Origin of the sequence: Enterococcus sp. C53 (assembly GCF_040887425.1) — a bacterium.
Lineage (GTDB): Bacteria > Bacillota > Bacilli > Lactobacillales > Enterococcaceae > Enterococcus_B > Enterococcus_B hirae.
In genome coordinates this window covers 115,344-173,014 of sequence record NZ_JBFOFT010000004.1, presented here as the reverse complement: position 1 = coordinate 173,014, position 57,671 = coordinate 115,344, and the positions used below count along the sequence as shown (strand labels likewise).

The window sequence follows — 57,671 nt, the reverse complement described above, 5'->3', positions numbered from 1 at the left end:
GGGATCATGCAGCAATCACAATGGAAGAACTATTTCAAACTGTTGATCTTTTTCTTTCGCCGACAACAGCATTTACTGCTCCAGAAATTTCCACTGATCTTCAAAGCGATGAAATTCGGGCAAAAATGGCTGGAATCAACGAATGCAACGAACAAGAAAGTTTAGCAGTTATTTCTGAAATGTTTGAGGAAAGTTTAAAGATCACGCCTTACACCCAACTGGCAAATTTGACGGGACAACCAGCAATCAGTTTACCCACACATATCAGTGAGGAAGGTCTGCCTTTGGGTATCCAATTCATGGCTGCCAGAGGACGAGAAGACTTGCTCTTTCAAATTGGCGAAATCTTTGAAAATCATCAAAAATTCTATTTACCGCCAAGTTATCAATAATAGTCAGTTGAAGAAAAGCAGTTGGGACTAAGAAAACTTTAGACTCAACTGTTTTTTATCTGGCTGTCAGCTACCTCGTGACGATGTTTTGTCCCATTCATTTAGCCGAATCAAAGTGAACAAAAACTAATTCTAAATATTTTTAAGGAAACGATTCAAATAATAATTAACGATAGATTTTTTGTTGGATCTAAGGTAGAATGGGTAGGCGAAAATATGTTCGGAGGTGGAGGGATTGAAAACTCCTTTAACGATCGAGATGGAAACTTCTCTTTATCAATACTGTATCGAACAAGGGGGCATTGTCGTAGAAGAGGTGACCATGCCTGACGACCATGGTATCGTGGATACGTTAAGTTGTCTCACAAAGTTTGATGGTACAAGAGAGTGGCGTTGCTATGAGTTGAAAGTATCAAAAGCGGACTTTCGTTCCACTGCAAAATTATCGTTTGTCGGGAATTACAATTATTTTGTATTACCTCAAAAACTTTTTGATGAAGTCAAAGCTGAAATCCCCACTGGTATCGGTGTTTTAGTTTATCGACCTTACGGGATAGCAGAAGAGATGCCAGCTTCTGGCACATTCATTATTGCTAAAAAAGCAATGAAGCAACCGTTAGCAGTGGCAGAAGAGGCGCTGCTCAACCGTTTTATGGCTTCATTATTTAGAGAAGTAAGAAAAGCCAAACAAATGGAACGAGGCGTCAAATATTTTCCAACTGATCAGTTGTATAAAGAATTAAAAAAACGTTCAGATTCTCAAGATCCATTTGCCAAAGAGCGTTATTATGAACGATTTATTGAGGAAACAGAAAATCAAGCGATCCAAGATTTACAAGCAGAAATCAACGCTTTACAGCAAGATTATGAGAATCTGCGACAAAAGCAGCAAGTTAGACGCTTGCCAACAGAGCCATTGGAGTGAATAAGTATGTACTATCCTTATTTGAGAGGGAAACAGTTTGATCTTTTAGCATTAAAAGAAATGATTCAACAGAATCTATTATCTAAAAAGGTGGTTCCCATCATCGAACCAGTTCGTGATTCAGCTACCTTTAAAAACGTTGTCGAGTTATTCCAAAAAGTAAATCACCCGCTGATCATCATCGATAATCCCCAAGTGGGTCAGTTCAAACTTTTTGATGAACATTTACATTTATGGGAAGAAAAAGAAAATAGTTCCATTCAACATGCAATGATCATCACGTCCGATAATTACCAACAGATCATGGAGCAACCACCTAAATTGATCATTTTTGATGGACAACATCAGCCGCGTGATCCAAAAATATGGAAAGAACTTTCAAAAATGGATACTCATTTTTTGTTACCAGACCATAGTCGGTTCCATATCTGGTTACCAGAAAACAAAATCATCATAAAAGAAGCCTTTAAACCAAGAAAACACGAAGAAGATTATAGCGAAAAAATAGATGATTTTTTTAGCGACGACTATTTGTTTTTTAAAGAAGAGGGGAATCATGGCTTTTCAGATTTTACGATTGAAGGAAGTCGCTATTTTGATAAAGGCTTTCCTAGTCGGGCATTGGCACTTCATCTGACCTATGTTGATGCATATGGTAATCTCAGAGTAATACATTTTATTTCTGATACGAACGATTCAGCTAAGGATCAAGCACTAAAGTTTTTTGAAGCTGTTGAAAAAATGCAACAGTGGGTATTGAGGAACCAAGATCAACTGTTGATTACAACGGGTATATTAGCCCTGCTTTCTTTGAAACAACAAAAAAAATTTCCTGGTTTAGGTGTATTGAAAAAATGGACATTGGTCCATCATTTAGAACTGCTCAGTTTATTATTAGATCAGCCGACTAATTGGTTACGCATGTATTCTAAAATAGAGGAACTACATTCGCTGATTTGTGGTATTGGACATACAGAACGACAAAAATTGGTTTGATTCCCCTCACTAGTTTATGTTTTGAAGCTAGTGAGAGATTTTTTTGCTAATCAATCCTGTTTATCAAAATAAGATCATTCTTTGAGCATTTTTGTTTGTCGCTTAAATTGGTTTTTGGTGGCTTCTAACCCTTCATTATTTGCTAAAACAATGAGGTTTGGTCGTTTTTTTAACTCATCTAATTTCTTCGTGTCTTGCTCAAAAAGAGCGAGCCTTTTTTTGATTTGATCCGGAGCATCTCCACGTTGTTCTAAACGCTGCTTCAATTTGTTTTTAGCGATAGTCACAAATACTGGTTGGATCTGTTCCCCAAATGCATGGAAGAGTGCCCAAAAACCAGCAGCTGTTAAAATTGTATAACAATCACCATTTTTCAACTTTTGAGCAATCTCCCTCTTAGTTGAACCATATTTATGTCCCGCATATTCATCCCATTCCACAAATGCCTGTTCAGTGATCAACTGCTCAAATTTGTCTTCAGAGAGAAAATAGTAATCTTTTTGATCGGTTTCACCTTTTCGAGGAGGACGAGTCGTCGAAGTGACAATTTTTTCTTTTGGTTCAAAAAGAGCATTAGCAATGGAGGTTTTTCCTGAACCAGAAGGACCAATAAATACATAACATTTGTTCATCATGAATCTCCTTCAAATCTTTATTTCCTTTATTAAACGATACACGAGAAAGTTTCTTTTAGCAATTGTTCTTTTCGCATAGATATTCCAGGTGGACGACAATAAATTTTGTCTTATAAAAAACACTCTCTTGAGTCTTTAGAAAATCGTCTAAAGAGCAAAGAGAGTGTTTTAAATATACAATTCAATTAAATTTAATCATTTAGACTAATAAACCAGTGACGATCGCACTTAAAAAGCTGACTAATGTGGCAGTCAATAAGATTTTTAATCCATGTTTCGCAACTAAGTTTCCTTTTTCTTCATTTAGACCTTTCATAGCACCAGAAATGATTCCAATGGAAGAGAAGTTAGCAAAAGATACTAAAAAGACAGATAAAATAGCTGTTGTACGTTCAGTAAAATGCAGGTTCCCAGTGGCTAGTTCTGTCATCGCAACAAATTCATTTGTCACAAGTTTCGTCGCCATGATACTACCCGCATCCACAGCTTCTTTCCAAGGAATCCCGCTGATAAATGCTAGTGGAGCAAAGATATAACCAAGAATTTCTTGGAAAGAGATCCCAAAGATTCCACTAAAAATGGCATTGATCATAGCAATAAGAGCAACGAATCCAATCAACATAGCAGCAACTGTAATCGCTACATGAAAGCCGTCAAGAATATATTCTCCAAGCATTTGGAAGAAAGTTTGTTCTTTGTTTTCTTCAATGATCAACTCATCTTCTTTTTCTTCTAATTCATAGGGATTAACGATGGAGGCCAAGATATACCCACCGAATAAGTTCAATACCAGCGCAGTAATTACATATTTAGAATCGATCAACGCCATATAAGAACCTACGATCGACATCGAAACAGTCGACATGGCAGAAACGCTCATGGTAAATAAACGTTTTTCAGATAAGAAAGGCAATTCTTTTTTTATTGAAATAAAAACTTCAGATTGACCTAGTATTGCTGAAGCAACACCGTTGTAAGATTCTAATTTCCCCATACCATTGATTTTACTTAAACCCAATCCAACTGCCTTCATGAATAATGGCAAGATCTTGATATAACGCAAAATCCCGATGATTGCAGAAATAAAAACAATCGGCATCAAAACATTTAAGAAAAACGGCGCACTGCCTTTATTGGCTACCCCAGCAAAAACAAAATTGACTCCTTCACCTGCAAACGCTAGTAAATGATCGAATACTTTCGCTAACATGGAAACGACTGCTGTACCAAAAGTCGTTCGTAACAAAATAAAACCAAAAATAAATTGCAATACGATCATCAATAGTAAAGGTTTTACTTTGATGGCTTTCTTGTTGGTACTAATCAAAAAAGCAAGGCTAAAAATAAAAAGTAATCCAATAATTCCTAAAATCTGACTCAAACTATCACTCCTAATCAAAATTCCGTTTAATTTTACACGTTTTATCGTTAAAATACTAATTTTTTGCTAAGATTATCATCGCTTTTTTAGACTGAAACGCATACATTTCAATTGAAACGGATACAACAAAATAAAACTCTTAAAAGATTATCAGTTGCACTTTTTCAGGTGCAATTTAAATAAAATCTTTTAAGAGTTTATTCAGCTATTTGTTCATAAAAAAACAATGCTTATTGATAAAATAAATTTTCCGATGGATAGAAGGGAGCACTTGTGATATCAATACCTAATTGTTTCAACGTTTGTTCATCATTTTTATTGACGATGACTGTCGAGTGAGCTTGAGCACCATCTAATTCAGCAAGTTTGTCATAAGCTACTTGAGCGATAGGGTTGGTTACCGCACTGATCGAAAGAGCAATCAGTACTTCATTTAGGCTCAATGTATCAACGGAAGAATGCAGTGCGGCAGACTTCATCCCTTGAATCCGTTCTAGAACAAGCGGCGACAACAATGGAATATTATCTGAGATATGTGCTAAATGTTTGATCGCATTTAAAATGACGGCAGCAGAAGCATTCATTAAAGAACTGGTGCGTCCTGTAATGATCACTTCATCGGGTAATTGGATCGCGATCACCGCAGAAGGATCGTTGCTGTCATTTTGAACAGTTTTTGCATACTCATGAGCAGGCAATACCACTTGACGGTCTTCAGGTTGAAGACCTACTTCTTCCATGATCAATTTAATTCGATTTACTGCTTCCTCATCAATCAATCCTTTTTTGAAATCACACTCTGTTTGGAAATAGCGGCGGATGATTTCTTGTCGAGAAGCTTCTTGCACAACTTCATCATCAACGATTCCGAATCCCACACGATTCACACCCATATCGGTAGGGGATTGATAGATTGATTCTTTACCAGTGATTTTTTCAATGATCCGTTTGATTACTGGAAAGGTTTCAACATCTCGATTATAGTTTACAGCAACCTTGCCATAGGCATCATAATGGAAGGAATCGATCATATTGACATCTTTTAAATCCACAGTGGCAGCTTCATAGGCAATGTTTAGTGGATGTTTCAATGGGACATTCCAAACAGGGAAGGTCTCAAATTTTGAATAACCTGCTGATTGTCCTTTTTGGCTTTCATGATAAAGCTGATTCAAACATGTTGCTAGTTTGCCACTACCAGGTCCAGGAGCAGTAACAACAACGATTGGCTTACTGGTCTCAATATATTCATTTTTGCCAAAGCCGTTTTCAGAAACGATTTTTTCAACATTAATTGGATAATCTTCAATTTCTGAATGTTTGTAGACTTTGATATTACGTCTTTCTAATTTATTGACGAAGACATTCGTAGCTGGCTGACCATTGTAACGAGTAATGACGACACTATTGATAGATAATCCGTAGCCACGCATTTCGTCGATCAAGCGTAAAATATCCATGTCATAAGTGATACCATAATCCCCACGAATTTTATTACGTTCAATGTCTCCAGCGTAGACGCAAATCAAGATTTCTGCTTGATCTTTTAATTTTTGTAACAATTTGATTTTTGCATCTTCTTCAAAGCCAGGCAAAACACGTTTGGCATGCTTATCATCGACCAATTTGCCTCCAAATTCTAAATATAATTTGTCATAGTGATTCACTCGTTCAAGGATATATGCTGATTGTTCTTCGATATATTTCTCTGAATCAAAACCGATTTTTTTCACGAGATTCCCTCCTTAAGTACTAAAGCATTTTTTCATTTTTTTTGATTTTCGTCAACTAGTAACTAACACCGGATTAAAACAACAGATAAAATCTCAAATCTGGCTTGTTTCATCTTAAATTCATTGGTATGATAGTTTTGGTAAGGAAGGTGTCACATGAAAAAAAGACAGAAAAAGAAAAACGCATATAAACAATATATCCGTTCGATTTTTACCGGTTATGAAAAAATGCTCGAAAATACTGATTTAGAAGAGATGAAGTTTACTTATTTGAATGAAGAAACACTATTATCTCGTGATGAAAATCTGCGCATTCACTTCACAACCAGAGATCTGCCTCAAAAATAAGAAAATTACTGAGTGAAAAAGAGTGGGGGGATCTGTAGTAACCCCCAAAAGTTAGAATCTAACTTTTGGAGGTCGCTTCAATCCTCTTTCCACTCTTTTGTTTTACTCTCGATACGTAAGATTATTCAATAGTGAAAGTACAATAATCAGACCTTATCAAAACGGTGGATAATCAATGAATATTGATTAAAAGATACATAGAGGAGGAAGCCCTTTGTAACATTTTTTTCTATAAAATGGTACTATTAAATTATCAATTCAATAGTAAGTAAACTCAACCTATTGTGCTTCTGTCCAAGAAAGTGGATAACTGTGAGGAGGTAATCAAAATGAAAGAAACACCACAAGAAAATAACGAAGAAATCATCATTCAGCAAGAAGATGACACTACTTTTTTTGATATCAAAGAAAAAGCTAGCACGAATCTATCTCAACTGTTAGAGGATTTACAAGCATTTGAAAGAGCTGTTCGTGAAGAAAACATTCCAGAAATCTATCAACTGTATAATGGTCATTTAAATGAAGAATTGAAAAAAAGTTCGAATGAAAACCATGAAATCGATCAGCTATTAATGCGGAAAATTCATGATCGCTTTATTCAAGAATTTCCATTTATGGAGCTAGTCGAAAATATTTCTCCTACGATGAGTTATTACAAGATCGGTACGTATTATCACGAAAGGCCAACAATTGGCATCGATGCTAGTCTACCGGAAATTTTCGTTTTGCCCCAAATTGACGAAGAGTGGGGCACCTATGCAAACCAGGAACCGGATGACTACAGTCAACAAATTAACGAACTTGATGCTAAAGTCATCACTGCAAAAGCCGAGATTGATCGTCTGGATGAAGAATTAAAAGAAGTGGATCGCCAAATCTCTGATCTGGATGACACTAAAGGATTCTTAAATCGTAAAAAAATTGATGAAGAAATCCAAGAACTAAAAAAACAAAAACAAGCATTATCGAATGAAAAATTAGGCTGGATGCCTTATCTTGAAGCACCTGAAAAAATCCAAAATCAAAAAGCTGCTTTACTTAACGAAGCAAAAGCGAATCAATTACGTGCAGCGATCGTTGAAAAAGAACAACGACAAATCAATCGCTACTTCGGTGGGATAGAAGGGTTCAGTCAAGCCATCCATCATTTCCTAATGAATTACTTAGGAAATGTTGACCCACATAAAAACCCAGAAGTATCGATGCAAGAGGGAGGGGTAGAGTAATGAATGAGCATGAAGAGTTAGAAAAAAATGAAGAGCTGGAAGCACAATCGTTAGCAGAAACGACTGTGACGGAAGAAGCAATAGAAACAGATCCTGAAAACTCCAGCAATCACTCTGCTTCTGAAGATGATTTGCTTGATGAAAATGAACAGGTCACTTCTGAACAATTAGAGGCAATTGAATCCAGTCATCCGCATGAAGCGAGGGAAAATCAAGTCTATTTAGAAACAAAAGAAAAAGACCATCAAGACATTGTTCTTTTGATTGAAACAGCAGAGGCAGAATTAGCGGATTTACGCTTACGGAAATATCTACTTGAATCGGACTTTTCACAATTATTAGATGCTTTTGAACGCTATATCTTAAAAGCAGAACCTATTTCTCCGATTGGTAAGACAAGTTTGATCGAATACTTTACTTATGAGTTGCTAAAACCTTTAAATGATATTGGGTTGAAATTCTCTAATACCACTTATGATACTTGGGAAACACGACATTTTTCGATCAACTATCGTTTGAATGATTCCAATCAATTAGTATTTTCTTTTGTTCTTCCGACGATTGATCAACGATACCAAGTGGAATCACTCAACTTATTGGAAGTTTCACCAGAAACGATGGAAATCACGGTTCAGGATGACCGTGTGTTATCTTTGATTCGTTATTGGTCTGTTGAACGGGTATTCTCTGCTGGTCAACTGACTATTTTCAATCATAAGTTCAACCAAATATTAGCTCATGCACGTCACTTAGGTTTTTTAGTCAAGCAAACTTTACTAGATAACACCCAACCGTTACATCTGAATCTTCAAAGTCAATTTGAATTGACTGACCAGGTACTAGATGACATCTTTATCGTAGCGATGAAAAATCCTCAATATGATTTTGAAAAAATTGGAGAAGAAAAATACCAAGTTCTATTAGATAAAGGACAATCCATGATCATTTCCAAAAATCAGAAAAACCAAACAATGCTTGAAGTTTCTTCTGGGGAGTACCATCGATCAGTGATTGATTTCTTTATCAATTACGAATTTTTGGTTCCTTTGATGGTTCGAAAGGCTTAGACAGGATATAAACGTGTGGCAATCCTTAGAGAGATTGTCGCATGTTTTTTGTTCCGTCTGCAGGCAATAGATCACACGGTTCTTCCGAGAGATAGTTAACTGAGAAACTGTTGAGAAGAAAAGAAAGAAGGAAATAAGATGGAAAATTTTAAAAAGAGCGGGATGTTCTCTGTGATTGCTGCATTAGGTGCGAATATTTTAGTTGCAATCAGTAAATTTGTCGGTTATGCCATTAGTGGAAGTGCGGCAATGCTGAATGAAAGTATTCATAGTATCGTCGATTGCAGCAACCAAATTCTATTGCTTTTTGGGGATAAACGAGCGAATAGAGGGCAAAGCGAGTTACACCAATTTGGCGAAGGAAGAGCAAAATATTTTTTTAGCACAATTGTGGCAACCATGCTCTTTTTTGGTGGGGGAGCTTTGGGAATCATGGAAGCTTTTGAAAAATTGACCCATCCTGCGCATGAAGTTGATAACTCATTGATCGTTATCATTATTTTAATTTTTGGATTAGCCATTGAAGGAACGTCATTACGTATCGCTATGAAAGAAATCCATGAGTTGAATACCGAAAAATTATCATTGATGAAATTTTTGAGAGAAAGTCGTCACAGTGAAATTTTGATCATCTTTACTGAAGATTTTTGTGCCGTGATCGGACTCATTCTTGCTTTATTAGGAACAGTCTTGACGATGGTAACAGGAATTGCGGCGTTTGATGCGATTAGCGGCCTATTGATCGGATTATTGTTGATGGGAGCTGCCATTTTCTTAGCAAAAGAATTTTATAGTTTGATTGTTGGTGAAAGTGTGACAACGAGTGACTTGATTAAAATCAAGCAAGCCTTTGAGCGTCCGGAAGTCTCTCGTTTGATCGATGTAAAGACCGTTCATCTGAGCCCAACTGAGGTATTGGTAGCTGCTAAAATTGATATCTTTGATCACCCAGAGAATGAATCGTATGCAATCATCAATAACATTGAAGAAACGATTCGTCAGTCTTTAAATGATAAAAAAGTTTATATTTATATTGAAACTGATAAATATGACCCTAATTATCGAAGATGACCATGCTGATTCTTCAGCAAAAAATGCTTTTATGTTGCATAAAAATAACTTGTTTATGATTTGAAATTTCAATATTCAAGCTTAAAATGAGAAAAATATAATATTGTTTTTAGATAAAACGGCTACAATTTCGTTTTTTTATGTTACAATGAGTCCGCTGTTTATTTGTTGTAATTGAAGGAGACATTTTGATGAATAAAAAGAAAAGTGCGCCATGGCTTCAGGCTTTGCACGCAGTAATGCCACTTTGCTTAAGTTATATACCAGTTGGGTTAGCTTGTGGTGTCTTATTGCAAAAAGTGGGTTTTGATCCAATCTTAACCGGTCTGTTGTCCATATTAGTATTTTCGGGTGGAGCGCAATTTTTAGTTGCTTCGATGCTAACAACTCAAGCATCTTTTGCAACGACACTTTTGATGGTATTTTTCTTGGAATTACGTTACACATTGTTAGGGTCGAGTCTTTCAGGTTTTATGAAGAAAGAAAAGAGACTATTCTTGGCGGTATTTTCACAATCGTTAAATGATGAAAATTATGCGGTTAATTATCTTAAATATTCAACTGATCCTACATGGAATAAGCGTAAAGCTTTATATGTAAATTGGTTTTCGATGGCTTCTTGGACAGGTAGTAACATGATTGGAAACATGTTTGGTTCTGTTATCCATGTAGATGCTGATCTCGTTCACTTTGCACTGACTGCGATGTTTATCTTCATGTTTGTCATGCAAATGAAAAATAAGCTGCTCATTTTTACAGGATTGTTTTCTGGTGTATTAGGCGTTACTTTCATGGTCATGTTCCAAAATACATTAGGTTTAATTGCTGCGACGGTGATCGCCTCTTTTGCAGGGTTTGCTTTAGAGAAAGCTTTCAAAAAAGAGAAGGCAAAAAAATTAAAACGATTAAAAAACCGTGGCAAACATGTCAATGAACCACTATTCAACTTCCCAGAACAGGAGAGTCAACATCATGACTAAGACGTATCTTATTCTTTTAGTACTTAGTTTATTCGTGGTGGCTTATGTGCCACGACTATTCCCGATGCTCTATTTTACCCATCGGAAAGTCCCTTCATGGTTTAGTGAATGGATGAAATATGTGCCTGTTGCGCTATTCGCAGCTTTAGCATTCAAGGATGTCTTTATTACCCATGAACATTTAGCCATTGCTTGGAATATCAAAATCTTAGCTATGGTTCTCGTAGTTGGCGTGGCGTATAAAACTCATTCTATGGCATTATCAGTAGTAACTGGACTTGCTTCGGTATTTTTGCTGTCGATGTTTTAAACAGTTCCAAAATTTTGCCTTCTCTTAGTTTTAGAGAATGGCTTTTTTTTTGCCTTTTTTATTAAAATTTTAAGGATGATTTGTCCTTCTTTGAATTTTTGCTATAATGGGAAAGGTATTGATTTAAATATAGATAGTTGAGGAAAATTTAATGAATAAAAAATTGATGCAAGGAACATTTTGGTTAACCTTTGCTAATTTGCTTTGTAAGGTATTAGGTGTTGTTTACTTGATCCCATGGCTAAGTATGATGGGGAACAATCAAGAAGGAATGTTAGCGACCACTTTATACAATGTAGGTTATTTACCTTATGGCTTGTTCCTGATGCTGGGAACAGTTGGGTTTCCTAATGCGATTGCTAAAAAAGTCGCTGTAGCAACGAAAGAAAATGATGAACAGGGCTGTCGAACGATTTTTCGCAGTACCATCAATATCATGTTTGTCATTGGGATCATTTCTGCTGTGCTGATGTATCTTTTTGCCCCGATGCTTGCAGGAATCAGCCCAATTGCAAATGTAAATAATGGGATCTTAGCAACTCGTAGTTTGTGTCCGTCATTGATCGCCATTCCAGTTCTTAGTGCAATGAGAGGTTATTTTCAAGGGAAAAACAATCTGAGACCTTATGGGACCTCACTAATCATTGAACAAGCGGTTCGTGTCCTGGTCATTTTAGCAGGAACGTTTTATTTACGCGTCTTGACCGATGGAACGATTTTAGAAGCTGTTCTGATCAGTACAGTGGCATCCTTCTTTGGTGGGTTAGCAGCAATTATCCATATGTATTTCGTTGGAATAAAAAATGATTATTTCAAATTAAAAGATTTCTTGATCTCTAGTCGTTATTTCAAGCATGAAAATCGGGCAGAGTCGGTATCGATCATTCGTGAAACTTTACCTTTCATCTTTGTGGGATCTGTTATTACCATCGTGCAAATGATTGACCAAGTGACGATGAAGCCGTTGTTGCATTTTTTCAGACCTGAAATCACGAATCAACAATTGGAATTTTTATTTAGTCGAGCGTCAGTTAATCCCAACAAGTTGACATTGATCTTGATTTCTATGGTTGGTACAGTCGCAATCAGCAGTTTGCCGATTTTAAGTACTTTGAGAAAAAAAGATCGTTTGCAAATTGAAAAGACAGTAGGAGATAGTTTTTCAATTGCTGTCTTGATTTTACTTCCTTCTCTTGCGGGGATGTCATTATTGGCGGGTCCATTGTATACCTTATTTTTTGGATATGATCCTGATAGTGTCGGCTATTTCCAATTTGCCTTACTCGCTTCATTATTCTTTTCATTGTTCACGATTCTTTCGACGATGTTACAATCACTTAGCCATCATATGATTGCGATTCGGCTGACCGTTGAAGCGATTATTTTGAAAATTGTCTTTCAAGTGATTGGATTAGCACTATTTGGCGGTTATGGTATGAGTTTTTCAAACACAATGGCTTTTGCGATCGTGTTTATCAGAGGTTATTTCTATATGTGTAAAGAGTATCGAATCGCACCTCTAGCTAAAATCAGATTTTTCTTTCTTAAAACATTCCGCTCAACCTTGTTGATGCTGGTTCTTTGTTCGATTGTATTTATCCTATTGAACCTCCAATTGACGATGACGTCGAAAGCCCATGCTGTTGTTTATTGTGTTGGCCTTGGTGGAATAGGTGGGCTGACATTTCTCTTTGCTCAATTTGGCAGAAATGGGCTCCAATTACTTAAAAACTTCCAGCATCGGCATCACTCAACCAAAAATTAGGAACAACATCCAGTTCATGATAATTTTTTAAAGCTACAGAAAGTGAGAGGGACGTGATTATTTCTCTCACTTTTTGAGTGAGAGGTTCAAATGTCATCTTTCTTATGATATAGTTAAATAGACTGGTAAAATTCTTTGAAATGAGGAAATTAAATAAATGAAACTTGCAGTAGTTACTGACAGTACGGCTTATTTGCCTGAACGAATCCAAAATCATCCTGATTTGTTCGTTATTCCGATCCCTGTCATTTTGGATGGGAAAATCTACAATGAAGGAATAGACATAGAAGCTGACGAATACTATGGGCTTCTAAATAAAAGCAAAGACTTCCCGACCACTTCACAACCTGCAGTTGGAGAAGTACTGGCGCTTTACGAAGAACTGAAAAGAAAAGGATACGATACCATCTTAAGTATCCATTTATCCTCTGGGATCTCCGGCTTTGTCAACACATTACATGCTATGAAAAACGACATTGATGGTGTAAAAATCGTTCCTTATGATTCTAAGATCACGAGTATGCCAATGGGTCACATGGTAGAAGCTGCTCTAGATTTAAATCAAAAAGGTCAATCTCTTGAAGAAATTATCGCACATATCGATCGTATTCGAGATAATACGTATGCTTATCTCATCGTGGATGACTTGAACAACTTAGTACGCGGTGGACGCTTGACTAATGGGGCTGCATTGATAGGTGGATTGCTTAAAATCAAACCGATTTTGACTTTTTCAGAAGGAAAAATCGTTTTATTTGAAAAAATCCGTTCAAGTAAAAAAGCTTTCGCTCGTGCCGAAAAAGTCATCGGCATGCGAAATGAGGAAATTGCACCACCTGTTAAACTTTATGTGATTCATGCAAATAATTTGGAAGTTGCCATACAAGAAAAAGAAAAATTACAAAAGCAATACCCGCATGCTGACATTGAGATTGGTCATTTTGGTCCAGTGATTGGTAGTCACTTAGGAGAAAAAGCAATCGGGCTTGCCATCTCTGCGCAATAATTTAGATTATTCAATTCAATGCAAGCATCGTCTCTCATTCATTGGGATACGATGCTTTTTTTGCATTTTTTCTATATAAGGCGTATAATCCTTAAAAGTTTAGTAAATGAGTAAATCACTAGGTTAGTAATTTACTAAAAGAGAAAGGATGGATTTAGATGGAAATCCCAACAAATTTAAAACACAAACCTGTTATTGTCGTTGAAGACTATGATCAAGTTGATGGTAGAAATGCTTTGCATACGGATGCTAAAGGACTATCTTTAGGGTTAGCACAATGGAATGATCGTGGAAAAGTTGATATTTCAGGCAAGGTATGGCGCCATACGGGTGAAAAATGGTCACGCCAATCGGAAGAACTACCAATCACTCGGATCTTAGATCTAGCAATTTTAGCTGCGCAAGGGAGTTTGTATTTTCAAGATGCGTATCGCTATGAAAAATTTTATGATCCTGAAAATCCAGTTGTCGATATTATTGGACTTCAAGGAAATCGAATGACGGTTGAAGTGGATACCAAAAATCCTAAGATCGATGAAGATATTATGCTCTATTATGACACGTTACAAAAAGATGGCGAATTGATCGGAGAACGTTTCCGAATTTTGAAACGTCTATTAGATGATTTAGGGTATTAAGGAAAAAAGGAGTGAGGTACATTGGAAGATTTCTCACTGACAAAAGACCGTCAATTTTCAAGTGTTGAAAAACAAATGATTTGGCAAAAGCCAACGAGTCATCGAACCAGTCAAGAAGAACAAAGAATCGCAGCTGAAATCTTTGAAAACTGGAATGATCCTGAAATGAAGATCAGTAACATCTTGCTTGAAGGGGATGCTGGGTCAGGAAAAACGCAACTGGCTAAAGCTCTTTCGGCTGATTTACAACTTCCTTATACGAAAATAACTTGTTTTGCGGATATGGATAAATCAGATGTCTTTGGTGCGCTATTGCCTATTGTTGAGTCTGACGTAGATGAAGATCAAGAATTGATTGATGCAATCAACCAAACAGAGACTTTAGAGGCTGTCTTACGGTTAATCAAACATCATTATAATCTTAGTACAGAAATGGCTAAATCCAAACTGGCTGATTTCATCAAGCGGATGGAACAAAATGAAAATAGTAACGTTCGCTATAAATATTATCCCTCTGAAATTGTTCGTGCGATCGAAAAGGGGTATTTGTTAGAAATCCAGGAGCCAACGGTGATCCGTGATGCTTCCGTATTAGTTGCTTTAAATTCCGCTCTTGAGCCAAATGGATTATTGAATTTACCCACGGGTGTCGTCGTCCGTCATCCAGATTGCGTCATCATCATCACAACCAATCGGAACTACCAAGGTAATCGTCCGTTGAATGAATCTTTGAGAGATCGGATGCAACATGCTGAGAAGATGGATTTACCTTCACTTGAAGTGATGGCTGAGCGAGCCTTAGGTAAGACAAAGATTCAACAACCTGAACTGCTCTTGAAATTAGCGGAGATCATTCGTTTATTAGATGATACTGCCAAAGCGAATGCCATCAAGGGAGTGGCTGGTATGCGTTCTTACTTTTATTGGGCAAATACTTGGAAACAAGGGCAAGATCTTTTCCAATCGATTTATCCTAAAGTTCTCTATAAATTGACCACTGTTCCAGAAGAATTGGAGATATTAACCCAAGCATTAGAACAAAGTGGGCTTCTTGAAGAACTTCGTGAATTATTACGGCAAATAAAGTGGGGACGTCTTTCAGAAGAAGCTTCAAGAAATCGAGGCAGAATCCTTAACGATGAAGAAGCTGATGAACGTAATATCGATCAACTAGCAGAAGAAACGTTGTCTTTAATGGAAAATGAGTCGCCTGAGATCGAAGAAGAAACTCCACCAGTGGAGAATGCTGAGATTGAAGAGGAAAAAAAGGCAGAGTCTTTTTCATTTGAACAAGAACGAAGTCAAGAAGTTTCAGGTCAGGGGCAACAGGAGCAACAAGCAGAAGATAATTCAGAAAAAATGTCTGCCTCTGATATGGAGGCTTACGACAAAGAAATCAAACGTGAGTTAACGAAAGAAGCACGACAAATAATGAAGGGGACGATGCACGAAAAAGAAGGACTGATCGTTCATCGACCAAAATTTGAACTCAAAGCACAAGAAGCAGAACAAATCAGACAACAAGTTTTACCGATCGTTGAAACATTAAGCCGTCAAATTTTAGATTTGTTGGAAAATGATGAATCAACGACTTATCAAAAAGGAAAATATGAAGGACAACGGTTCAATGCGAGTCGTGTGGCCTATAATGACCTAGGTTATTTTGATAAGAAAAATCCACCCCACGAACAACCTTCATTGGCAGTGGCTTTAAGGATTGATGAATCTGGTTCAATGATTCGAGATGAACGAATCGAAGCAGCGAAAAAAGCAGCGATCGCCATCGCAGAATTTGCTAAACGTGTAAATATTCCTTTAATGATTTATGGAGATACAGCAGATGTCTCAACGAGAGAAAAGACCTCAATTTTTTCTTATAAAGAATTTAGTGATGATTTCCAATGGTTAGATGAAAAGTTAGTGACGATGAAACCACGACAAAACAATCGTGATGGTGCCAGTCTGAAACTAATCGCTAACAAACTAAGCCAAGAATCTGCCACGACTAAATTGTTGATCTCGATTAGTGATGGCCAGCCTAAAGCTTTGCCAGACTATACTGGGAAGAAGGCAAGGGAAGATATCCAAAGCGTTCTGTCTGAATATGACCGTCAAGGCGTCATCTTTGTGGCTGCTGCGATTGGACAGGATCAAAAAGAAATCAAAGAGATATATGGGGAAAATCGTTTCATTGATATGACAGACATCAACGAGTTACCACAGCAATTGATCCAATTGATTGCTCGCTATTTGTAAATAGCTGAAAATAGCTGGAGTCACGTATAAGTCCATTCATCGACTAAGAGAGATTGTGACAGAAGTTCCTAGCTCTGAGAACAAGCCGAAGAATTCGAAAATAGTTCCTATTTTTGGATTTTCGGCTTGTTTTTTTGTTAGAGCGACTGCTGGAACAACGGGAAGAGGTTATGAACGCATTGTAGCGAATGGTTAAACACCATTTAGTTTATCTATCAGACTCTTTTTGATCGTTAATCGACTGTTAAATCCTGACATTCTGCAAACCAGATAACGAAACAAAAAAGGAAACTGTTAAAGAGAAAACGATGTTATCGGTAACATCAACAAAAAATAGTGGCATTGTTTTATAATAGAGAAAAAGAGAAGGGAAGAAAACAATGACTCAAACAAAAGCTTGGTGGAAAGAAGCGGTCGGATACCAGATTTATCCTGCCAGTTTTATGGATAGTAATGGAGACGGCATTGGGGATCTCAATGGTATTCGTGAAAAGCTTTCTTATTTAAAACAATTAGGGATTGATTTTATTTGGATCAATCCAGTTTATTCTTCACCTTTTATTGATAACGGTTACGATATTAGTGACTACCAAAATATTTTAGAAAAATTTGGAACAATGGCCGAATTTGATCAATTACTGGCAGAAGCACATCTACAAGGAATCAAAATCATTATGGATCTAGTCATCAATCATACATCTGATCAACACGAGTGGTTTATTGAATCCAAGAAGTCACTGGATAATCCTTACCGAGATTACTATATCTGGGTAGATGGAACACCTGAAAACGCTCCGAATGACTGGCAATCGATTTTTGGTGGCTCAGCTTGGGCATATGATGAACAGACGAAACAATATTATCTGCATGTCTTTGCTAAAGAGCAGCCTGATTTGAATTGGGAAAGCGAGAAATTAAAAAATGAACTTTTTTCTATGATTCGCTGGTGGTTAGATAAAGGGATCGATGGGTTTCGTTTAGATGCGATTTCCCATGTGAAAAAAGATGAATATTCTGTTAAAGCAACTGAAAACCCCTTTTCTCCTTTTCAAAATGTTTCCGGGATCGATGAACACTTAAATGAATTAAAAGATGTTTTTGATGACTATGACATTATGACTGTTGGCGAAGCTAGCGGGGTGTCGGCTGAAGAAGGTCCAGAATGGGTCGGCGCTGATGGGTATTTTGACATGATCTTTGAATTTGACCATATCTCGATTTGGAAGCACGAAAAAGAAGGAAAACTTGATGTTATCAATTTAAAAAGAGCGTTAAGTGCCTGGCAAACCGCTTTAGACGGTAAGGGTTGGAATGCACTTTATATGGAAAATCATGATACACCTCGTTCAGTTTCTTTTTTTGGTGATCCTGAACATTATTGGCAAAAATCAGCAAAAGCAGTCGCAATGATGTACTTTTTCCTGCAAGGCACGCCATTTATTTATCAAGGACAAGAAATCGGTATGACGAATATGCCGTTTACTGCCATCGAACAAATCGATGCCGTCGATTCAAGACGTCTTTATAACCAATTGCTAGAAGAAGGAAAATCTCCTGAGGAAGCTATAGATATCGTTGCTGATACAACAAGAGACAATAGCCGAACACCTATGCAGTGGGGATCAGAAAAATATGCCGGATTCTCAACAAACGAACCTTGGCTGATGGTAAATCCCAACTATCATACACTTAACGTAGAAGAACAAGAAAACGATCCTTCATCGATCTTATCTTTCTACAAACAAATGATCCGCATCCGTCGTGAAAATCAAGGATTGATCTATGGTTCATTCAAAGAATATCTCGCTGAACACGACCAACTCTATGTCTATGAACGATCATTTACCGATAAAAACTATCTGATTATAGTCAATCTAACGAGTGAAGTAGCGGAATATTCATTACCGAATGAAGTTGATGTTCCTTGGGAATTACTTCTCACGAATCAAGAAGAACGTGTATTTGAACGAGTGGGTAAGCTTGATCCTTATGAAGCGAAATTATTTGTAACCAGTAAAAAAAGAAACTAAAAAAAGTTTGTCTTGAGCTTTCTAATGAAGTCCAAGGCAAACTTTTTTGACATACTGTATGAAGTTGGGTGACTGTACCTTTATAGAAATTAGATAATAAGTGAATATTTTATAATAAAGAATAACATTTACATAAATATTAGGTAGGTTATCAGTTAATTGATTCTTTTAAATCACTTCATACTCAGCTCGCGGACCACCAATGTATTTTGGACGTGAACGCAGAGCTGTAACATGCGCGGCTCCTAATGTTTGACTGCTTGGTCGAACAGGTACTTGAACGTGTTTGACATGCATACCGATGGAAGTATCACCGATATCGATCCCAGCTTGCGCTACCACATGTTCCACTTCTACTGGATCATCGAATTGGTCAAACGCTGCTACTGAACAAGCGCCACCAGCGTGTAAGGCTGGTACAACAGAAACAATTTCAAATTGTTTTTGCTCTGCTACGGAGCGTTCGACGACAAGGGCTCGATTAATGTGTTCACATCCTTGAACAGCTAAAGCGACTCCTAAGGGTTGCAATATTTCTCTAATCGTTTGGATAATCCACTGTCCAACTGGAGCACTTGAGTTTTTACCAATTTGTCCACCGACCACTTCACTGGTACTACATCCTAATACAAATAAATCGCCAGATTTTAAATTTGCTTCTGCTAATACCTCGTTGACCATTTTGGTTAATTCTTGTTTTAAAGATTCTTCTGTGATGCTCATTTTATTCTTCCTTTCATTACTTACTTTCTTTTTGTACTCTCGTTCGTTTTAGAGCTTGAGTGAGTGGTAAAGCCAATCCAACCCCTATAATATTTTGAAAAATATTTCCAGGAATAGAAGCTACCCCCGCAGGCCAATCATATAAAAACCAACCTGCTAAAAAATAGCCACTAATCATCAGACAACTACCGATAAAAAGACCGACAAATCGACCTTTGCTTGTTTTTTCGGCAAAATAGCCACTGACCAATCCTTGCAAACCATGGATCAATAAGGAAAAAAGGGCCCATTGCGGATAACCTGACAGTAAATCGATGAATAAACCACTTGAGGCACCGACAACGAACCCACCAAATGGACCAAATAATAAAGCAGTGGTGTAGATGCCAGCTTCGCAGAGCGTGACAAAGCCGTTAGTTGCTGGTATTGGAACTAAAATTGTTAAAGATAATGCTACTGTTAAAGCGATCAGCATGGCATAAATTGTCATTCGTTTCGTATTCAACGATTAAATCCCTCCTTTGATGTTACCGCCAGACCAGACACTGCCTGTTTGATCATTCATTTCAACACCGTTTAAAATACATTGATAAACGTAAGTTTTACTTCGTTGAATGGCTTGTGGGAGCGTATAGCCATGGACGAGATTCGCTGTAATAGCAGAAGAAAAGGTACATCCTGCGCCATTCACCGTTGATCGTGTTAATTTTTCCATTGTAAAAGTGGTTAGTCCGTCATGACTATACAAAACATCGATTGCTTCATCGCCATGGATCCCAGAGCCACCTTTAACAACGACCGCTTTGCTTCCTAAAGTATGAATAAATTTGGTTGTCTCTATCACTTCATTGATGCTTGAAATTTTTTTCTTTCCAGAAAGGAGAGCCGCTTCTTTAAGATTGGGCGTGACAAGATCAACAAGGGGGAAGAGTTCTTTCACTAAGCACTCAATATACTGTTGATTCGCTAATGAAGTAGTTTCTTTAAAAGCTAAAACCGGATCAAGAACGATTGGGATTTGAGGGTGCTTTTTTAAAAAATCTCGGACGATCATGATTGCTTCAAGAGAATGCAATAAGCCAATTTTGATACCCGCTAAGTCTGTCATCTTCTGGATCGAAGCAAGTTGCTGTTCCAACCACTTAGCAGGTAGATTTTCTAAGAGGAATGCGTTGTTTTCGTCTAACATGCCTACACAGGTGAGCGCGCTCATTCCAAAAAGTTGAAAATTCTCAAAAGTTTTCAAATCGGATTGAATTCCTCCACCGGCAAAAGGGTCAGAACCACCAATTGTAAGTATTTTTCTCATTGTTTTCCCTCCACGAAAAGAGTATAACGAAAGTTGTTAGAAAAGAAAACAGCCAATTGGCATATTTTTATGTCATCCAATTTTGCGTAGTCTTTAGATCACTAAAATTTATCTATCATCTGAATGAAACAAGTACACTGTATTGTTGGCAACTTAACAGCTAGAAGAAAACAACCTGATTTTTAAGCTATGCATACTCAAATAAACAACTTCATTAGATATCATTATCAATAAATTGAATCTTTTTTTGTTATTCCTACATTTTTTACAACTGAAAATTTTTTAAACAAAAGAGAACACTGACGTTATACCTGCTAGGTAAGAGGATAACGTCAGTGTTCTTTTTATTATGCTTTTAATTCTTTTTCAATTTGTAGTCGACGGACTTTCATTGTCGCAGTCCGTGGGATATCTTCATAATCTCTGATAATCGGCGTATTCAATCGAGGTAACTCATGCACTTGTTTCCACCAACGATCCCAGTCCATTTCGTGATTAGGAGCAAGAGCGATCAATGGTTGTGGCGCATTGTTTTTATCACGAACGATGACCACTTCCGATAGAAATTCTAATGAGTCTAACAAGAAATCTTCGATCGCTAAATTGCTATTGATTGTATCGATCAAATCCACTTGACGATCCTTTAAGAACAAATGCCCCTGTTCATCCATGCTGCCGTAATCACCGCTGTCCCACCAAGCACCATAAACATTTTCTTGGAAACGAGCATCTTCTTTATAATAAGTTAATGCACGACCTTTTGACAATAAATGGATGTGTCCATCTGTATTAGCAGGTAAGACGTTCCCATTTTCATCTGCGATCCGCGCTTTGGTTAAGTCGCCAAGTCCCACACCCATGTCTCTCGCATTACTCGTTTTTAAACTCTCTAATGTATGAGCTTTTAAAATCATCGGTCCGCATTCGCTTTGGCCATAAACTTGTAAGAAAACAGCTTCTTGATTAGGAGAAGTCCGTAAGAATGTTTCCATAGTAGAGTTGTTGATCGCATCAAAAGTGGAATGGTAATAACGAATACCAGCAAAAGCTTCTGGATATTCTTTCGCTGTAAAGCTCCACTGAACAAAGTTGTTTGGATGTGTTTCAAGTGCAATCGGTGGATTTTCTTTTAACATGGCCACAACGTTTTCCCCTTGAGCATCCGCTAACGGCATCATTGGAAAGCCCATCGCCATTAACGAAGAAATACCAATATTGAAGCGAGAATGAACAGGAGAGATATGGAAAGCCACAAGTTTTTTCTCTGCGATCTTAGTAAAGACAGTTTTTTGCCATTTGGTGCGCCAGCCCATTGAATGAGCAGAATGACAAATCAATTTAGGAATACCTGTTGTTCCTGAAGTATGGGTCATATAAGAAATTTCATCGTTCCCCAATTGATTTTGTGCCACTGGTTCTGCTGGTTGAGTCAATAGTTTAGAAACAGCAATTTGTTTTTCTTTTGATCCATTTGAAATGCCAGCCACTCGTTCAGCCGTTTCATCATCAAAAAGGATAAATGGATCTTCTAAACGGTCGACAAAGACTTCTAAAGTGGGGGTAGGGAAGTGATAAGAGATCATTGCTGGTACCGCCCCAAGATAAGCTGTTGCTACAGCTAATAAATAAGTATCAAAAGCTGAACTTTTGTAGATCATGACCTTATCACCAAGTCCGACACCCAAATGAGCTAATTGATAGGCACGAGTCAAAACGAGTTGGCAGGTATCTTTGTAAGTGCTTTTAAAACCAAGTTCCGGAAAAGCTGCTAAGGGTTGGTCAAAGATGATTGGTACATCTGGTGTAGCATTCGCTGCTTCTTGAAAATTAGAAAAAAGATTTAGTGGGGAATAAGCGATTGTTTCCATAAGTCACACTCCGATTTCATTTAATAGACAAGTTGGTAAGCAAAGTAAGAAAAATTTGTGAATTAAATCATTTACTTTGCAAATTCAGCTATAATCTTAGCACAAACCCTAAATAAAAAACAGCTTTCTTTGTGAAAAAATGAATTATATTTCGTTATTTCATTTTTTATTACTTGTTATTTCCTTGTAAGAGAACTCTAACATCTTTTGTTGGACTTCTTCAAATGAATGTTCATTGATATAACGATTACCATAAAGGAAATTGACGATATCCAGATCATCAAAATAAAGGGAAACGTAGTACCCGTAAGTTTTACGACATAATTCTGGCGAAATATTTTTATATACAGTGATTTTACTTAGTATTTGGCGAATCGTCCGTGGAGAGATTTGCTGGTCATGAGATGAACGAAAAGCAAAAGAATCAGGTCCTGTCCCAGTATCAGTTATTGCTAAATAGTTTTTAATGAATGGCAGTGCTTCATTGGGAATTGGCGACTGATTAAGCCGATTTTTTTTACGGCTAAGATGAATGATTTGTTTATTTAAGTCAATATCTTTTCTTTTTAATTCAACGACTTCATGGATCTTTAACCCGCAATATAAAAGAATAGCTGCGATCGCTAAATTTCTTGGTCGGTTCCTTATTTCAAAGCGTGCTTCTCGTGAAGAGTTAAAGCCATTCATAGGAATAAACAGATGCTCAAAGTCTTGAAACAAAGAGGCGTCTATGAATCGAGGCGCTGCAGCAGTAGTTTCAGGAAGCGTTTTTCCTAATAGAGATATTTCTTCAGTCAATAACCCTTTTTGATACAAAAACCGTAGAAAATGATTTAACGAATATTGTTTTCGTGAAAGACCATAATAGCTATTTTTAAATAACTGGTTTGTTTGTTGATCAGCTGTGGTCTGAAACGAACGAGTATGCTGATAGACTTTATCTAAAAAATTTAAATAGTCTTGTTTTTCAAGACGAAGAATAACTTCATCTGTGATCTCTTGATCTAAAGCTTCGTGAAGATAATCCGTGAATAAATGAAAATCTTTTGCATATTCATAACGACTGCTTAATGAAAGCTTTTTTTGATTTTCTTTTAAAAATTCTTGGAAAATAGGAGGAAGCTGTGCGATGCGTTGTTTTAACTTTTCTTGAATGTGTTTTCGTGTTTTTTGATCCATAAAAGAACCTCCTTTTTGTTCAAACTGGTGTTCTATTTTATTATTGTAGCTTATTTTTCGTTTTTCTTCTATTTCCTTTTACTGATATCTATTTATACCAACGTTTATTTGCTCATGATTCATATATATAGTAACATCGCCAACTATAAGAAAAACTGTAACCAATAAACAGAAAGACAATGATCTTGTAGTATGAACGAATTGTTTCATGAGTTTTGTTTAGTGACATTTTGTCACTGTTGCGCTATACTTTTTTACAGTGACAAAATGTCACTATCGAAAAAGGAAAATGTAGGAGGGAAAGTAATGTTTTTAGCAATGAAAGAAATGAAATACGCAAAACTACGATACGGACTCATTATCGGTATCATGCTCTTAATTGCTTATGTCGTTTTCATGCTATCAGGTCTAGCAAGTGGATTAGCAGAAGAATTTAAAAAAGCGATTGATGATTGGGGTGCTCAAGAAATCGTCTTGTCCGAAGATGCTAATCAAGTGTTTGCAGCATCTCAATTGACAAGAGGTGACCTTGATCAAGTAAATGCGAAAGAAAAAGCACCGATTGGCTTATTCAGTGGAGCAATCAAGGGCAAAAACAAAGAAAACGTGACAGTCTTTGGTACGACTAACGATGCCTTTTTATTACCTAAAATCACAGATGGTCGGATGTTTGATAAGAAAAATGAAATAATTATCTCCCAAAATCTGGCACAAGATCAATATAAGTTGGGAGATCAAATCAAAATCGGTAGCGATGACCAAGCATTTACGATCGTTGGAATTTTTCCTGCCACTTATTATACGGTCTCACCAGTCATCTATACAGATCTAGAAACTTGGACACAATTAAAATATGGAGCCCAACCGTTTGCTTCAGATGACAAAAAGCCGATCAATGCGATCGTGACCAAACAATCAGCTGCAATTGATAAAGATGGCGCATCAAAAGATTTACAAAAACTGACGATTCCTGATTTTATTGAAAGTCTTCCAGGTTATTCTGCACAAAATATGACACTAAATGCAATGGTTTACTTCTTGTTTCTTGTCGTAGCAGCAGTGGTTGGCATTTTTATGTATGTCATCACTTTACAAAAAACGGCGATCTTTGGCGTAATGAAAGCTCAAGGGATTCGCAATTCATTTATTGCTAAATCGTTGATTGCACAGTCATTTGTTATTGGAGTCATTGGTGTCGCCTTAGCAGTTCTAGCTGCTTATCTAACTAGCTTGTTTTTACCAAGTGCGATGCCATTCGCTATTTTTTGGACACAATGGTTGCTATATAGTGGGGTCTTACTCGTTGTAGCAGTTGTAGGCGGCGTCTTCTCAATACGCACGATCACAAAAGTGGACCCAATCACCGCCATAGGAGGGTAAAAAATGAAGAATATTTTAACGATGAAAAATATCGTCAAGACTTTTGGTAGTGGACATACTGAAGTGACTGCACTAAAAGGAATTAATTTTAATGTCAAACAGGGAGAATTTGTCAGCATCATCGGTCCCTCTGGTTCAGGAAAGAGTACTTTCTTAACCATTTCCGGTGGGCTACAAACACCTACTTCTGGAGAAATCGCCATTAATGGTCAGTCTTTTTCCGATTTATCTGAGAAAAAAAGAGCCGATTTACGTTTTAAAGAAATTGGGTTTATTTTACAAAGTTCTAATTTGATTCCATTTCTAAAGGTCAAAGAACAATTTTATTTAGTTGATCGAGTCAGCCATCAGAAACAAAACGAAACAGTGATTGATGACTTATTGAAATCATTAGATATTTATGATCTAAAAGAAAGCTATCCTCGAGATTTATCTGGTGGAGAAAGACAACGTGTAGCAATTGCTCGTGCGTTGTTCAATGACCCTAGTTTGATCTTAGCAGATGAGCCTACCGCTAGCTTAGATACAGATCATGCCTTTGAAGTAGTCAAGTTACTTGTCAAAGAAGCACATGAAAAACAAAAAGCAACAGTCATGGTTACACATGATGCTCGGATGATCAAATGGAGCGATCGTGTCTACCGAATGAAAGATGGTGATTTGATCGAAGAAACGGAGGGGTGGGATGCCTAAATCGACCTTTCTTAATCTGCCCAATGAGAAGAAACAACGGCTTATTGAAATTTTACTTGAAAATTTTTCAGCTCGACATATTAGCCAAGTAAAAGTTGCAGATATTGTCGAAGATATGGCTATGTCAAGAGGGGCCTTTTATAAGTACTTCGAAGACTTGGAAGATGCCTATACCTACACGATCCAGTATTATTCGATTCAAATCCATCGAGATATTTTGAAATATATCAGTCAAAACAAGCAAGACTTTTTTCAAGGAATTGAAAATTACCTTGCGTGGTGTAGTGAGCTGGAACAAAAAAGTAGTTATTGGCAGGCCATCCGCTTTTTAACGAGAAGTGATGATTTTACCAATCACCAAAGAACCAAGCCTTCTGCTGAATCAGGAAGATTAAAGGAATGGTTTAAGTTACTGAAGGCAAATGGCTTTCACATTACTTCGGAAGAAGAAGCGATTAGCTTTTTATATTTTGTCATGGATCTTGTGATCAATTCATTGACGGATTACATTGCGAATGACTGGACTACTGATGAGTTGTTGCAAGATTATCGTTACAAGGTAAAATGGCTGCAAAAAGGTTTGAAAACCGAACGAAGTGAATCTTGAATCCACTCGATTCATTTGTTAGCCGTTTCTTTTTAACTGGTAAGTAGTGTCCGTATTCAGAAAAACACTTCGATACTTCTTTGTGTCATCATCGATAACCAAATAAAAACCTTCGATAGAAAGTTCTTATAGTTGAGAGCAACGATTTTTCCTTTTTGATTCTCCGTGATAGAATTTTTATTGTAAGAAAAGAAAAGGGATGACACAGATGAAGAAAATTATACTATTTGGTGATAGCATTGCTGCTGGATTGTACCAGGGGGAGGTCGTCCATGCATTGGACCATGCGTTATCAACGACCTTAAAAGCTTTAGGACAAGCTGATTTTAAGATCATTAACTTAGGAAAAAAAGGCGATTCAACGACAAGCAGTCTTGAACGATTGTCTCAACTTCCCCAAGATGAACGTACAGCTGACTACGTCGTTCTTAATGTTGGCGTTAATGATGCAATCAATCAAAGAGATAACCAAAAAAACTATCGAAAAAACTTGGAACAATTGATCAACTTTTTTAAACATAGCCAAGTGATTTTAATAGGGCCTAGTTACGTTGATGAAAAGATCAAAACCCAAACAATTCCTGAGATCTTAGTAGAGTATACTCAGATCGCAAAAGAAGTAGCAGATGAGAACAAAGTAAGTTTTATTGATTTTTATCATTATGAAAAATCTTTTGAGGACCCAACACTTTACTTGCAAGACGATGGGTTGCATCCTTCGAAGTTAGGCTATCACTTGCTAGGTGCTTTGATTGCACAATGTATCCAGCAAAAAGAACAAAATTAATCTACAGACCGAGTACCTCAATCTTTGCAGTACTCGGTCTGTAGATTTTTAGTTTCAAGTTTTATCATAACAAAAAGAATGAAGCGCGCTCTATTGGCTTTGACATACGGTAATAAACAACTGTTTTCTAATGGCGATATTCCTTCAACAAACCTTTTTGGATCAAGTCTTGTTTTTGTTTGAGATTCTGGATGTTTTCTTGATAGTTTTGTGCATACATCACGGAATAAAGAGTGTTTAAAACATAGTCGAAGGCAATTTGTGAGGAAAATGTTGCCACTTTAGCAAAATCTAATTCATCTTGCGTAACGATGAGTTTCATCGTTGCTTGTTTTGCCATTTCTGAATGTTCATTTCCAGTGATCAATACAGTTTTAGCACCCACATGGTTTAAATGCATCATAATTTTTTCATAATGGTGAATCCTTCCACTATAAGTTAGAAAGATGGCACAATCCTTTTCCGTTAAATTAGCTGCATTCCAAGAAGAATCACTATACTCTTCAGCTAATATCAAAAATTTATTGATCTTGATTAGTTTATTTTGAAATTTGCGTGCTGTGATTTGAGAATCCCCTTTGGCAAAAATAAACATGCGATTCGCTTGATTCAATGCTGTGGCAATCGCATCAATTGACTGTTTCTCCAATTGAAGCTGTGCTTTTTTGATAGATTGGATCGACAAATCGGCCATTTTTTTAGCGATCGATTGACTATCATCTTGATCAGTAAAAGGAAAGTTTGGATCAATGATTTGATTGAACTGGGCTTTCATCTGATGGACTTCACGACCAAATTCAAAACGAAATTCTCTAAAACCAGAAAAACTCAATTTTTTACATAAGCGAATAATGGCTGAATGCGAAGTATACGTCGCTTTTGCCAATTCCTCGATCGTCATATAAACAGCTGTTTCTCTATTTGCTTTGAGATAATCAGCAATTCTTTTTTCTGTTGTTGTAAATGCTTCTTGTCGTATCAATTGGTCTTCGATTAACATATGCTCACCTTCCTCATCCATCTTACTGAATATCCCTCTTTTTGACTACTATTTTTTGTGTAGGTTAAACATACCTGTCGATTATTCACTTAAAAAGAGCACTTTCTTGAACATTTTTTTCTAACTGCGCTCAAATTAACTTTTAAAGGGACCAGTCATTTATACTGATAGTAGTTAAAAACAAAAATTGGAGGAAAACGTATGTTAACAATTGCCTATCTAGGAAATGGAAAAAGTACCAACCGCTATCATTTACCTTTTTCACGAAAACTAAAAGATAAGATCAAAATCAAAACGATCTTTTCACGTTCAGAACCCACTTGGGAAACATTTGAGGATATCCATTACACCAATCAATTGGAAGATCTATGGAACGATCCAGAAATCCAACTAGCTGTCATTACGACTCCGAGCCAATTTCATTATGAATATGCTAAATTAGCCTTAGAGCATGGAAAAAATGTCCTGGTAGAAAAACCGTTTGCTGAAACTTCTGCAGAAGCGAAAGAGTTATTTGAGCTAGCGAAGCAAAAAGATTTATTTATCCAGTGTTATCAAAATCGTCGTTTTGATTCTGATTTCTTGACCGTACAAAAAGTGTTGGAAAGTGGAAAATTAGGCGATATTTTAGAAATTGAGATGCATTATGATTATTTCAGACCTGAAGTTCCTGAATCGGCAACGGAATTTTCAACAGTCAATAGTTATCTCTACGGTCATGCTTGTCACACAGTAGATCAAGTAATTTCTTACTTTGGCGAACCAGATGACATCCACTATGATGTGCGCCAATTATTAGGAACGGGACGAATGAATGATTATTTCGATTTAGATTTTTATTATGGAACAATGAAAATCTCTGTCAAATCAAGCTATTTTCGTATTAAGGAACGCCCAAGCTTTGTGGTTTATGGGAAGAAAGGGATGTTTGTAAAACAGACAAAAGATCGACAAGAAGAGCATCTTAAACTATTTTATTTCCCGGACCATCAAGATTTTGGTATTGATTTACCAGAACACTACGGCACACTTACCTATATGGACCAAAATGGAAACTACCATGAGGAAAAAGTGATTTCTGAAGTAGGGGACTATAGTCGGGTCTATGAGGGAGTCTATGAAACGCTCATAAACGGAGCCGAAAAAGTAGTGAAAGACGAAGAAACACTTCTACAAATGAACATTTTAGAAACAGGGATCAAAGAGATCCAGGAAAAAGAAGCGCAAGCAAACAAATAAACCATTCGCTGTTTATAATCATTCTGAAGGATTAAGCAAAGATTGATGAGAACCAAAAAAACAAAACCATTAAAATATGATGGGGAGGACACCTCATGTTTTGACAGTTATTTTGTTCTTATGTACTATAAAATAAATAACTGTAAGGAGGAATTCTCATGACAAATTATAACGGCGAAAAAGGCAAACGTTTAAGAGGTTCGATGGCGCCTAAAACCGATGATGAAGTAGCATTAGCAGGGACAAATTCTGGTGAAACAGAAAACAAACAAGAATCGTTATCTGGCACAAACTCTGGCGAAGTCAAGGATGTCGCTTTATCTGGTTCTAATTCGGTTGAAGAGGAAGAACCAAAGAAACCGAATGCTTTTGAAAAAGAAGTGGAAAAATTAGCGGAAGAAGTAAAAGAAAAATTTGAAGAATTGACATCTAAAAAAGATACTAAAAAATAGATTTGTCAGTTGCTAGTGATCCTATGAAAAAGACAGCTTTTACGCTGTCTTTTTTTATCCAAAAACTATTTTTCCGATTTTAGAAAAAAATGGTGTCTGCGCTTACCTTCTTTGTATTATGCTTTATTTATGAGAATAATTTTTTCTCAGCTAAACATTAGGAGGTAATATATGGAAAATTTTGGGTTACAGTTAATCAATTCGAGTGTGCTTGGACAAACCGATTTCATAAGTCTATTCACGACTTATTTATCAGATTATATGTATTTCTTCTTAGGTGGAGCCGTTCTATTTGTTATTTTGATGTTGTTATTAAGTAAAAAAATGTCCGATAAGCCTGCAAATAAAAGCGGATCTTCAAAAGGTGCTTCTAAGCAAAGCCAATATAAACGAATGAAATAGATCTTATTTTACTTTGAACAGATTGTTAGTTTACTAATAATCTGTTTTTTTGCCATAACTATAAAAAAATATTATAGTAACTATAAATATCATTATATTGAAAAATGTTTCTATCAGAACTATAATTTTCATGAAAATAACATATGAGATGAAAAGGAGCGTGTATCAACATGAGAAAAACCAGTAGAAAAGTAGTGATCGTTGGAACAGGCTTTGTGGGAACAAGTATTGCTTATGCCATGATCAATCAAGGAATTGCGAATGAATTAGTCTTGATCGATGTCAACCAAGAAAAAGCGGAAGGGGAAGCTTTAGACCTTTTAGATGGTATGGCATGGGGCGAAGAGAATGTTGCTGTTTGGTCAGGTGATTATAGCGAATGCAGCGATGCCGATCTAGTAGTAATCACAGCAGGTATCAACCAAAAACCAGGACAAACTCGTTTAGATTTAGTGAAAACAAATGCTGGAATTATGAAGGATATTGTTCGACAAATCATGGGAGCAGGATTCAACGGAATATTAGTTGTTGCTTCTAATCCAGTAGATATTTTGACTTGCATTGCGTGGAAAGAATCAGGGTTACCTTCTTCTCGAGTAATCGGAACAGGAACAACATTAGATACAACTCGTTTTAGAAAAGAAATTGCCTTGAAACTTTCTGTCGATCCTCGTAGCGTTCACGGCTATATTTTAGGTGAACACGGCGATTCTGAAGTAGCAGCTTGGTCCCATACAACAGTTGGCGGAAAACCAATCATGGAATTTGTCGAAAAAGATCATCGAATCGACGAAAAGGACTTAGATATCATTGCTGATAAAGTTAAAAATGCTGCCTATGAAATCATCGATCGAAAAAAAGCGACTTATTATGGAATTGGTATGAGTACAGCACGAATTGTCAAGGCTGTATTAAACAATGAACAAGCTGTATTACCAGTTTCTGCTTATTTATCTGGTCAATATGGAGTGAAAGATATCTTTACAGGTGTTCCATCCATCGTTGATGAAAAGGGTGTAAGAGAAGTTATTGAATTATCAATTACACCAGAAGAAGAACAAATGTTTAAACAATCTGTCAATGAATTAAGAAACGTATTAAACACCGTGAGATAATTGAATGAAAAAAAGGAGAACGAGCAAAATGCTCATTCTCCTTTTTATTTTTGTTTTAGAAAAAATAGTTCTCTAGGAGAAAGTGAATTGTAATAAAATGGTAGCATATTAGGTAAAGTTTTTGGGAAATGCATTTGAAACAACAAGAAAAAAATGAAGGAGGTGATTGATTTAGAGCAGAATAAGATTATTTTTTTAAATTAGATGCAATAAATATTCTTTCTTCACTTATGATTATTTTATTCTAGAAAAAGGAGATAAGTACTATAATGCCTAAAGATAATGCTGAGTTGATAAAAAAAGAAATTGAATTACGTTCAAAAATTGCTGGGGCAAGTGCTAAAGAAAATTTTTATAGTACCATGACAGTGAGGCTTGAGCGACTAAAAGGTATGGATAGATTTAATCCTTCTAAACGAAAAGAATACCGAGATATAAAAAAATTTATAAAAACTATAGAAAAACGTACTAAAGAAGCATCGTCAAACAAGGAGGGTTATATACAACAATTGCAAGAGTTAGATAAACAACTTAAACAAGGAACTCTTCGGAATTTTGAACAAATAAGAGGAAAATCTAAAGAAGAAATTGCTATATTACCAGATTCTACTCATAATATGAATAGAACGCCTCGGGCATTTGAACAAATAATGGGAGGCTCAAAATCATCTGTTCCATTGTCGCATTCTACCCCTAATATGGATAGACCACCAGCTTTGCCACCTAGAGTTGGAAGATAGACTTCATACATAAATAAGAAAAAAAGAAACGTATTAAACACCGTGAGATAATTGAATGAAAAAAAGGAGAATGAGCGTTTTGCTCGTTTTCCTTTTTAATTTTTTTTTAGAAAAAATAGTTCTCTAGTAGAAAGTGAATTGTAATAAAATGGTAGCATATTAGGTAACTTTTTTGGGAAATGCATTTGAAACAACAATAAAAAAATGAAAGAGGTAATTGATTTAGAGCAGAATCAGCTTAAAAAGAATAAAAGATGACTGGTAAAATTACTAAATAAATGAAAGGAGATAGTATATGGAAAAGCAGAATACTAAGGACTCAAGAAGCGGATTAGAAGAATCTGCAGTTCAACAAGATATTCACTCTATACATACAGAGCAAACCGTATCTGATAGACAACAAAATACTTTTGGCAAAGATCAATCGGAGATGATATATGCAGAGCTGGTAGGCTTGCCTGAAGAAAAATTCAAACAGAAACCGGAAACAACTATTTATTCAACTAAAAAGAATAGAAGATGACTGGTAAAATTACTAGATAAATGAAAGGAGATAGTATATGGAAAAGCAGAATACTCAGGAGTTAAGAAGCGTATCTGATGGGCAGAAAAATACTTTAGACAAAGATCAATCGAAGATGATAGATGCAGAGCTAGTTGGCTTGCTTGAAGGAAGAGTTAAACAGAAATCGGAAAAAGCTATTTATTCAACTATCATTCAGTCTCAATCAAGTTCATCGGAGAAACAAGAAGATCAGTCTCAGCCTCTAAATAATAAAGGGGAGTCCCTTAAAAAGAATAAGTTAGACATGGATGAAAATACTGGATGGGGCACCACAGAAAGATACTCTGAAAAAACACAACCTAATCCCCAAACTAACAGCCATTACAAATCTTTTTTAAATGAACTTATCCGCAAGTCAGCGGAAAGAAAGAGTGTACAAAATTCAGCAAATGGTTTAGAGACTGACAATATCTTGAGCAGTGGGAATTCTCAGTCCGTTATGATAAATAAATCTCTGTATCATTTGAATGGACGAGCAGGCATTATTACAAATGTCACGCCCGAGACAAGACACAATATTGATAAAACTACTGGATCTGACACCAATATAGCTTCTCCCGTTTCACAGACTTCTTATAATATCAATAGGTAAACCTGTAAGGTCGGTTTATGAGATAAACAATTGAAAAAATAATGTAAAAATTTAAGGAGATGATTTAAATTTAAACGTCATCAGCGCCGTATGAATCAACTAAACGCACCTGAAGGGCGTAGGCCGGATCTGTACCACGTTGATCATGTATCTTTGATTTTATATGAGGGGATGTTACATAGAGCAGACGGTGGATATGTTTCTGGAAAAAACGAATATGAAAAAATTATAGATAAAAATGATTCTAAAAAAAGGCAGAATGTGGACGAACAACAGAGTGAATTTTTATTATGTTAAGGATCTACTTGGCATAATGTATACAATGTAATCAATTTTTAGTGACTCGCTACTTGTATAATAATGGTGCACTGATCCCTACAGTGTATAATAGAGAAATGCTATATCAGAAATACGATACATTTTTTGTTTCATTTAGATCGGCAGGGATTTAATTTTATGTTAATTTTTCTAATTCAGGGGAAAACAAGAAACCCCATTATTGGTTTTTCTTATTTATAATTACAAATAAAAATAAAGGAAGAAAAAAATGAAAGAATTACAACCTACAAATCCTGTTAGCGAACAAGAATCACAAACTGCAAGTCCTGTTAACGAACAAGATATCGAAGATCGTATAAATCAATTTTTGCAACAAAATGGTGGGAATCCTCCAATAGTATTAAGCAATATTTTTTCTAGAAATAAAAAAACAAACTTAGATGTCTTAAACAAGATAGAAACGCTTGGAGACGACCAACATAGTAAACGTTTAAAAATGTTGCTTCAGGAAATGAACGAAATGCACAAAAATTTAAATAAAGATAACTTTAAAGGCCTGTTCCTTAGAGATCGAAAAGAAAATTACGAAAACTTTATTAAAGAAGCAGGATCAGATATTTCAGAAATATTATCCTCTCAAAAAAAATTCGATATAAAGACGCTCTTAAAATAGCACTAGCAGGACTGTCTTACCAAGATAACTCAAACCCAAAAAAAGAATTGTCTAAAGAAAATAAAGCGTGGGTAAAACTTTTTTCTCTATTCAATGAAACGCAACGTGTTTGGATAAATGGACCTGGTCCAATACAACCTGATTATGACGACAGCATTAAAAAAATGCGAAATCAATCAAAAAAGTTTGATGAAATCAGAGCTATGAGGAAAGTCAAGAAACTTTCCGAAAACAAACAGGATAAAGCAATCAATAAAAACCCTTCCAAAGAAAAATCAGAAGGTTCTTTCTTAGAAAGATAGAATTCATACATAAACAATAAAAATAAAGAAAGAGCAACTAGACATATAGATTAGTCGCTCTTTCTTTATTTTTTATTTTACTCTTTTTATTGTTTCTTCGGTTATACTGTCAAACTAGATTTATTCTCTAAATTGTATCAACTCTGTGTATGCTAGCTTGTCCAACGATTTTATTGCTAATTGATTTTCGGATAAATGACGCTTTATAGAACTAAAAACTGGGTAGAAAAACAAGTATCGGTGTCATTAGCGGTCTTAGACGAGTGTTGTAATGATTCAGGGTGTTATGTCGCTGGTTTGATTGCTAACGGACGTAAACGCATGACAAAACAACACAAACAAATGATCGAGAATTATAAGAGTGCTGTTGATCTGATCGTTAGTAAGGAGTGACTTGTATGAAATTGAAATGTAAAGATTATGATTGTTTTATTGTAGAGAATGTCACATGTGAATATTGTGGAGTTTTTGTTTCTAATTTTGTAAATTATGGATATGGACTTTTGCAAATCATACTAATATAGACAGATAAAAAATTTATTCGTGTTTAAATCTTGTCAAACACGATTTAATTGATATTTTATAATACAAAATAATTTTAAAATTTTGCAATGGTTCGAAAGAGTCATTTTTTTATCTTTTTAGTTTGATTTTGGTTTGATGGGGGGTTAATTCACTTCGAATCTACTTTGTATAATATATATTATGTAAACTAAAATATAAAATTTTTATCTCCTTCCTTTAAAAAAGCCGCAAACCCTCTCTTCTTGCTATTTATTCTATTTCTTTTTGCCAGATAGTATAAAAACGATTCTTTTCTTGTTCAACTAATCAGTTATATATATATATATATACGCATGCATAAACCATTTAGAATTAAAGCTATCTAGAAATCATTCACACCAAAAATAGATTTTGATGTGAATTTATCTATCCATATTTTGTTAGAGCAATGATTGATAGATGTATCCTAGAAAGTAGTGTTTTATCAGTTGATTAATATACCTTTAAAGTGTAAGAACGATTATATGGGGTTATAGACTGTTAAATATGCCTTTGATTTATGATAATAATTCACGTTGTTTTAAGAATCCAATTACATCATTATTACGCAACAATTCAACTTAATCTTAAAAGAAATACTATAATCAAGGAACATTAGTTTTTTATCTGTCTATATTAGTATGGTTTGCTGATGCCAAAGTTAAACTGGGAGATGTTTGTGCATATCTTGCCTTAGCTTGTTCAATATTGTTTTCTAGTTTATTTTCCAAACTTTGTTTTCTTTTAACTATATCAACTACTTTTCGAATCGATTCTAAACATTTTTCATCGACTCTTACGGCTTGATTTTCCCCACATTCTTTCGGTAAATTTTTTAGAAGTGTCACATCGTTCCATACAAAACTTCGATTAATTTCCTGCACTCCTTCAGCAATTAGGGTCGCCCGTCCCTTTTCATGATCAACCTTATATAGGTTATTGTTCCCAAAATATAGTAATGGCTCGTCTTTGTCATAACCGCTCTTGTTTTTAGCATCTAATGGATAATATACTACCGGTTCATTTTTACTCAGCCATTAGGATTCACCTCCAACCATGGTTGACCTGCTATCTGGTCTTTCTTTCCCATAGTTTCAAAATCTTGCAAATTCTGATTAATCTTCCCTAGAGTATGCGATTCCATATGGATTGTTTCAGTTTTATTTCTTTTTTTATTCTTAAAATATTTTTTTAAAAAATTATTTTTTTGAGCTATTTCAACATAACCTTGAAATAGCTCCACTCTCAGTCCTTGCTCATTTCTCTTGAAAAAATGAACACCTCGACGTTCTACTTTATCTGCGAGAAATTTTGACTGTTTATTTTTAGGATCAATTTGATAAAGACTGCCTTTGTACAACATTAATTGAACAGTCATTTTGGGGTTACTTGATGTATACTTCGGAATCCCGATCTTAAGTCCTTTACCAATATAATTTTGATCTGGTTGCGTTATTCTACGATCTACCCCTTTGCTATTTTTTGCTTCTTGGAAAATTTCATTATTTCTGATGATACTACACACTAAATCCGGATGAACAAACATCGTATGAGCACCATTTGTCTTATTTTTTGTCATCTTTACATTAGTAACTAAATTTTGGTAGATATTAAACTTTTTGTTTGCTTGGAACAAGCGGTTTTTTCGATAACGTACATCCTCAGCAATTACATAAGCTTCTCCTTTTTCTTTAAATTGGTTCAAATTTTCTATGTAATAGAGTTTGCCTTGGTGTAAGTATAATAGTTTATCCCCTGGCTCACGATGATGAATCCCATAGATTTTTTCGCCTGGTATTTTTATATTATTAGGTAATTCGGAGAAAACATTTTTATGTTTTGAAATAAGATCATCCAAAAATATATGATCGTTTCCCTTAATCCATTCATGCGTTGCTTGTTGTTGGTCTTCTTTGATTTGCTCCTCAGAAAAATTTAGCCGGTTATACAGTTGCTCCTCACCTGTTGGCGTGGGGTCTTCACTTCGAATATTTATATTATCCATAGTGATTACATCTTCCTATCTAAAAATATACTTTATTTAATGCATTTTTAATAAGAAACTCTCGTTCTTCTTTATAATGCAATAAATCCGAATACTATAATCATTTTATCTAGACGTTCCCACAGGTCTGTCGGAAAGATTCGGAGCCATACGTGTCTTTTTTGGACTATTTTTAGTAAGGGATTGAGTTTGGTTTTGAACATTTTTTTCAGTTTTAGTGAAGTTTTGTGCGTGCATTGTTAAACCTTCTAAAGAGTTTCTTGTTTGAGCGATGTTCCTCGATTGGTTTATTTTTGCTATTTCAAAAATTTTAGAAGCTTTGTATGAAGATATTGGCCATTTCATATTTTCATTATGCGATAAGTTGGATAAGAGTATTTTATTATCTGATTTGTTCTTACCATCTTCAAAATTGACATTAGCGGCAACCTTCATAGCCACCTTAGATTTATGATCAACTAAATACAAATTGGTATCTTTCAACAAAAGTGTATATACATCTTTGTTTCTATTTTTATGAGCAATCATTTTTTGGAATTCAATAAAATGCGCCACTTTCTTTTCTATTTCCCCTTTTTGTGTCCACTCCAATCCGGAAAACAACTTTGGTACAGGAAATAAATTCAATTTTATACTTTTATTGATATCGTTTAATGCAAGATCGCTTTTATGAAGTTGTTTATCAAGGTGTTTATTAGTAAGCAAATAAGCTTTTTGGACTTTCCCGCGATCGTTAATCTCTAACTTATAAAGAGCACTTTTGTCGTAATCGTAATAGATTGGGTCTTTATCGTTGTGAAGGTTTGGATCTTTTACTATTGTTAACTTCTTTAACGATGGTATGCTATCAACATCCACCTCAGGCCAAGGTTTACTTTCTATCTGATCCTTCTTTTCCATAATTTCAAAATATTGTAATCGCTGATTGATGTCCGCTAGGGTATCGGCTCTTACATACTTCGTTTGAGTTTTTTCTCTTTTTTCTTTACTAAAAAATGATCTTATCCAACCAATATTGTGAGACTTTTTAAGAGTATTAGGTCTGAATAGCACCATTCTTAGCCCTTGCTCATTTCTCTTATAGATTGTTCCATCTTGATATTTTACGTTATCTGCGAGTAGTTTTGACTGTTTATTTTGGCGGTCAATTTGATAGAGCTTATCTTCATGCAACATTAATTGAACTTTCATTTCCGGATCCCTAGTGCCATATTTAGGGATCCCTATCTTAAGACGCTCACCAATATATGTTGGGTCTGATTGTGCTACTGTACGAGCTATCCCCTGAGTTTCTTTTGCATTTTCGAAAATTTCATTATTCTTGATAATATTGTACACTAAACTTGGACTAGCAAGTAACGTGCGAGTACCATTTTTCTTATTTTTTGTCGTCTCAGCAAAACTAATTAAGGTTTGGTTGATGTTATGCTGAATGCTCGCTTGGAACAATCGCTTATTTCCATACCATACTTCCTCAGCAATTACATAAGCTTTTTTTTCTCCTTTTTGTGGGTCCAAATTTTCAATATAATAGAGTTTGCCTTGGTGTAAGCATAGTAGTTTATTCATTGGATTATCATCATGAATATTACGTATTTTTTCGCTTGGTATTTTTATATCATCGGGCAATTTAGAGAACTCATTTTGATGGTTTGAAATCATACCATCCAACAATATATGATCATTCACATCAATACGTTCACCTATTTTTTGTTGTTGATCTGTTTCGATTTCTTCTTCAGAAAAATTCAGATGTTTATACAGCTCCTGATCATTCGTTAACGTTAAACCCTCGATTTGATTATTTGTTTCCGGCATAATGATTGCACCTTCCTATTTATGTTATTTTTTGCATAAAAAATAATCATTTGTTTAGTTCTTAACCTTATTAAATATCTGGCATATAAGATTTTGTCGAAACAAAAGATTTTTTAATGCGCTTTTATTTTATAATTATTATTAGTGAGAAATAATCCATTAATTTCCATAAATAGAAATAAAAAGCACCACAAGAAATAACTTGTTATTCTCTAATTTTTTATGAATTGTCGTACCCACTTCTGCGAGCTTTAGCTGTTAACTTGTCTAAAACGACAATTTTCATTCTTAAACATCTAATGTTCAAATCTTATAATCACTAACAAATCAATAACCGACATATTCATGGATGTTATAAGTAAGTGAGCTTAATTCCTTGATAATAAACGGACTTAACCTAGCATTTCCAATAGAAAAAGATCTTAAAACACAAATGTGTTCTAAGATCTTTAGTTATATATTTTACTAATTTATCATGATACTTTTATGATAAAGAAATTTCAAAGTGAATCATTATGCTCTATTATAACTGCGAATGTGGTTTATTTCCGGTAATCAACCAAAATACTGATGCCATAATTGTGTCAATACGGGTAGAAAGTAAATGATTACTAGTGCTGCGATGACCATCAGTAATTGCTTACGTTGTTTCTTTCGTTTCAACAGACTACTTGTTTTGTGTAAAAAGTATGTGGCACTTTTCGCTCCAGCTGTTAGTGTTGATAGTAGCAGTGTAGGTGAGTAAGCCGTAGGATCTTTCGTGATAGACAATAATTTCGTACCATATTCTGGATATTTTAATAATGCTTGATAAACAGCAACAATCGTGATCGTTCCCATCAAATAATTTAACAATGAATGAACTTTTTTCAAACGCTTAAACTCCTTATTTATAAATCGTATGTTATTTTTGGATAAATAAACCAACACTTTTCGGAATAATTATTTTTCTTCTTTATTTTTTTCTCATGATTTTTCCATCCACGGAAAAGAAAAACCGATCGAATAATCTGCTTTTAGTTCTAGTACCGCATCAAACTTCCCTTTTTTGCCAGTCAACCCTTTAACTACTTTACTAGTCTTACCTTTAGACAATAATTCCCGCATCATCGTTTTCGTCAGCTTCTTCTTTGCAATCGTTGGCCAAAGTTTAAAATCACAGGAAGCATTGGTACAAGTTGCTACTTTTGGATACAACATGACGATCCCTTGTTTACACTTTGGACATCTGCCTAGTTGATCATTTTTCTTCTCCAGCGCTTTGATTTGGCGCGTTCCAGTGATTTCTTCAGATAAATCGACTGAAGTCAGTTGTTTTGGCACGGATTCGAGTAAATGAAGGATGAATTTTTTGATATTTGCTAAAAAGACTTCGGGTGTGCCCTCATTGTTACCGATCTTTTTGAGGTATCCTTCCCACTGAGCAGTCATTTCCGCACTAGTCAACAAAGGTTCTTGAGCGACCGCTTTACAAAGAGTGATTCCTTTAGCCGTAACAGTGATTTCATTTTTAGTGACCTCGATATAGTAACGTTGCTTTAGATTTTCAATAATATTGGCTCGAGTCGCTTCTGTTCCGATTCCCTCAACTTCTTTTAAGATTTCCTGTGCTTCTTCATCATCCAATGTTTTCCCTGCCGTTTTCATCGCAGTGATTAGTGTTCCCTCGTTGTATGGTTTTGGTGGTTGGGTTTCTTTTTGAATACTTTTCAGATCAACGCCGACCACCTGACCTTTTACCACATCTGGTAATACTTGGACTTCTTTCTGCTTGCTTTTGGTTGCTAAGATCATTTGCCACCCTTTTTTGATTGGAATTTTCCCTGTACTTTTTAAGCGAAGTTCTTGGACACCAGTATAAATCGTTGTTTCTTCATATACATAATTTTCGGCAAACATTGCCATAGTCGTTTTCGCTACTTGTAAATAGATGGCTTGTTGCAGACGTGATAATTGCGCAAAACGTTCCTTGGAAGGAATCGTTTTTGTTGGAATAATTGCATGGTGTTCTTGGACTTTTGTCGCATCAACATATCTTTTTTTCGACCATGTTTCAGGAGTCTCTACGCTGCTGATCCCTAAAAAATCTTTATAACGTACTAAGTTTTTCACCAAGTAGTGATGTTCATTTTCAGTAATGTAAGTAGAATCTGTCCGAGGATAGCTTAAAAATTTCTTTTCGTAGAGCCCTTGGGCAGCATCTAATGTCGCTTTGGCACTCACCTTCATCAATTGGTTCATTTTTGTCTGGAGACTAGATAAAGAAAATAAACGTGGACTACTTAGTTGTTTTTCTTTTTTAATGACCGATAAGATCTGTCCTGATTGCTTCCCTAAATGCGCGCCTGATTTTTCAATTACTTGATGTAGCGCTTCGAGGGTTTTAAAATTCTGCTTGGGATCGATTTTCCCTGTAAACCGTCCATCATCACAACTGATCGTCGCTTCTACTTCATAGTATGGTTCTTTTTTGAAGTTTTTAATCGTTTCTTGTAACTGATAGATCATATATAGGGTTGGCGTTTGGACACGTCCTAAAGAAAAGCTGCCATCGATCCCTTTTTGTTGCAGTAAGAGACTATATAATGGACTCCCGTTCATCCCGATCAACCAATCCGCATTCTGTCTAGCTTTCGCTTCTTTATATTTAGGAAAATAGCTCTCGCCTGGACGAAGGTTTTTAAAGCCTTCATAAATCGCCTCTTTTTCCAGCGAATTGATCCACAAACGTTGATACTTTTTGCTTTTGGTGAAGGCTTGTGCTTGAATGATAATCGACCAAGCAATGGCTTCTCCTTCACGGTCTCCATCTGTCGCAATAATGATCGTATCCGCTGATTGTAATTCCTTTTTGACGATTGAAAATTGTGCTTGTTTTTCTTTCGGCACTTCATAGCGGAAGGTTTCTGGGAAAATTGGTAAGTTAGCTAAGGACCATTTACTCCAACGTTCTTCATATGCACCAGGAGGGACCATGTCCACTAAGTGACCGAATCCATAAGTAACCGTTACTTCCCCACTAAACAACGGGTCAACGATCTCATAATACCCTTCGTGACGTATTCGTTTCTTAAATGTTTCAGCATAAGCTTTTGCTTGGGAAGGTTTTTCAGCCAGTATAACAGTTTTCATTTTATCCCCTCCATGATTCTCAGTCTTAGAACAGACTTCTTTATTATGGAACAAACATTCGCATATGACAACCCAAAAACTATTTTTTCAAAAGAAAAAAACGACTGAAGACCCTTGTCTAACAGTCGTTTTATGAACTTAGCTTTTACAATTGGTGAAAATCCAAAGTGTTGAATCGTCCACCTATTAAAAATGGAGGACTTTTACCTAAACGAAGTGAAATAGATGATTACAGAGAGTAACTTCCTATTTCTTTTCTTCCATTTATTTACTTAAAAAATCACTGATTGCTGCACGATTGGCGTCATTGTCGATCACCAAAATACTTCCGGCATAACTACTGTTTCCGAAGTTCCATGAACCTTCAACAGGCACACTTAAGCGATCCACACCACCGACACCTCGAGCGATCGACAAGAGATTTTTGATAATAAAGAATGATGAAACATCCGTTGAGGTATAACCAATGGCTTTTCCGGCAGCGTAAGGGGCACGAATCAAGTTTAGGGGATTTTTTAGCTGACTAAAAATCGTATTCATGACTTGTTGTTGCCGTCTTACTCGACCAAAATCGCCTTCTTCGTCTTTTCTAAAACGTGCATACTGTAAAAGTGTATGACCATCCATTTTTTGGACACCTTTTTTGATATCGACACCATCCAGATTCAAATCTTTCTCTGCATCGATCTTGATACCATTCATAAACAATGCATCGACCACTTTTTCAAACGATTTAAAATCGACTTTTGCGTAATACTGGCAATCAAGTCCAAAATTTTCTTTGATGGTTTGACGGACCAGATCAGCACCGCCATATGCATAAGCTGCATTGATCTTGTTTTGACCAACTCCTGGAATTGCTACAAAACTATCACGCATGAATGAGATCAATTTTGGTTTATGAGCAGGTCCATCTAACTGTAACACCATGATCGTATCTGCACGACCAGCATCCTCACCTCTAGTGTCACTACCTAATATCAAAATATTATGTGCGCCACTCGAAGACTGTACACCATCAAATGATTCCGTTGTAACACTCGGCAAACTGGTATCATGCTCTGCCATGGATTTCCCGACAAAAAAGGAAATGACTGAAAATAAGAATAAAAATAGAATAATGCCTAAAATGATTTTCCCCCACGAACGTTTCTTTTTTGGACGAACTTCTTTTGGCTCTTTCTTCCTCTTAAAAAAATTTTTCTTCGTTTGATTAAATCCTTTTTTGTTTCCTGCTTTTGCATAGGAATAAGGGGTTTGATAGTCATTAGCTTGTCCTTCTCTGGAAGAATAAGAAGAATCCTGATCAGGTTGATAGATCCGAGTAGCTTCATCTCTTGGATCATTCAACGCTTTGTCCTTTTGACGTTCACGTCTAAAAAAACCGGTTGATTCTTTTTTTAATGGTTTTGCTTTTTTATGGATGTTCTTATAACGATCCATCCGACTCATTTTGTTTCCTCCCTGCTATCTGTACAAGTAAATAAAGGATACGCTATCTTCTTGATAAAAACAGCTATTTGAACCACAATTTAATAAAAAATAACGAAATGAAACAAGCCATTACACGTAAAGCTCATCACACTTCTTGTTCTAATTGTTCTCGTATGTTCTGGACTGGCATTTCTCGATGTGTCCACAGTTCAAAAGCAATTGCTCCTTGATGAATCAACATACCTAAACCATTATAGGCTTTGATTCCCATTTTTTTGGCTTCTTGGATTAATCGTGTCTCACTAGGGAAGTAGATCAAGTCAAAGACGGCTAATTGCGAATGCAACAACTTTACATCAGCAATCGGTAATTGGTCTTTCTTGCTTCCCATTCCGATATCAGTTGCGTTGATCAATAGATTCGCCTGACTCAAATCTAATGCCAGTTGACTTTCGTCCGCATAATCATGTAATCGGATGGGACAACCTGTTTTCTCAGAGACTTTCACAAAATACTCTTTTAGTGGTAAAAAAGTGGCATTCAAACGTTTGTAAATCGTGATTTCTTGTGCGCCTTCTAGTGCCATTTGGACGACAATTGCTTTTGCTGCACCACCTGCTCCCAGAACAACGATTTTTTGATTTTTGATTGGATGCCCCGTTTCGTTGACGGAACGTACAAATCCCATACCATCTGTATTGTAACCAATCAAACGTTGCTCCTGGTGAACGATCGTGTTGACCGCTCCGATCAATTCCGCTTCAGGGCTTAACTGATCAAGGTATGCTAAGACAGCCGTTTTATTCGGCATTGAAACATTCACGCCCAACATATCTAATGTGCGGATACTCTCAACGGCTTGTCTTAGGTTCGTTTGATCTACCTCAAAAGCCAGATAAACGGCATCAATACCCCAATGTGAAAATGCCAGATTGTGCATCAACGGTGAAAGACTATGAGAAGCAGGCTTTGCAAAAAAGCCTGTGAGTTTTGTTTTACCAGAGATCATCTTTTTCCTCCTTATAAAATAAAACAACCATCCAATCCTCGTAAACATGACACGAGACATCAGATGGTCGATTGTTTAGTTCTGTTTCTTGTGCTTTTTCTTATGTCTATGATTGACGAGTCTTTCTAAGTTTAAAGGAGGTATGAGAAACTTGTCAACATGATTGTCAAACAAGCAGGGCCTCTTTCTCATTCATTTAAAACAAATCAATGTACTATAGGCATACTAGGCACAAAGTAGAAGGAAAAGCAGTCAGTAATCAAAAACTAATCTAACACTTCTTCAAAAAATTGTAATAGATCCGCTAGTGACAATTGCTCTTTTTCTTCTTTAGACAAATCTTTCACGATCCGTCCTTTTTGTAAAACGATCAGACGATTCCCATAATTCAAGGCATCTTCCATCCGGTGGGTGATCATCAAGCACGTCAAGTGTTGTTCAGTAATCCTGCGATTGGTTAATTGCATCAATGATTTGGCAGTTTTAGGATCGAGCGCTGCTGTATGTTCATCTAATAGCAGCAACTCAGGCGCTTCAATGGTCGCCATCAACAAACTCAATGCTTGGCGTTGCCCTCCTGATAATTCCCCAGCTGGCGTATCTAGATGCTGCTCCAACCCATTTCCAACTTCTTGACACAATTGATAAAATTTTTCTCTTTGATTCTTTAGGTTACGGAGACGAAGGGGTCTTTTCTTTCCTCTTTTTTGAGCCAAAAGCAAGTTCTCTGCTACTGTCATCCTTGGAGCTGTGCCCATCTTAGGATCTTGGAACACCCGAGAAAGAAAAGAAGCCCGTTTTTCTTCTGTTTCTTTCGTGATATTCCGCTCTTTAAAAGCGATCGACCCTTGACTTAAATGTAATGTTCCTGCGATCGTGTTGAACAGCGTACTTTTTCCCGCACCATTTCCACCAAGGACCGTAATAAAATCGCCTTTATTGATTGTCAAATCAATTCCATCTAATAATACTTTTTCTTCATTCATGCCATTGCTAACGACTTTTTTTCCATTTTTAATTGTGATGATCGCTGTCATGGTCAAACCTCCTTTTCAAAACCGGTTTTAAGTTTCAATGCTTGTTTTAACTGAGGAATCATCAAACAAATGGCTAAAATAATAGCGGAGAAGAGTTTGAGATATGTTGTGTCAAACCCAAGTTTAATGACGATCAGGATCAATAATTGATAGATGATGCTTCCCACGACAATGGCAATCAAGCGTTCTGCTAACGTTAATTCGTGGAAAATCACTTCTCCAATAATGATAGAAGCTAGCCCGATCACGATGACACCAATTCCTTTATTGACATCGGCATACCCATCATTTTGTGCAATCAATGCACCTGATAAAGCAATAACACCATTTGAAAGAGTCAATCCTAAGATTTTCATTCGATCTGTTTTGATCCCTAAGGAACGAGCCATCGTTTCGTTGTCTCCTGTCGCGATATACCCTTGACCTAAATCGGTATTGAAAAAGAACAGTAAGACACCAATCAAGAGACTTAATGCAAGCAAGCCAAGTAACACGGTATCAAAATAGTCAGGTAAATGAAGACCATTGAACGTATCTTGTAAAATCGAATGGTTCAATAAAGAAAGATTTGGTGTGCGCATCACGAATAAAATCACCGAGTTTAATCCAGACATGACTAAGATTCCGGCAAGGATCACTGGGATCTTTCCTTTGGTATACAACAGCCCCGTAACTAGTCCGGCAAGCATGCCTGCACCAACGCCAAGCAGTGTTGCTAAAACTGGGGAGATCCCATGAGTGATAGCTGTCACACAAACTGCTCCACCTAATGGAAATGATCCTTCAGTCGTCATATCAGGAAAATCCAAAATCCGATAAGTCATAAAGATTCCTAATCCTAAGATTGCCCATAACATCCCTTGTGAAATTGCTGATACGATCATTGTTCATCCCCCTCGTCTTTCGGTTCTTCTGAAACATTTTTAGCTTCTTGCTTTATTGAATCAGGAATCGTGATCCCTAATTTTTCCGCCTGTTTTTCATTGATAATAACATCGCCTTTATCAAAGACGTAAACAGGTGTCGTTGCTGGTTTTTCTTTTCCTAGTGCAAGCATCGCAGCCATTTTCCCACTTTGGACACCTAAATCATATTGGTTAATTCCGATCGTTGCCAAGCCACCTTGTTCGACCATTGAATCAACTGAAGGGATCACTGGGATCTTCGCTTTATCAGCTTCTTTTACCACTGTCTGCATAGCATTAGCAATTGTATTGTCTAAAGGAACATAAATGAAATCCACTTGTTTACTCATCACTTGGACAGTTTGGGCGATTTCATTCGTAGAAGGTACAGCATATTCTACTGAAGTCAAACCTACTTTTTGAATCGCTTTTTCTGCTTGGCTTACTTGGTATTTTGAATTATCTTCTGAAGAAGCGTATAAAATCCCGACTTTCTTCGCATTCGGCAACAATTCAGCGCCTAACTTGATTTGCGCTTCAACAGGAGGCTGATCAGATACGCCTGTGATGTTTCCACCTGGTTCTTTTAAAGACTTCACTAAGCCGGCACCAACTGGATCTGTGACCGCACCTAAGACTAGTGGGATCGTATTCGTTACATTAGCTAAAGACTGAGCAGCCGGAGTAGCGATCCCTACTAGGACATCTGGGTCAGCTTGTACTAATTGTTGACTCATAGTGGCTAATTTACTTTGATCAGCTTGCCCGTTTTGAAAGGAGATCGTTAAATTTTTTCCTTCCTCAAGCCCTGATTGTTCGAGACCGTCTTTGATCCCACGGTAAATTTCATCTAATGCCGGATGGCTCACATATTGCAAAACCCCAACGGAAACAGTTTGATTCGTTTCTTTTGGTTTCGATTCAGTAGAAGCAGGCGTTATTTTTTCATAAATAAAGGTTCCTACTAAGTAAAGCATAATAAGTGCAACAACTGTGATCAAACGTTTATTTTTCATTTTTCTTCCCCCTCATTCCTTTAATCATTATTATTCAAGTCTGGTTTCTGACACGAACTGACAAAAAAAGACAATCACCCCAACGGTAATTGTCTTCTTACATACAAAAAACCGCATAGATCGAATCTATGCGGTAGTCAAATTTCTTGTCCAGCACAGATACAAATTTTAGATTTGTACTCTAAAAAGTTGTATCTACGGTCAAAGTTCGCCATCAATACAACTTATCTACGCCAGTTACGCCAAGCTTGAGTTGTTCCTGCTAAAAATTGGTTTGATAAGTTCATTGTGGATCACCCTTTCCTTAATAATTAATCTAAGTCTAATCGAATTTAGCATGTTCGTCAACTGTTTTTTTATTCCGTCTTATTTCCAGCATTAAGATCTGTTCCCAGTTGAGTATTAGTCGAAGTCGTTTGCGTTTCTTTCCCAAGTTCTTCTTCTAATTTCTTGATATTCGCTAATGGCAAACGATTTAATTCGGGAATCAGCTGCGTAGGGAAATCACTTAACTGATTTGCGTTATAGACTAAGCGATTGGTTTCTTTGCCATTTTGGAAAAAGATTACCGTCAAATGTTCTTGCTTTAAATCGTAGCGTTGTTCTAATTCATTGACCTGATAAACCAATGGGTAAAAATAAATAGGGCGATTCAATTCCGCCATTTTTTTTGGATCATGAAAAATGTCCATTAATGCTTGATACATTTCTCCACTTGGCACACTGAACAAAACTGAAATAGCTTTACTTTCTTCAATTGTTTGCGAGGCTTCATTGATATTCAAAGGTTTAAGCTTAGGAGAATCGATGTCTGCATAGACTAAGCTCTCCACCTGTGCTTCTCTAATATTTTTAGGAAAGACAAACATCGTGATCGTAATGACCAGTGAAACAAGGAATACGAACAATAAACGCATAAAATAGCGTTGTGGATGCGTATCGAAATCAGCCAAAAAATGATGGTATTTGACTTTGATGGTCTCACTTATCTCTTTCCACATAGCGATCACCTTCTTTTTCGTTTTCTTTTATTATACCTAAGTTTGAGGTAGATAGAAAAAATACATTTAAAGAATATCGATTATTTTTCAATCCAGTATCTTTTTATGATCAAATCAGTTGATAACTACCTAGTAAATTGGTCTTTTTACGTTTTTTTCGTTATAATGAAACTACTTATGAAAAGAAATGAGGAATGAACCATGTCCTTTGATGGTGTCTTTACTCATGCAATGATCAATGAATTGCGTGAGACTCTATTATCTGGTCGGATTTCTAAAATCCACCAACCTTACGAAAATGAAGTCGTATTAGTGATTCGCTCACGTGGTAAAAATCAGCGTTTGCTCTTATCTGCACATCCTAGTTATGCTCGAATCCAGATCACTCAGATCGACTATCAAAATCCAGACACACCACCGAACTTTGTGATGATGTTACGCAAGCATCTTGATGGGGCAATTTTGGAGTCGATCGAACAAATCGAAAACGACCGAGTGATCCACTTTCATTTCACGAAACGAGACGAACTAGGAGATCTCCAAAATATCATTTTGATTGTGGAACTCATGGGTCGACATAGCACGATCATCTTAGTGAATAAAGAATCAGGAAAAATCTTAGATGCGATCAAGCATATTGGTAGTTCACAAAACACTTATCGTTCCCTTCTGCCTGGTGTAGACTATATTGCTCCACCTGAACAAAACCAGCTGAATCCCTTTAGTCAGGAAAAAGAAAAAGTCTTCCATCGGCTTTCTCAAATGGACTTGACACCAAAAGGAATCCAACAACAATTTCAAGGAATCGGTTTTGATACTGCGCAAGAATTGGTAGCTCGCTTAACAGAACGCCCCAATGAAAAAATGTTGGTATGGCAAGAATTCTTCACAGCAATCGACACCCAACTCTCCCCTAGCCTTTATGAAGTAGCGGAGAAAGAATATTTTACGCCGATCAACTATCGTTTCTTTGACTCAAATACGCAACAAAAAAAGATGTACCCGACTCTCAGTGCGTTATTAGATGCGTTTTACCAAGAAAAAGCGGAAAAAGACCGTGCCAAACAACAAGGTGGCGAGCTCATCCGCAAGATTGAAAACGAGCTTAAGCGAAACAGAAATAAACTGAAAAAACGGGAGCAGACCTTAAAAGATTCGGAAAATGCCGAAGATTATCGTCGAGATGGCGAACTATTAACTACTTTTATGGCTCAAGTACCTCGGGGCGCAAATGAAGTAACATTGCCTAATTATTATGAAGAAGATCGGCCGATCACAATCAAGCTTGATCCAGCATTAACGCCCAATCAAAATGCCCAAAAATATTTCCATCGCTACCAAAAACTAAAAAATGCCGTCAAATTGATTGGTAAACAGATCGAAGAAGCCAAAAATGAGATCGATTATTTAGAATCTGTCTTGTCCCAATTAGAGATTGCTGGACCTATGGATATCGAAGTGATCAAAGAAGAATTGACAGCAGAAGGTTATTTAAAAAAGAAATCTTCGAAAAAACAAAAACGCAAGAAACCTTCACAGCCAGATCAATATCTTTCTACTGATGGTACGTTGATCTTGGTAGGGAAAAACAATCTTCAAAATGATCAACTTTCCTTAAAAACGGCGAAGAAAACAGACTATTGGCTCCATGCCAAAAATATCCCTGGCTCTCATGTCATTATCAAAAGTGACCAGCCATCTGATGAAACGATAACTGAAGCCGCTGAATTAGCTGCTTATTTCTCAAAATACCGTCATTCCGCCCAAGTACCAGTGGACTTGGTTCAAGTCAAGCATTTGCGCAAACCGAATGGCGCAAAACCAGGCTATGTGATTTATGAAAATCAAAAAACGATCATTGTTACTCCGGAAGAAGAAAAGATCAACAAGATTAAACAGATGACTAACTGATGTAATGCAATTTAATCTAGTCAACAGTATCGCATCTGGCCATCATCGATGAGTAAGCACTCCCCTTTTTATTCGCTAACATGACAAGTGCCTGTTCCAGAAAATATCGGATGATTTTTCTGGAACAGGCACTTGTTTCTATTATCTAGTCTATTGCTATCTTTGAACGGGTTCATCCAAGAAACTTCACTCTTGTCTTTCATGACAGCAAAAAAACGAGTAAGATGTCGAATGCCACCCTTACTCGTTTGTTAAAAACAGGCGTTTTGTTGATTTCTTCTCACTTTCTTTGTTCTTTTAAAAAGCTGGAATATTTGCGCCTTTAGAATTTTTCTTAATATACTCAGCGACTTCTTTCGTCGTCATTGCTTTTTTCAATACGTTGATTTTCTCGCTGTCTTTTTCCCCTTCTCTCGTTACCAGTTGCAGAGCGTAATGTTTGCTGGCAGCTTCATCTTCCAGTAAAATCGCATCTTTGGTCGATAAGCCCGCTGGTTCTAAGTAAGCAGGGTAACAAAAGACCATCGCAATGTCATTTTCATCATAGGCTTTTACTAGATTCAATAAATCGATTCGTTCAAACTGAAGATTTTTAGGATTGTCAACGATATCCGCCACTGTGCCGTTGAACCCGATGTTGTCCTTTAATTTGATGACACCATTTTTATTTAAGATTGCTAATGCCCGACCTTCATTTGTTGGATCGCTTGGAATACCGACCTTAGCATTTTTGGGCAATTGATCAGCATTCTTATAGTTTTTGGAATAAAAGCCCCCCGCAAAATAATAAATGGGTTGGACGGCGACTAAATCTGCTTTTTTTTCTTGATTGAACATTTCCATAAACGGTTCATGCTGTGCAAAATTGGCATCTGCTTCGTCATGTTGAACGGCATCATTATAAGCTACATTGTCACTTACTTCCATAATATCAATGGTATAACCCTGTTTCTCCACTTCTTTTTTGGCAATCTCCAAAATATCTTTTGATGACTCTAACTGAACAGCCACTTTGATTTCCTTTTTGTCTTTATCCGCTGAATGACCTCCACAAGCTGCTAAAGTTAAGATCGCAATCATTGCGAAACCAATCAAATAAAACTTCTTCATTCTTCTTCCTCCTATTTTCGTTTATCCAGTGTCTGAGCAACAAAGTTTCCCAGCATTTGTAAAATAAAGACTAAAACGATCATGATCACAATGGCGACATACATGACCCCATATTCATAGCGTTGATAACCGACACGAACAGCAAAATCACCGATTCCGCCACCGCCAATGACTCCCATGACAGTCGAATAGGAAACCATACTGACAGTCGTCGTCGTATACGCCAAGACTAAACCACTTCTCGCTTCTACTAGTAAAAAATGCCAGATATATTGAAAGCGAGTCGTCCCTAATGAATTGGCCAATGCATAAGTTTCGTCAGAAACATCCAGCAAGACCTGTTCAACTAGCCGGGCAAAGATAGTGATCGCAATGATACTAAGTGGTACAGAAGCTGGTATAGGACCAAAGGCTTTGCCTAATATCGCGCGAGTTACTGGGATCAACGCAATCACAAATAATAGATAGGGAAAAGAGCGGATCACTGTGACTAAAAAATTCAAAGTCCAATAAATCCAAGGATAACGACCACGAACTTTAGGATTCGCCAAAAACAACCCTAAACCTAGTGGCAATCCGCCAACCACACACACGCCCATCGAAATAGCCATCATGATGCCCGTTTCTTCGAGACTGGTCAGTAGCGCTGGCCAATACTCCATCATGCTTTGTGAATGAATCATTGCGCTAAGCTCCTTTTTATTTTTTCAAAATACGTCAAGTTTTCTTCCGTATAACGTTGTGGGTGATTTCTTAATTCGCCAATCAACTCGCCATTTTCCATGACCAAAATTCGTTGGCATAAGCTTTTCACGGTTTCTAATTCGTGACTAACAAAGAAAATTGTCGGCTGAAATTCTTCATGGACTTTATGCAATAAACGAATCACACTTTCCGTATTTTCTTCATCTAGTGAGCTGGTGGCTTCATCACACAATAAAATTTCTGGGTCACGTGTCAACGCCCGAGCAATCGACACTCGTTGCTTTTCACCGCCAGATAGTTTTATTGGATAAACAGCATCTTTATGAGCCATCCCAACAAAATTTAATAAATAATCGATTTTTTCACGATTCTTTTTCTTTTGCAGCTTCAATGGTAATGACACGTTTTCATACACCTTTAAGTTATCTAATAGATTATGGTTTTGGAAAATCATCCCCATTTTTTGTTTTTGCTGCCTTTTTTCTTTTTTGTTCAACTTTTGAACGGCCACACCATCGATTAGGATTTCCCCACTACTAGGTTCTTCCATTAAGTTCAACAAACGAAGTAACGTAGATTTACCAGAACCGCTTTTCCCAACAATTCCGATGATCTCACCTGGTTCGATTGTCAAATGAATATTCTTTACCGCTTGCGTGCCTTCATAGCTTTTAGTTACATTGATCAATTCAATCATCTGTTCCTCCAACGAAAAATAGTACACCTTATCAAACTGTTTGATAAAATTAGATAAATCAATTTATTGGTTTTCTATTTGAATAAAAAACGCTTCCTAAATACTAACTGTTTCTATAATGGCGGAGTATTCGTAAAAAAGCAACTTTTTTACTCATCTTCTATCTGTTTTTTAACTGTATTAATAATGGTGTTTTATAAACCGATTTATCTGTATCTTTTATGAACCCTCACTGTAACAAGCATGTATTCTATCTATTGCCATTAATCACCATAGGCTAACAACGTTGTTATTTCTTTTTTCAACAAATTCAGTTTCTTTTTCATAAAAACGAAAAATAGGAGGAAAAGAAAAAGCGGTCAAACGATCGCTGTTGTCGATCGTTCAACCAATTTTTCAATGGCTCTATAATTTGAGAGTGGGACAATAGTTCTTTCTCAAAAAGAAAATAAGTTCGACTTTGATGGCTAGTGTCAAAATCGAACTTATTTTTTCTATTATGTACACTTTCCTCTCCATATATTTTCCTAATTTTCTTAAATTTAATGCCATCAGTGCCAAACCAATATCAATCGTTGCTCCTTGTTTCCCACGCAAATGGAAACGATGGAACGCCAAGTGAGTCTTTAGATGCCCGAACACTGGTTCGACCTCGATTTTCTCCTCTAAAAGCTTTTTTCTGCATTCTGCTTTGAAATAGCGCCAATTATTATTTACTTGAATTTTTCGCTTTTGTTCACTTTTCGCACGCGTACATTAACGACGGACTGGACAGTTCCGACAATCCTCACATTCATAGATTTTGAAATCTTGAATAAAGCCACCTTTATATTTCGACTATCATTTTTGAACGGTATCGGACGATTAGCTGGGCAAATGTATTCATCTTGTTCTTCAAGGTAGTGCCAGTTTTCCACGTTAAATGGATTCTCCTTGTATTTCTTTTTGTTTTCTTTGTGATAACTTAGGATCTTTTTGATTAATCAATTAATCAACATGAAATAACAAAAAAATCTGAGACAGAATGAGGTTCATTCTGACCCAGATTTGATTTTACACCACTCATCAGTCCTTATTGACAAAGAGCCAAGGTTTACACACTTTTTGTAAACTATCTTGTCATAGATATAGTTGTATTTTGTGCAATAGATTTCTCTGAATTATTTATAACTATACTTTCTAGTTTTTTTGAAAGGTTCTGTTTCAATGATATGTCTCTTTTATTTCTTTCTTTAGCAAAGTTAATATTGAGTTTATTATACTCATTAAGAAACTTTTTTGCTTCAAAAGGACTTATTTTCCCTTTGCCTTCAAGCGAATTTATATGATTTACCTCCTTAATTATTTCAGCTTGAATATGAAATTTTTCCGACTCTAATTTTGGAATTATGTTACGATTTATCTCATTAAGGTCTGCTTTTACGTCACTAATATTACGAGGATTTTCAAATTGAGTCCTATACTGATTCTGTAATAGTAAAAGTAACTCTTTTTCTTGCCTACGGAAAGCATTGATTTCTTGAGTTTTCTCGTTGAACTGGGATATAAGTTTTTTACTTCTTATTAGAATACGTTCTGTTTCTTGTAGAGAAATAGTAGGTTGCTTTGTGCGTGATGTTGTCGTAGGTTGCTCTGTGTGTGATGTTGTCATAGTTGATTTACTTGTGCTCACAGAATGGGTTTTCTTTGATTCTATAGACTCTTGTAATTGATTTACCATGTCTTTACAATTGGATATAAGATAGTCGATATGCTTTTTATTTGTACTTAAAACTTTTATTTCTTTATAGCATTCTTTAAGCATTTTTTTGTTCTTTATTTTATGCTTTCTTAAATTTACCTTTTGCTGTGTCATTTTACCATATTCAATTACTATATCATTTCTTAGTTTACGGAATTTCGAGCAAAAATTTTGAACCCGCTGGAGATTCGTTTGTAATTGATTAACTTCTATAGAACTTTCAGTAGAAATTCCCTCTTTTAATTTTTTAAAATCTGTCTCTTCTTGCTTAATAAGATTCTTTATTTTTTTATGTAAAAATTTTTTAGCAGAATATGGTTGTCTTGAAACATCATCTTGTATTTCATCTAAATGTTTTAAGTTCCCCTTATTTCTGTGTTTTGAGTGTAGTTTTTTGTGTGAATAAGTTTTATCAGATAAACGGGTGGTTTCATTCCTGTTTTCTAAATCTAGTACTTTTCCTAATCCCCTCCCTTGATTTTGGTTGTCTAAACTAGGCAGTGCCCTTGCTCCGCCTATTCCACTTGCTATGCTTAAAGCATTAAGAAAAGTAACTATCATTTTGTCTAATCTCATATGCCATCAATCTCCTTTTCATTTAATGATTTTCACTTATCCTATGGAAAATAAAAACTTATACAGAAAAAATTCTGTTTCAAAAGCCATAATGCACCGATCAACAAAAGTTAGACCAAAAATCTAACGTCTGAAACTTTAATTTTCCCAAAGTCTGTTCGAGTCTTTCTAATCAAACCAACTAGTCCTTCACGTTCCTATTTTTGTACCCAACGATAGAGTGCACATAGAGACGCTTCACTTTTAATAGATATTTACCTTAGCTACTACATTTTTATCTAAAAGAGTTAATCCTTGGCTACTATCTGCCACAGTAGATGGTTCATTTATTGTAGAAGCATATCCAGAGATTGTGCTTTCAGATACGCTAATTCCAATAGTTAAAATATCTAAAGATAAGATAAACTTATTTTTCATTTTCTATTACCTCGAAATCCAAAAAACAGAAAGCGCTTTCTGGATAAATCATAACAGAGAAATCAAATTATATATATAAAAGTCATAAAAAATAGTTTTCATGTCATAATCGTTCATTTTTTCTGTATTGTCCTTTATTTATAAAAAATTATTTCCACATCCACAGTCAATAAGAGCAACGAAATTCAATTCATTTTAGGATATAGATTAAGGTTTTGATATAAAAAGTCAAAATTTTTTGCATACAAATAATTTACAATTGTTATTATATTTTATAAAGGTAATTTATAAATTTATTCATTGTTCATTTGTACAGGTTGATCGTATTTTACAAATCAATCAACTAGATAAATTACTATAAGGAGTAGCGAGAGATAATTTAGTGATAGATATCTAAAAAGATACCATGAAAAATTGGTTTAATTAAACAATTACGGAGGAGTAAATATTAGCGATTATGACGTAAAACACATATTTTATGAAATTTTTTTACATAACTTAAAGTATATAATATATCAGAATAAGAAAGCGTTTTTTTGTTGAAAGTGTTATCTAACACCTTTTAAGGAGACTTAAATAATGTGAAGAAAAAAATATTACTTGGTATTTATTTTGTCTCATTGTCTTTCAAAACACAAAAAATATCTGAGACAGAATGAGGTTCATTCTGACCCAGATTTGATTTTACACCACTCATCAGCCCTTATTGACAAAGAGCTTTTTCAATTTGTTTTGATCTGACTTAGTAAAACGGTTAGACTTTCCATGAATTTTTGTGCAATTTCGCTTAATTGGCGCTTAGCAGAATAAATCACATACAATTCATTTTGGGGACTATTTGCCAATGGAATCAAACGTAAATACTCTTTGATCTCACCAATGACCAGCCCAGAACCTGAAGCATAAGCATCTGTTTCTAACACGATATTCATCAATGTTCCCCGATCACTCGTATAGATAACCGTTTCTTGATCAGGACTTTCAATCAAGTCTTCATAAAAATAAGGAAAATTATTGCCATCTTGTGTAAATCTCACTTGGGGATAAGGAAGTAATTCTTCTTTAAAAATTTCTTTCTTCTCACTGAGCGGATGTCCCTGACGTAAAAAAATGTGCGTTTGAAATTCTCCTAATGAATGGGCAACTAGCTCCCCTTGCTCTAAGTAGCGCTTGATCCCTGCTTGATTGTGTTCATTCATATAAAGAATCCCAATCTCACTATGCTGATCCTTCACTTCTTCAATCACATTAGCAGTCGTTGTTTCAACGATTCGAAACTGTTTGATCTCACTTTTGAAAGAAGAGATCAACTTTGCTGTTAAAGGACCTAAGAAATCATAATGTTGCGAAGCAATTGAAAAGCTTTCACGCTTCTCATTCGTCAAATAATAGTTTTCTAAAGACTCTAACTGTAAGAGAATCCGTTCCGCTCTTTTTAAAAACTCTTGTCCTTCCTCAGTCAGATACGCCCCTCGATTCGTTCGAGTGAACAGCGTGATCCCTAACTCGGTTTCTAATTCTTTGATTCCTGCGGAAAGACTTGGTTGTGCGACATAGAGTTTTTTAGCTGCTTCTCTGAAACTCCCATTGTTCGCTACAGCAATTACATATTTTAATTGTTGGAAGTTCACTGATGATCCCTCACAAAATAACTGATTGGACGATTTTTCAACGGTTGGAGCGGACGGTTGTTTGGTTGTGCATACTGTCCTTTAAAAGGAATCAAGAAATCTTTATTTAGTTTTTGCACTTGATCCATGACAAACCATTGGATTGGTCCACTCGTTGGTGGCGTAGTTAAAGAGCCGACATAATGGTAATGGCTTTTTTGTTCAGGAAAAAGAACCAATGGATTGGTCCAATGTTCATGTTTTTCTACATTCCAACTATCGCCATTGTCTCGATCGTACAACCAACCTTCATCCGTCGTTAGCTGAAACATCACACCAA

General features: G+C 36.1%; 56 protein-coding genes and 1 pseudogene (2 of these 57 cut by a window edge). 29 read left to right on the top strand and 28 right to left on the bottom strand.

Going from position 1 to position 57,671, the window contains the following annotated elements; all coding sequences use genetic code 11:
• The 3 genes from AB3I42_RS07420 to AB3I42_RS07410 form a co-directional block, all read left to right on the top strand.
• Positions 1-392, top strand: partial view of an amidase gene (locus AB3I42_RS07420; protein WP_181914503.1) — the 3' end only. 1,057 nt of this gene lie to the left of the window's left edge; 392 of the gene's 1,449 nt are visible here — the last part of the coding sequence; its start codon lies beyond the left edge, outside the window; the stop codon is at positions 390-392.
• Between the two features lie 235 nt (positions 393-627).
• Positions 628-1,317, top strand: a complete 690-nt coding sequence (locus tag AB3I42_RS07415) for a hypothetical protein (protein ID WP_081122744.1) — start codon at positions 628-630, stop codon at positions 1,315-1,317.
• Positions 1,318-1,323: 6 nt separating this feature from the next.
• On the top strand, positions 1,324-2,313 hold the full coding sequence (locus AB3I42_RS07410) for a sce7725 family protein (protein ID WP_081122745.1): 990 nt from the start codon (positions 1,324-1,326) through the stop codon (positions 2,311-2,313).
• Positions 2,314-2,387: 74 nt separating this feature from the next.
• Here AB3I42_RS07410 and AB3I42_RS07405 read toward each other — a convergent pair whose 3' ends face one another.
• The 3 genes from AB3I42_RS07405 to AB3I42_RS07395 form a co-directional block, all read right to left on the bottom strand.
• Complete coding sequence (locus AB3I42_RS07405) at positions 2,388-2,945, bottom strand: guanylate kinase (protein WP_131773135.1); 558 nt, start codon at positions 2,943-2,945, stop codon at positions 2,388-2,390.
• A gap of 202 nt (positions 2,946-3,147) precedes the next feature.
• The gene (locus tag AB3I42_RS07400; protein ID WP_010719151.1) at positions 3,148-4,329 is read right to left on the bottom strand and encodes a NupC/NupG family nucleoside CNT transporter; all 1,182 of its coding nucleotides are present in this window, start codon (positions 4,327-4,329) and stop codon (positions 3,148-3,150) included.
• 230 nt (positions 4,330-4,559) lie between these two features.
• Positions 4,560-6,062 carry a DUF1846 domain-containing protein gene (locus AB3I42_RS07395; RefSeq protein WP_010737583.1) on the bottom strand — a complete coding sequence of 501 codons (1,503 nt, stop codon included), beginning with the start codon at positions 6,060-6,062 and terminating at the stop codon, positions 4,560-4,562.
• A 156-nt stretch (positions 6,063-6,218) separates the two neighbouring features.
• Here AB3I42_RS07395 and AB3I42_RS07390 point away from each other — a divergent pair, with 156 nt between their 5' ends.
• From AB3I42_RS07390 to AB3I42_RS07340, 11 genes are all read left to right on the top strand, one after another.
• Positions 6,219-6,410 carry a hypothetical protein gene (locus AB3I42_RS07390; protein WP_081122749.1) on the top strand — a complete coding sequence of 64 codons (192 nt, stop codon included), beginning with the start codon at positions 6,219-6,221 and terminating at the stop codon, positions 6,408-6,410.
• A 329-nt stretch (positions 6,411-6,739) separates the two neighbouring features.
• A complete protein-coding gene (locus tag AB3I42_RS07385) occupies positions 6,740-7,636 on the top strand; it encodes a viral A-type inclusion protein (RefSeq protein ID WP_081122750.1) in 897 nt (298 codons plus the stop codon).
• A complete protein-coding gene (locus tag AB3I42_RS07380) occupies positions 7,636-8,703 on the top strand; it encodes a hypothetical protein (protein WP_010737581.1) in 1,068 nt (355 codons plus the stop codon). Before AB3I42_RS07385 ends, AB3I42_RS07380 begins: the two co-directional genes overlap by 1 nt.
• A gap of 138 nt (positions 8,704-8,841) precedes the next feature.
• Positions 8,842-9,774, top strand: a complete 933-nt coding sequence (locus tag AB3I42_RS07375) for a cation diffusion facilitator family transporter (RefSeq protein ID WP_368022409.1) — start codon at positions 8,842-8,844, stop codon at positions 9,772-9,774.
• A gap of 191 nt (positions 9,775-9,965) precedes the next feature.
• The gene (locus AB3I42_RS07370) at positions 9,966-10,754 is read left to right on the top strand and encodes an AzlC family ABC transporter permease (protein ID WP_010719157.1); all 789 of its coding nucleotides are present in this window, start codon (positions 9,966-9,968) and stop codon (positions 10,752-10,754) included.
• Positions 10,747-11,064: an AzlD domain-containing protein gene (locus AB3I42_RS07365; RefSeq protein WP_010737579.1), complete on the top strand. Its 318-nt coding sequence runs from the start codon at positions 10,747-10,749 to the stop codon at positions 11,062-11,064. The genes AB3I42_RS07370 and AB3I42_RS07365 overlap by 8 nt, the downstream gene beginning before the upstream one ends.
• A gap of 151 nt (positions 11,065-11,215) precedes the next feature.
• Entirely contained in the window at positions 11,216-12,829 is a 1,614-nt protein-coding gene (locus AB3I42_RS07360) for an oligosaccharide flippase family protein (protein WP_368022408.1), read from the top strand.
• Positions 12,830-12,986: 157 nt separating this feature from the next.
• The gene (locus AB3I42_RS07355; protein ID WP_010719160.1) at positions 12,987-13,835 is read left to right on the top strand and encodes a DegV family protein; all 849 of its coding nucleotides are present in this window, start codon (positions 12,987-12,989) and stop codon (positions 13,833-13,835) included.
• Between the two features lie 158 nt (positions 13,836-13,993).
• On the top strand, positions 13,994-14,473 hold the full coding sequence (locus AB3I42_RS07350) for a DUF6530 family protein (protein WP_010719161.1): 480 nt from the start codon (positions 13,994-13,996) through the stop codon (positions 14,471-14,473).
• 21 nt (positions 14,474-14,494) lie between these two features.
• Positions 14,495-16,729 carry an AAA family ATPase gene (locus AB3I42_RS07345; protein ID WP_306690429.1) on the top strand — a complete coding sequence of 745 codons (2,235 nt, stop codon included), beginning with the start codon at positions 14,495-14,497 and terminating at the stop codon, positions 16,727-16,729.
• Positions 16,730-17,109: 380 nt separating this feature from the next.
• On the top strand, positions 17,110-18,759 hold the full coding sequence (locus tag AB3I42_RS07340; protein WP_010737575.1) for an alpha-glucosidase: 1,650 nt from the start codon (positions 17,110-17,112) through the stop codon (positions 18,757-18,759).
• A gap of 168 nt (positions 18,760-18,927) precedes the next feature.
• Here the strand turns inward: AB3I42_RS07340 and AB3I42_RS07335 are convergent, their stop codons facing one another.
• The 5 genes from AB3I42_RS07335 to AB3I42_RS07315 all read right to left on the bottom strand — a co-directional run bounded on the left by AB3I42_RS07335 (position 18,928) and on the right by AB3I42_RS07315 (position 23,838).
• On the bottom strand, positions 18,928-19,482 hold the full coding sequence (locus AB3I42_RS07335; RefSeq protein WP_034697955.1) for a TIGR01440 family protein: 555 nt from the start codon (positions 19,480-19,482) through the stop codon (positions 18,928-18,930).
• Between the two features lie 16 nt (positions 19,483-19,498).
• The gene (locus AB3I42_RS07330) at positions 19,499-19,987 is read right to left on the bottom strand and encodes an ECF transporter S component (RefSeq protein WP_010737573.1); all 489 of its coding nucleotides are present in this window, start codon (positions 19,985-19,987) and stop codon (positions 19,499-19,501) included.
• Between the two features lie 3 nt (positions 19,988-19,990).
• A complete protein-coding gene (locus AB3I42_RS07325) occupies positions 19,991-20,791 on the bottom strand; it encodes a hydroxymethylpyrimidine/phosphomethylpyrimidine kinase (protein WP_034697951.1) in 801 nt (266 codons plus the stop codon).
• 347 nt (positions 20,792-21,138) lie between these two features.
• Entirely contained in the window at positions 21,139-22,659 is a 1,521-nt protein-coding gene (locus AB3I42_RS07320) for an acyl-CoA synthetase (RefSeq protein WP_034866587.1), read from the bottom strand.
• Positions 22,660-22,818: 159 nt separating this feature from the next.
• A complete protein-coding gene (locus AB3I42_RS07315; protein WP_010737570.1) occupies positions 22,819-23,838 on the bottom strand; it encodes a tyrosine-type recombinase/integrase in 1,020 nt (339 codons plus the stop codon).
• Between the two features lie 306 nt (positions 23,839-24,144).
• On the opposite strand from AB3I42_RS07315, the gene AB3I42_RS07310 reads away from it, so the two are divergent.
• The 4 genes from AB3I42_RS07310 (at position 24,145) to AB3I42_RS07295 (ending at position 27,305) form a co-directional block, all read left to right on the top strand.
• Positions 24,145-25,218: an ABC transporter permease gene (locus AB3I42_RS07310; RefSeq protein WP_368022407.1), complete on the top strand. Its 1,074-nt coding sequence runs from the start codon at positions 24,145-24,147 to the stop codon at positions 25,216-25,218.
• A gap of 3 nt (positions 25,219-25,221) precedes the next feature.
• Positions 25,222-25,911 (top strand): ABC transporter ATP-binding protein, encoded by a 690-nt coding sequence (locus tag AB3I42_RS07305; RefSeq protein WP_010737568.1) that lies wholly within the window; start codon positions 25,222-25,224, stop codon positions 25,909-25,911.
• Positions 25,904-26,518: a TetR/AcrR family transcriptional regulator gene (locus tag AB3I42_RS07300; RefSeq protein ID WP_034866590.1), complete on the top strand. Its 615-nt coding sequence runs from the start codon at positions 25,904-25,906 to the stop codon at positions 26,516-26,518. Before AB3I42_RS07305 ends, AB3I42_RS07300 begins: the two co-directional genes overlap by 8 nt.
• A gap of 208 nt (positions 26,519-26,726) precedes the next feature.
• On the top strand, positions 26,727-27,305 hold the full coding sequence (locus AB3I42_RS07295; RefSeq protein ID WP_034866591.1) for an SGNH/GDSL hydrolase family protein: 579 nt from the start codon (positions 26,727-26,729) through the stop codon (positions 27,303-27,305).
• Between the two features lie 127 nt (positions 27,306-27,432).
• Here the strand turns inward: AB3I42_RS07295 and AB3I42_RS07290 are convergent, their stop codons facing one another.
• Positions 27,433-28,305 (bottom strand): MurR/RpiR family transcriptional regulator, encoded by an 873-nt coding sequence (locus AB3I42_RS07290; protein WP_034866593.1) that lies wholly within the window; start codon positions 28,303-28,305, stop codon positions 27,433-27,435.
• Positions 28,306-28,506: 201 nt separating this feature from the next.
• Here AB3I42_RS07290 and AB3I42_RS07285 point away from each other — a divergent pair, with 201 nt between their 5' ends.
• The 10 genes from AB3I42_RS07285 to AB3I42_RS07240 all read left to right on the top strand — a co-directional run bounded on the left by AB3I42_RS07285 (position 28,507) and on the right by AB3I42_RS07240 (position 35,057).
• Entirely contained in the window at positions 28,507-29,544 is a 1,038-nt protein-coding gene (locus AB3I42_RS07285) for a Gfo/Idh/MocA family oxidoreductase (protein WP_081122759.1), read from the top strand.
• A gap of 158 nt (positions 29,545-29,702) precedes the next feature.
• Positions 29,703-29,996: a hypothetical protein gene (locus AB3I42_RS07280; RefSeq protein ID WP_010737563.1), complete on the top strand. Its 294-nt coding sequence runs from the start codon at positions 29,703-29,705 to the stop codon at positions 29,994-29,996.
• Positions 29,997-30,167: 171 nt separating this feature from the next.
• Positions 30,168-30,398 (top strand): hypothetical protein, encoded by a 231-nt coding sequence (locus tag AB3I42_RS07275; protein WP_131773139.1) that lies wholly within the window; start codon positions 30,168-30,170, stop codon positions 30,396-30,398.
• A gap of 170 nt (positions 30,399-30,568) precedes the next feature.
• The gene (locus AB3I42_RS07270; RefSeq protein WP_010719177.1) at positions 30,569-31,513 is read left to right on the top strand and encodes an L-lactate dehydrogenase; all 945 of its coding nucleotides are present in this window, start codon (positions 30,569-30,571) and stop codon (positions 31,511-31,513) included.
• A 269-nt stretch (positions 31,514-31,782) separates the two neighbouring features.
• Positions 31,783-32,253, top strand: coding sequence for a hypothetical protein (locus tag AB3I42_RS07265; RefSeq protein ID WP_010737561.1), 471 nt, complete (start codon positions 31,783-31,785; stop codon positions 32,251-32,253).
• A 295-nt stretch (positions 32,254-32,548) separates the two neighbouring features.
• Positions 32,549-32,776 (top strand): hypothetical protein, encoded by a 228-nt coding sequence (locus AB3I42_RS07260; protein ID WP_181914508.1) that lies wholly within the window; start codon positions 32,549-32,551, stop codon positions 32,774-32,776.
• A gap of 37 nt (positions 32,777-32,813) precedes the next feature.
• Positions 32,814-33,410: a hypothetical protein gene (locus AB3I42_RS07255; RefSeq protein ID WP_010737560.1), complete on the top strand. Its 597-nt coding sequence runs from the start codon at positions 32,814-32,816 to the stop codon at positions 33,408-33,410.
• A 547-nt stretch (positions 33,411-33,957) separates the two neighbouring features.
• On the top strand, positions 33,958-34,362 hold the full coding sequence (locus tag AB3I42_RS07250) for a hypothetical protein (protein WP_368022406.1): 405 nt from the start codon (positions 33,958-33,960) through the stop codon (positions 34,360-34,362).
• Positions 34,363-34,409: 47 nt separating this feature from the next.
• A complete protein-coding gene (locus tag AB3I42_RS07245) occupies positions 34,410-34,664 on the top strand; it encodes a hypothetical protein (protein ID WP_014834667.1) in 255 nt (84 codons plus the stop codon).
• Between the two features lie 195 nt (positions 34,665-34,859).
• Entirely contained in the window at positions 34,860-35,057 is a 198-nt protein-coding gene (locus AB3I42_RS07240; protein ID WP_123874784.1) for a hypothetical protein, read from the top strand.
• Positions 35,058-35,830: 773 nt separating this feature from the next.
• Here AB3I42_RS07240 and AB3I42_RS07235 read toward each other — a convergent pair.
• The 11 genes from AB3I42_RS07235 to AB3I42_RS07185 form a co-directional block, all read right to left on the bottom strand.
• Positions 35,831-36,091, bottom strand: a complete 261-nt coding sequence (locus tag AB3I42_RS07235; protein ID WP_306690426.1) for a hypothetical protein — start codon at positions 36,089-36,091, stop codon at positions 35,831-35,833.
• A gap of 146 nt (positions 36,092-36,237) precedes the next feature.
• The gene (locus AB3I42_RS07230; protein WP_178309208.1) at positions 36,238-37,212 is read right to left on the bottom strand and encodes a hypothetical protein; all 975 of its coding nucleotides are present in this window, start codon (positions 37,210-37,212) and stop codon (positions 36,238-36,240) included.
• Positions 37,213-37,317: 105 nt separating this feature from the next.
• Positions 37,318-39,030 (bottom strand): hypothetical protein, encoded by a 1,713-nt coding sequence (locus AB3I42_RS07225; RefSeq protein WP_368022405.1) that lies wholly within the window; start codon positions 39,028-39,030, stop codon positions 37,318-37,320.
• Between the two features lie 555 nt (positions 39,031-39,585).
• Positions 39,586-39,870, bottom strand: a complete 285-nt coding sequence (locus tag AB3I42_RS07220) for a hypothetical protein (RefSeq protein ID WP_174270245.1) — start codon at positions 39,868-39,870, stop codon at positions 39,586-39,588.
• Between the two features lie 126 nt (positions 39,871-39,996).
• On the bottom strand, positions 39,997-42,162 hold the full coding sequence (gene topB / locus AB3I42_RS07215) for a type IA DNA topoisomerase (RefSeq protein WP_181914511.1): 2,166 nt from the start codon (positions 42,160-42,162) through the stop codon (positions 39,997-39,999).
• A 264-nt stretch (positions 42,163-42,426) separates the two neighbouring features.
• A complete protein-coding gene (locus tag AB3I42_RS07210) occupies positions 42,427-43,614 on the bottom strand; it encodes an LCP family protein (protein WP_010737555.1) in 1,188 nt (395 codons plus the stop codon).
• 127 nt (positions 43,615-43,741) lie between these two features.
• Positions 43,742-44,605 carry a shikimate dehydrogenase gene (locus AB3I42_RS07205; protein WP_181914512.1) on the bottom strand — a complete coding sequence of 288 codons (864 nt, stop codon included), beginning with the start codon at positions 44,603-44,605 and terminating at the stop codon, positions 43,742-43,744.
• 266 nt (positions 44,606-44,871) lie between these two features.
• The gene (locus AB3I42_RS07200) at positions 44,872-45,642 is read right to left on the bottom strand and encodes an ABC transporter ATP-binding protein (RefSeq protein ID WP_306690422.1); all 771 of its coding nucleotides are present in this window, start codon (positions 45,640-45,642) and stop codon (positions 44,872-44,874) included.
• 2 nt (positions 45,643-45,644) lie between these two features.
• Entirely contained in the window at positions 45,645-46,526 is an 882-nt protein-coding gene (locus AB3I42_RS07195) for an ABC transporter permease (protein WP_010737553.1), read from the bottom strand.
• Positions 46,523-47,563, bottom strand: coding sequence for a tryptophan ABC transporter substrate-binding protein (gene trpX, locus AB3I42_RS07190; protein ID WP_368022404.1), 1,041 nt, complete (start codon positions 47,561-47,563; stop codon positions 46,523-46,525). Before trpX ends, AB3I42_RS07195 begins: the two co-directional genes overlap by 4 nt.
• 356 nt (positions 47,564-47,919) lie before the next feature.
• Positions 47,920-48,564 carry a hypothetical protein gene (locus AB3I42_RS07185; protein WP_010737551.1) on the bottom strand — a complete coding sequence of 215 codons (645 nt, stop codon included), beginning with the start codon at positions 48,562-48,564 and terminating at the stop codon, positions 47,920-47,922.
• 201 nt (positions 48,565-48,765) lie between these two features.
• Here AB3I42_RS07185 and efbA point away from each other — a divergent pair, with 201 nt between their 5' ends.
• Entirely contained in the window at positions 48,766-50,475 is a 1,710-nt protein-coding gene (efbA, locus tag AB3I42_RS07180; RefSeq protein WP_325830164.1) for a fibronectin-binding protein EfbA, read from the top strand.
• A gap of 297 nt (positions 50,476-50,772) precedes the next feature.
• Here efbA and AB3I42_RS07175 read toward each other — a convergent pair whose 3' ends face one another.
• The 8 genes and pseudogenes from AB3I42_RS07175 to AB3I42_RS07140 all read right to left on the bottom strand — a co-directional run.
• Positions 50,773-51,585 carry a MetQ/NlpA family ABC transporter substrate-binding protein gene (locus AB3I42_RS07175; RefSeq protein WP_010737549.1) on the bottom strand — a complete coding sequence of 271 codons (813 nt, stop codon included), beginning with the start codon at positions 51,583-51,585 and terminating at the stop codon, positions 50,773-50,775.
• An 11-nt stretch (positions 51,586-51,596) separates the two neighbouring features.
• Positions 51,597-52,268 carry a methionine ABC transporter permease gene (locus AB3I42_RS07170; RefSeq protein WP_010737548.1) on the bottom strand — a complete coding sequence of 224 codons (672 nt, stop codon included), beginning with the start codon at positions 52,266-52,268 and terminating at the stop codon, positions 51,597-51,599.
• Positions 52,265-52,987 carry an ATP-binding cassette domain-containing protein gene (locus AB3I42_RS07165; protein WP_368022403.1) on the bottom strand — a complete coding sequence of 241 codons (723 nt, stop codon included), beginning with the start codon at positions 52,985-52,987 and terminating at the stop codon, positions 52,265-52,267. Before AB3I42_RS07165 ends, AB3I42_RS07170 begins: the two co-directional genes overlap by 4 nt.
• 405 nt (positions 52,988-53,392) lie before the next feature.
• Positions 53,393-53,952: pseudogene (locus AB3I42_RS07160) on the bottom strand (transposase); the annotation flags it as partial.
• Between the two features lie 146 nt (positions 53,953-54,098).
• A complete protein-coding gene (locus tag AB3I42_RS07155; RefSeq protein ID WP_131773143.1) occupies positions 54,099-55,304 on the bottom strand; it encodes a hypothetical protein in 1,206 nt (401 codons plus the stop codon).
• A 243-nt stretch (positions 55,305-55,547) separates the two neighbouring features.
• Entirely contained in the window at positions 55,548-55,721 is a 174-nt protein-coding gene (locus AB3I42_RS07150) for a hypothetical protein (RefSeq protein WP_010737544.1), read from the bottom strand.
• Between the two features lie 722 nt (positions 55,722-56,443).
• Positions 56,444-57,352 (bottom strand): LysR family transcriptional regulator, encoded by a 909-nt coding sequence (locus tag AB3I42_RS07145; protein WP_010737543.1) that lies wholly within the window; start codon positions 57,350-57,352, stop codon positions 56,444-56,446.
• Positions 57,349-57,671: the 3' end of a carbonic anhydrase family protein gene (locus AB3I42_RS07140; RefSeq protein WP_010737542.1), read on the bottom strand. Its footprint extends 382 nt past the window's final position; only the last 323 of its 705 coding nucleotides appear in the window; its start codon lies beyond the right edge, outside the window; the stop codon is at positions 57,349-57,351. The genes AB3I42_RS07145 and AB3I42_RS07140 overlap by 4 nt, the downstream gene beginning before the upstream one ends.

Excerpts from the sequence above, each read along its gene's own strand:
- AB3I42_RS07285 (WP_081122759.1), top strand. The coding sequence starts at position 28,507 with ATGTTAACAATTGCCTATCTAGGAAATGGAAAAAGTACCAACCGCTAT.
- AB3I42_RS07350 (WP_010719161.1), top strand. The coding sequence starts at position 13,994 with ATGGAAATCCCAACAAATTTAAAACACAAACCTGTTATTGTCGTTGAA.
- AB3I42_RS07305 (WP_010737568.1), top strand. The coding sequence starts at position 25,222 with ATGAAGAATATTTTAACGATGAAAAATATCGTCAAGACTTTTGGTAGT.
- AB3I42_RS07410 (WP_081122745.1), top strand. The coding sequence starts at position 1,324 with ATGTACTATCCTTATTTGAGAGGGAAACAGTTTGATCTTTTAGCATTA.
- AB3I42_RS07205 (WP_181914512.1), bottom strand. The coding sequence starts at position 44,605 with ATGATCTCTGGTAAAACAAAACTCACAGGCTTTTTTGCAAAGCCTGCT.
- AB3I42_RS07355 (WP_010719160.1), top strand. The coding sequence starts at position 12,987 with ATGAAACTTGCAGTAGTTACTGACAGTACGGCTTATTTGCCTGAACGA.
- AB3I42_RS07185 (WP_010737551.1), bottom strand. The coding sequence starts at position 48,564 with ATGTGGAAAGAGATAAGTGAGACCATCAAAGTCAAATACCATCATTTT.
- AB3I42_RS07310 (WP_368022407.1), top strand. The coding sequence starts at position 24,145 with ATGTTTTTAGCAATGAAAGAAATGAAATACGCAAAACTACGATACGGA.
- AB3I42_RS07390 (WP_081122749.1), top strand. The coding sequence starts at position 6,219 with ATGAAAAAAAGACAGAAAAAGAAAAACGCATATAAACAATATATCCGT.
- AB3I42_RS07150 (WP_010737544.1), bottom strand. The coding sequence starts at position 55,721 with ATGAAAAATAAGTTTATCTTATCTTTAGATATTTTAACTATTGGAATT.
- AB3I42_RS07290 (WP_034866593.1), bottom strand. The coding sequence starts at position 28,305 with ATGTTAATCGAAGACCAATTGATACGACAAGAAGCATTTACAACAACA.
- AB3I42_RS07260 (WP_181914508.1), top strand. The coding sequence starts at position 32,549 with ATGGAAAAGCAGAATACTAAGGACTCAAGAAGCGGATTAGAAGAATCT.
- topB (WP_181914511.1), bottom strand. The coding sequence starts at position 42,162 with ATGAAAACTGTTATACTGGCTGAAAAACCTTCCCAAGCAAAAGCTTAT.
- AB3I42_RS07250 (WP_368022406.1), top strand. The coding sequence starts at position 33,958 with ATGAAAGAATTACAACCTACAAATCCTGTTAGCGAACAAGAATCACAA.
- AB3I42_RS07240 (WP_123874784.1), top strand. The coding sequence starts at position 34,860 with ATGACGCTTTATAGAACTAAAAACTGGGTAGAAAAACAAGTATCGGTG.
- AB3I42_RS07340 (WP_010737575.1), top strand. The coding sequence starts at position 17,110 with ATGACTCAAACAAAAGCTTGGTGGAAAGAAGCGGTCGGATACCAGATT.
- AB3I42_RS07320 (WP_034866587.1), bottom strand. The coding sequence starts at position 22,659 with ATGGAAACAATCGCTTATTCCCCACTAAATCTTTTTTCTAATTTTCAA.
- AB3I42_RS07200 (WP_306690422.1), bottom strand. The coding sequence starts at position 45,642 with ATGACAGCGATCATCACAATTAAAAATGGAAAAAAAGTCGTTAGCAAT.
- AB3I42_RS07165 (WP_368022403.1), bottom strand. The coding sequence starts at position 52,987 with ATGATTGAATTGATCAATGTAACTAAAAGCTATGAAGGCACGCAAGCG.
- AB3I42_RS07370 (WP_010719157.1), top strand. The coding sequence starts at position 9,966 with ATGAATAAAAAGAAAAGTGCGCCATGGCTTCAGGCTTTGCACGCAGTA.
- AB3I42_RS07380 (WP_010737581.1), top strand. The coding sequence starts at position 7,636 with ATGAATGAGCATGAAGAGTTAGAAAAAAATGAAGAGCTGGAAGCACAA.
- AB3I42_RS07275 (WP_131773139.1), top strand. The coding sequence starts at position 30,168 with ATGGAAAATTTTGGGTTACAGTTAATCAATTCGAGTGTGCTTGGACAA.
- trpX (WP_368022404.1), bottom strand. The coding sequence starts at position 47,563 with ATGAAAAATAAACGTTTGATCACAGTTGTTGCACTTATTATGCTTTAC.
- AB3I42_RS07210 (WP_010737555.1), bottom strand. The coding sequence starts at position 43,614 with ATGAGTCGGATGGATCGTTATAAGAACATCCATAAAAAAGCAAAACCA.
- AB3I42_RS07365 (WP_010737579.1), top strand. The coding sequence starts at position 10,747 with ATGACTAAGACGTATCTTATTCTTTTAGTACTTAGTTTATTCGTGGTG.
- AB3I42_RS07255 (WP_010737560.1), top strand. The coding sequence starts at position 32,814 with ATGGAAAAGCAGAATACTCAGGAGTTAAGAAGCGTATCTGATGGGCAG.
- AB3I42_RS07220 (WP_174270245.1), bottom strand. The coding sequence starts at position 39,870 with ATGGGAACGATCACGATTGTTGCTGTTTATCAAGCATTATTAAAATAT.
- AB3I42_RS07170 (WP_010737548.1), bottom strand. The coding sequence starts at position 52,268 with ATGATTCATTCACAAAGCATGATGGAGTATTGGCCAGCGCTACTGACC.
- AB3I42_RS07325 (WP_034697951.1), bottom strand. The coding sequence starts at position 20,791 with ATGAGAAAAATACTTACAATTGGTGGTTCTGACCCTTTTGCCGGTGGA.
- AB3I42_RS07280 (WP_010737563.1), top strand. The coding sequence starts at position 29,703 with ATGACAAATTATAACGGCGAAAAAGGCAAACGTTTAAGAGGTTCGATG.
- AB3I42_RS07175 (WP_010737549.1), bottom strand. The coding sequence starts at position 51,585 with ATGAAGAAGTTTTATTTGATTGGTTTCGCAATGATTGCGATCTTAACT.
- efbA (WP_325830164.1), top strand. The coding sequence starts at position 48,766 with ATGTCCTTTGATGGTGTCTTTACTCATGCAATGATCAATGAATTGCGT.
- AB3I42_RS07265 (WP_010737561.1), top strand. The coding sequence starts at position 31,783 with ATGCCTAAAGATAATGCTGAGTTGATAAAAAAAGAAATTGAATTACGT.
- AB3I42_RS07405 (WP_131773135.1), bottom strand. The coding sequence starts at position 2,945 with ATGAACAAATGTTATGTATTTATTGGTCCTTCTGGTTCAGGAAAAACC.
- AB3I42_RS07315 (WP_010737570.1), bottom strand. The coding sequence starts at position 23,838 with ATGGATCAAAAAACACGAAAACACATTCAAGAAAAGTTAAAACAACGC.
- AB3I42_RS07270 (WP_010719177.1), top strand. The coding sequence starts at position 30,569 with ATGAGAAAAACCAGTAGAAAAGTAGTGATCGTTGGAACAGGCTTTGTG.
- AB3I42_RS07225 (WP_368022405.1), bottom strand. The coding sequence starts at position 39,030 with ATGCCGGAAACAAATAATCAAATCGAGGGTTTAACGTTAACGAATGAT.
- AB3I42_RS07375 (WP_368022409.1), top strand. The coding sequence starts at position 8,842 with ATGGAAAATTTTAAAAAGAGCGGGATGTTCTCTGTGATTGCTGCATTA.
- AB3I42_RS07295 (WP_034866591.1), top strand. The coding sequence starts at position 26,727 with ATGAAGAAAATTATACTATTTGGTGATAGCATTGCTGCTGGATTGTAC.
- AB3I42_RS07155 (WP_131773143.1), bottom strand. The coding sequence starts at position 55,304 with ATGAGATTAGACAAAATGATAGTTACTTTTCTTAATGCTTTAAGCATA.
- AB3I42_RS07195 (WP_010737553.1), bottom strand. The coding sequence starts at position 46,526 with ATGATCGTATCAGCAATTTCACAAGGGATGTTATGGGCAATCTTAGGA.
- AB3I42_RS07385 (WP_081122750.1), top strand. The coding sequence starts at position 6,740 with ATGAAAGAAACACCACAAGAAAATAACGAAGAAATCATCATTCAGCAA.
- AB3I42_RS07360 (WP_368022408.1), top strand. The coding sequence starts at position 11,216 with ATGAATAAAAAATTGATGCAAGGAACATTTTGGTTAACCTTTGCTAAT.
- AB3I42_RS07230 (WP_178309208.1), bottom strand. The coding sequence starts at position 37,212 with ATGGATAATATAAATATTCGAAGTGAAGACCCCACGCCAACAGGTGAG.
- AB3I42_RS07335 (WP_034697955.1), bottom strand. The coding sequence starts at position 19,482 with ATGAGCATCACAGAAGAATCTTTAAAACAAGAATTAACCAAAATGGTC.
- AB3I42_RS07300 (WP_034866590.1), top strand. The coding sequence starts at position 25,904 with ATGCCTAAATCGACCTTTCTTAATCTGCCCAATGAGAAGAAACAACGG.